This window comes from Arthrobacter sp. CAL618, assembly GCF_000468215.1.
In the GTDB taxonomy this organism is placed as follows: Bacteria; Actinomycetota; Actinomycetes; order Actinomycetales; family Micrococcaceae; genus Arthrobacter_D.
In genome coordinates, this window is sequence record NZ_ASZW01000031.1 from 1 (window position 1) to 47993 (window position 47993).

40 protein-coding genes, 2 tRNA genes and 1 riboswitch are annotated in these 47993 nt (G+C 60.8%); of the genes, 18 read left to right on the forward strand and 24 right to left on the reverse strand.

Features of this window, described 5'->3' with window-relative positions; translation table 11 throughout:
• Nucleotides 1–90: 90 nt before the first annotated feature.
• The 10 genes from K728_RS0101620 to K728_RS0101665 form a co-directional block, all read right to left on the reverse strand.
• Nucleotides 91–903: a methylenetetrahydrofolate reductase gene (locus K728_RS0101620; RefSeq protein WP_024475645.1), complete on the reverse strand. Its 813-nt coding sequence runs from the start codon at nt 901–903 to the stop codon at nt 91–93.
• 3 nt (nt 904–906) lie between these two features.
• Nucleotides 907–2280, reverse strand: coding sequence for an L-serine ammonia-lyase (locus tag K728_RS0101625; RefSeq protein WP_019482078.1), 1374 nt, complete (start codon nt 2278–2280; stop codon nt 907–909).
• An 8-nt stretch (nt 2281–2288) separates the two neighbouring features.
• Nucleotides 2289–3617, reverse strand: a complete 1329-nt coding sequence (glyA, locus tag K728_RS0101630; RefSeq protein ID WP_019482077.1) for a serine hydroxymethyltransferase — start codon at nt 3615–3617, stop codon at nt 2289–2291.
• Nucleotides 3614–3997 carry a glycine cleavage system protein GcvH gene (gene gcvH / locus K728_RS0101635; protein WP_019482076.1) on the reverse strand — a complete coding sequence of 128 codons (384 nt, stop codon included), beginning with the start codon at nt 3995–3997 and terminating at the stop codon, nt 3614–3616. The genes glyA and gcvH overlap by 4 nt, the downstream gene beginning before the upstream one ends.
• Before the next feature lie 35 nt (nt 3998–4032).
• The gene (gene gcvT / locus K728_RS0101640) at nt 4033–5139 is read right to left on the reverse strand and encodes a glycine cleavage system aminomethyltransferase GcvT (protein WP_019482075.1); all 1107 of its coding nucleotides are present in this window, start codon (nt 5137–5139) and stop codon (nt 4033–4035) included.
• A gap of 64 nt (nt 5140–5203) precedes the next feature.
• Nucleotides 5204–8041, reverse strand: coding sequence for an aminomethyl-transferring glycine dehydrogenase (gcvP, locus tag K728_RS0101645; RefSeq protein ID WP_019482074.1), 2838 nt, complete (start codon nt 8039–8041; stop codon nt 5204–5206).
• Nucleotides 8042–8200: 159 nt separating this feature from the next.
• Nucleotides 8201–8303, reverse strand: a riboswitch (glycine riboswitch).
• A 165-nt stretch (nt 8304–8468) separates the two neighbouring features.
• Complete coding sequence (locus tag K728_RS0101650) at nt 8469–8648, reverse strand: CsbD family protein (RefSeq protein WP_019482073.1); 180 nt, start codon at nt 8646–8648, stop codon at nt 8469–8471.
• 89 nt (nt 8649–8737) lie between these two features.
• Nucleotides 8738–10204 (reverse strand): phytoene desaturase family protein, encoded by a 1467-nt coding sequence (locus tag K728_RS0101655; RefSeq protein WP_019482072.1) that lies wholly within the window; start codon nt 10202–10204, stop codon nt 8738–8740.
• Nucleotides 10197–11285, reverse strand: coding sequence for a lipid II:glycine glycyltransferase FemX (locus K728_RS0101660; RefSeq protein ID WP_019482071.1), 1089 nt, complete (start codon nt 11283–11285; stop codon nt 10197–10199). Before K728_RS0101660 ends, K728_RS0101655 begins: the two co-directional genes overlap by 8 nt.
• Nucleotides 11282–12727: a glycosyltransferase family 87 protein gene (locus tag K728_RS0101665; protein ID WP_019482070.1), complete on the reverse strand. Its 1446-nt coding sequence runs from the start codon at nt 12725–12727 to the stop codon at nt 11282–11284. The genes K728_RS0101660 and K728_RS0101665 overlap by 4 nt, the downstream gene beginning before the upstream one ends.
• 177 nt (nt 12728–12904) lie before the next feature.
• Between K728_RS0101665 and K728_RS0101670 the strand changes: the two genes are divergently transcribed.
• Nucleotides 12905–13990 carry an inositol-3-phosphate synthase gene (locus K728_RS0101670; RefSeq protein WP_024475646.1) on the forward strand — a complete coding sequence of 362 codons (1086 nt, stop codon included), beginning with the start codon at nt 12905–12907 and terminating at the stop codon, nt 13988–13990.
• 158 nt (nt 13991–14148) lie between these two features.
• Here the strand turns inward: K728_RS0101670 and K728_RS0101675 are convergent, their stop codons facing one another.
• The 4 genes from K728_RS0101675 to K728_RS0101690 all read right to left on the reverse strand — a co-directional run bounded on the left by K728_RS0101675 (nt 14149) and on the right by K728_RS0101690 (nt 18582).
• Complete coding sequence (locus K728_RS0101675) at nt 14149–15840, reverse strand: formate--tetrahydrofolate ligase (protein ID WP_019482068.1); 1692 nt, start codon at nt 15838–15840, stop codon at nt 14149–14151.
• A 98-nt stretch (nt 15841–15938) separates the two neighbouring features.
• Complete coding sequence (locus K728_RS0101680) at nt 15939–16703, reverse strand: phosphatase (protein WP_019482067.1); 765 nt, start codon at nt 16701–16703, stop codon at nt 15939–15941.
• Nucleotides 16704–16751: 48 nt separating this feature from the next.
• Nucleotides 16752–17999 (reverse strand): D-inositol-3-phosphate glycosyltransferase, encoded by a 1248-nt coding sequence (mshA, locus tag K728_RS0101685; RefSeq protein ID WP_024475647.1) that lies wholly within the window; start codon nt 17997–17999, stop codon nt 16752–16754.
• 271 nt (nt 18000–18270) lie between these two features.
• Nucleotides 18271–18582, reverse strand: coding sequence for a hypothetical protein (locus K728_RS0101690; protein ID WP_019482065.1), 312 nt, complete (start codon nt 18580–18582; stop codon nt 18271–18273).
• A gap of 495 nt (nt 18583–19077) precedes the next feature.
• Here K728_RS0101690 and K728_RS0101695 point away from each other — a divergent pair, with 495 nt between their 5' ends.
• Entirely contained in the window at nt 19078–20232 is a 1155-nt protein-coding gene (locus tag K728_RS0101695) for a DUF418 domain-containing protein (protein WP_162148010.1), read from the forward strand.
• Nucleotides 20233–20265: 33 nt separating this feature from the next.
• On the opposite strand, the gene K728_RS0101700 is transcribed toward K728_RS0101695, so the two are convergent.
• Nucleotides 20266–20913, reverse strand: coding sequence for a histidine phosphatase family protein (locus K728_RS0101700; RefSeq protein WP_050994851.1), 648 nt, complete (start codon nt 20911–20913; stop codon nt 20266–20268).
• Nucleotides 20910–22349, reverse strand: coding sequence for a CCA tRNA nucleotidyltransferase (locus K728_RS0101705; RefSeq protein WP_024475649.1), 1440 nt, complete (start codon nt 22347–22349; stop codon nt 20910–20912). The genes K728_RS0101700 and K728_RS0101705 overlap by 4 nt, the downstream gene beginning before the upstream one ends.
• Before the next feature lie 149 nt (nt 22350–22498).
• On the opposite strand from K728_RS0101705, the gene K728_RS0101710 reads away from it, so the two are divergent.
• The 5 genes from K728_RS0101710 (at nt 22499) to trxA (ending at nt 27997) form a co-directional block, all read left to right on the forward strand.
• Nucleotides 22499–23029 carry an NUDIX hydrolase gene (locus K728_RS0101710; protein WP_024475650.1) on the forward strand — a complete coding sequence of 177 codons (531 nt, stop codon included), beginning with the start codon at nt 22499–22501 and terminating at the stop codon, nt 23027–23029.
• Nucleotides 23030–23074: 45 nt separating this feature from the next.
• The gene (gene murJ / locus K728_RS0101715) at nt 23075–24853 is read left to right on the forward strand and encodes a murein biosynthesis integral membrane protein MurJ (protein ID WP_019482060.1); all 1779 of its coding nucleotides are present in this window, start codon (nt 23075–23077) and stop codon (nt 24851–24853) included.
• A 145-nt stretch (nt 24854–24998) separates the two neighbouring features.
• On the forward strand, nt 24999–26474 hold the full coding sequence (locus tag K728_RS0101720; protein ID WP_024475651.1) for a hypothetical protein: 1476 nt from the start codon (nt 24999–25001) through the stop codon (nt 26472–26474).
• A gap of 132 nt (nt 26475–26606) precedes the next feature.
• Nucleotides 26607–27671: a thioredoxin-disulfide reductase gene (trxB, locus tag K728_RS0101725; RefSeq protein ID WP_024475652.1), complete on the forward strand. Its 1065-nt coding sequence runs from the start codon at nt 26607–26609 to the stop codon at nt 27669–27671.
• Nucleotides 27672–27673: 2 nt separating this feature from the next.
• Nucleotides 27674–27997 carry a thioredoxin gene (gene trxA, locus K728_RS0101730; protein WP_024475653.1) on the forward strand — a complete coding sequence of 108 codons (324 nt, stop codon included), beginning with the start codon at nt 27674–27676 and terminating at the stop codon, nt 27995–27997.
• A gap of 2059 nt (nt 27998–30056) precedes the next feature.
• On the opposite strand, the gene K728_RS0101735 is transcribed toward trxA, so the two are convergent.
• The 8 genes from K728_RS0101735 to rpmH all read right to left on the reverse strand — a co-directional run bounded on the left by K728_RS0101735 (nt 30057) and on the right by rpmH (nt 35840).
• The gene (locus K728_RS0101735) at nt 30057–31421 is read right to left on the reverse strand and encodes a ParB/RepB/Spo0J family partition protein (protein WP_024475654.1); all 1365 of its coding nucleotides are present in this window, start codon (nt 31419–31421) and stop codon (nt 30057–30059) included.
• A 93-nt stretch (nt 31422–31514) separates the two neighbouring features.
• Nucleotides 31515–32474 (reverse strand): ParA family protein, encoded by a 960-nt coding sequence (locus K728_RS0101740; protein WP_192813065.1) that lies wholly within the window; start codon nt 32472–32474, stop codon nt 31515–31517.
• A gap of 260 nt (nt 32475–32734) precedes the next feature.
• Complete coding sequence (gene rsmG / locus K728_RS0101745; protein WP_024475655.1) at nt 32735–33367, reverse strand: 16S rRNA (guanine(527)-N(7))-methyltransferase RsmG; 633 nt, start codon at nt 33365–33367, stop codon at nt 32735–32737.
• 25 nt (nt 33368–33392) lie between these two features.
• Nucleotides 33393–33950 (reverse strand): Jag family protein, encoded by a 558-nt coding sequence (locus K728_RS0101750; protein WP_024475656.1) that lies wholly within the window; start codon nt 33948–33950, stop codon nt 33393–33395.
• Entirely contained in the window at nt 33947–34909 is a 963-nt protein-coding gene (gene yidC, locus K728_RS0101755; protein WP_019482052.1) for a membrane protein insertase YidC, read from the reverse strand. The genes K728_RS0101750 and yidC overlap by 4 nt, the downstream gene beginning before the upstream one ends.
• A gap of 13 nt (nt 34910–34922) precedes the next feature.
• Entirely contained in the window at nt 34923–35270 is a 348-nt protein-coding gene (yidD, locus tag K728_RS0101760; protein WP_024475657.1) for a membrane protein insertion efficiency factor YidD, read from the reverse strand.
• Nucleotides 35267–35620 carry a ribonuclease P protein component gene (gene rnpA / locus K728_RS20355; RefSeq protein WP_083850837.1) on the reverse strand — a complete coding sequence of 118 codons (354 nt, stop codon included), beginning with the start codon at nt 35618–35620 and terminating at the stop codon, nt 35267–35269. Before rnpA ends, yidD begins: the two co-directional genes overlap by 4 nt.
• An 82-nt stretch (nt 35621–35702) precedes the next feature.
• Complete coding sequence (gene rpmH, locus K728_RS20360; protein ID WP_022892375.1) at nt 35703–35840, reverse strand: 50S ribosomal protein L34; 138 nt, start codon at nt 35838–35840, stop codon at nt 35703–35705.
• Nucleotides 35841–36234: 394 nt separating this feature from the next.
• Here rpmH and dnaA point away from each other — a divergent pair, with 394 nt between their 5' ends.
• The 11 genes from dnaA (at nt 36235) to K728_RS0101810 (ending at nt 47980) form a co-directional block, all read left to right on the forward strand.
• Nucleotides 36235–37680: a chromosomal replication initiator protein DnaA gene (gene dnaA / locus K728_RS0101765; protein WP_051317584.1), complete on the forward strand. Its 1446-nt coding sequence runs from the start codon at nt 36235–36237 to the stop codon at nt 37678–37680.
• 454 nt (nt 37681–38134) lie between these two features.
• Nucleotides 38135–39256 (forward strand): DNA polymerase III subunit beta, encoded by a 1122-nt coding sequence (dnaN, locus tag K728_RS0101770; protein WP_024475659.1) that lies wholly within the window; start codon nt 38135–38137, stop codon nt 39254–39256.
• Nucleotides 39252–40217 (forward strand): phosphogluconate dehydrogenase (NAD(+)-dependent, decarboxylating), encoded by a 966-nt coding sequence (gene gnd / locus K728_RS0101775; RefSeq protein ID WP_443110902.1) that lies wholly within the window; start codon nt 39252–39254, stop codon nt 40215–40217. The genes dnaN and gnd overlap by 5 nt, the downstream gene beginning before the upstream one ends.
• A gap of 10 nt (nt 40218–40227) precedes the next feature.
• Nucleotides 40228–41403: a DNA replication/repair protein RecF gene (recF, locus tag K728_RS0101780; RefSeq protein WP_019482047.1), complete on the forward strand. Its 1176-nt coding sequence runs from the start codon at nt 40228–40230 to the stop codon at nt 41401–41403.
• A 22-nt stretch (nt 41404–41425) separates the two neighbouring features.
• On the forward strand, nt 41426–41965 hold the full coding sequence (locus K728_RS0101785; RefSeq protein WP_024475661.1) for a DUF721 domain-containing protein: 540 nt from the start codon (nt 41426–41428) through the stop codon (nt 41963–41965).
• Between the two features lie 293 nt (nt 41966–42258).
• Entirely contained in the window at nt 42259–44328 is a 2070-nt protein-coding gene (gene gyrB / locus K728_RS0101790) for a DNA topoisomerase (ATP-hydrolyzing) subunit B (RefSeq protein WP_019482045.1), read from the forward strand.
• Between the two features lie 70 nt (nt 44329–44398).
• Nucleotides 44399–47020, forward strand: a complete 2622-nt coding sequence (gyrA, locus tag K728_RS0101795) for a DNA gyrase subunit A (RefSeq protein WP_019482044.1) — start codon at nt 44399–44401, stop codon at nt 47018–47020.
• Entirely contained in the window at nt 47017–47553 is a 537-nt protein-coding gene (locus tag K728_RS0101800) for a DUF3566 domain-containing protein (protein ID WP_019482043.1), read from the forward strand. Before gyrA ends, K728_RS0101800 begins: the two co-directional genes overlap by 4 nt.
• 86 nt (nt 47554–47639) lie before the next feature.
• Nucleotides 47640–47713 (forward strand) — tRNA-Ile (locus K728_RS0101805).
• A 41-nt stretch (nt 47714–47754) separates the two neighbouring features.
• A complete protein-coding gene (locus tag K728_RS21695; protein ID WP_237715235.1) occupies nt 47755–47871 on the forward strand; it encodes a DLW-39 family protein in 117 nt (38 codons plus the stop codon).
• A gap of 36 nt (nt 47872–47907) precedes the next feature.
• Nucleotides 47908–47980 (forward strand) — tRNA-Ala (locus tag K728_RS0101810).
• The last annotated feature ends 13 nt before the right edge of the window (nt 47981–47993 follow it).

Genomic DNA, 47993 nt, shown 5'->3' on the forward strand with positions numbered 1-47993 from the left:
GACGCCGAGGGCCTTTTCTGGATCGGGTCACCGGTGATCAGCCGTGGGTCAGGTCGCTGGCGGACCGCCTCCCGGTGGGATAGGCAGTGGTCAGCCGACGGTGAAGATCCGACTGATCGGCGCAAGGTTGTTGAAGCTGTAAACGTGGAGGCCCGCGAAACCACCCGAGTCGAGGACTGACCGGACCAGCGGCGAGGGGTCGTACGACGACGGCGCCAGCACGCTGCGCACGAGCGACCCACCCCCGGTGCCGGTCAGGGACCGCCTGGCAAACTTCAGCGATGGACCTACACCGATGCGTGCGGCGAGTGAGATCAGCCTGGCACGGCCAACGGCGCCCGGCACCCCAGCCCAGAGAGGCAGGGTAATTCCAGCGGTGCGCAGCTCGGCCACATAGGCTGCGAGTACTGGTCCGGAGAAGCAAAGCTGAGTGACCGCCCAGGAACATAGCTCCTGTTTGGCCAGCAGCAAATCGGTGAGCTCCCCGGCCGATGCTCCCGGCCTGCCCTCCGGGTAGGCGGCAGCTCCCAGGACGAAGGACCCGCCGCCGATCGAGGCGATGTCCTCCATCAGGGCCCCGCTCCAGGCATAGGGGCCCGNGGCCGAGCCGCCGTCGCCCGCTATCACGAAGATGTCAGAAACGCCGGCCGCCTGCAGCCGGCTCAGGAAGCCAGTGAGCTGCCCGCGCGACGCGATGGATCGGGCCGCCAGGTGCGGGACGGCCTGATACCCGAGGCCGGCCAGGCGCACGGCAAGATCTACAGTTTCCTCGGCTCCGTGGTGCGGGAGGCAGGTGATCGTCACCACCGCGGGCGGCGGCAGGTGTTCCTTGAGCGCCTCGACGACCCCGCTACCCGGGATGATTTCCACCCGGAGCGGAAGACCCCCAGGGTGGTCAACCATGGTTCAGCACTCCACCACGTTCAGCGCCAGGCCCCCGCGGGCTGTTTCCTTGTACTTGTCCATCATGTCGGCGCCGGTGTCCCGCATCGTCTTGATCGCGACGTCGAGCGAAACGTGGTGCTTGCCATCGCCCCGGACCGCCATCCGGGCCGCAGTGATGGCCTTCATGGCGCCGACCGCATTGCGTTCAATGCACGGGATCTGCACCAGACCGCCCACCGGGTCGCAGGTCAGGCCCAGGTTGTGTTCGATGCCAATCTCGGCAGCGTTCTCCACCTGCTCAGGGGTCCCGCCGAGCGCCTCAGCCAGTGCGCCGGCAGCCATCGCGCAAGCCGACCCCACTTCGCCCTGACAGCCGACCTCGGCACCGGAAATGGAGGCGTTCCGCTTGAACAGGGCACCAACGGCTGTCGCCGCGAGCAGGAACCGGACGACGCCGTCGTCGTTGGCTCCCGGAACGAAGTCCACATAATATTTCAGGACCGCAGGGATGATCCCCGCGGCACCGTTGGTCGGTGCCGTGACCACACGGCCACCAGCCGCGTTTTCCTCATTGACGGCGAGTGCAAAGAGCGTGACCCACTCCATGGTGCTCAACTTGTCGTTGGGATCCTCGGCTTTTTGCTGCAGCCTGAGCTGGGTGGCTGCCCGACGTCGGACGTTCAACCCGCCGGGCAGGATTCCGTCGGTGGTGGATCCGCGGCGGATGGTGTCCTGCATGACGTCCCAGATTTCGAGCAGGCCGGCACGCACCTCGGCTTCGGTGCGCCAGGACAACTCGTTGGCCATCACGATCTCGGAGAACGATTTGCCGGTCGCGGCGCAGACCTCAAGGAGCTGTTCGCCGGTATCAAAGGGGTGCTGCACCGGGGCGGTCGCCTCGGCGGCGGGGTCCGCGCCGATCTGGTCCTCGTCCAGCACAAACCCGCCGCCCACCGAGAAGTAGTCCCGGACCAGCAGTTCCGACCCATCGGCTCCGTAGGCGTGGAACCGCATGCCATTGGTGTGGAAGTCCAGCCGCTTCCGGCGATGCATGATCAGGTCGACTTCCGGATCGAAGTCAATCTCACGCCGCCCAGCGAACCGCAGCCGGCGGGTCTCACCCACCTCATCCACGCGTGGACCGGCCGTGATGGGGTCAACCAGTTGCGGCTGCTCACCCTCCAGGCCCAGGATTACCGCCTTGACGGTGCCGTGCCCGTGACCGGTTACCCCCAGCGACCCGAACAGTTCCACCTCGACCCGCTGCACCGCATCCACCATACCCCGCTGCTCCACCAGCTCCGTGTAAAGGAATGCAGCCGTCATCGGCCCCCCGGTGTGGGAGCTGGAGGGGCCGATTCCAATTTTGAACAAGTCAAAGGCGCTAATAGGCATGGGGTTCCTTAGCTGTGATTCTGAGTGCCCGCACCGAAAGGCACGACGTCGGCATACAGCGGGTGTTGGGCGGCCAGCGCCTGAACCCGCTGGGTGAGTGACGTGAGGTCGGCATCGGCGGGAGCGATGAGGGCCTCAGCAATGATGTTGGCCACCTCGGTGAACGCTGCGGCCTCAAATCCGCGGCTCGCGAGTGCTGGCGTGCCGATGCGCAGCCCCGACGTGACCATGGGTGGGCGGGGATCGAAGGGCACCGCATTGCGGTTCACGGTGATGTCGATCTGCGCCAACCGGTCTTCGGCCTGCTGGCCGTCGAGCTCGCAGTCACGCAGGTCCACGAGCACCAGGTGTACGTCGGTACCTCCGCTGACCACTGAGATGCCGTGCGCGGCGACGTCCGGCTGAGTGAGCCGGTCGGCAAGGATCCGGGCGCCGTCCAGGATGCGCTGCTGGCGTTCCTTGAACTCGGCTGATGCCGCGATCTTGAAGGCGACGGCCTTACCCGCGATGACATGCTCGAGGGGTCCGCCCTGCTGTCCCGGGAAGACCGCTGAGTTGATCTTCTTCGCAATATCAGCATCGTTGCTGAGGATGATTCCACCGCGCGGGCCAGCGAGGGTCTTGTGCGTGGTCGAGGTGGTGACGTGGGCGTGCTGCACGGGGCTGGGGTGGAGTCCCGCCGCGACCAGACCGGCGAAATGCGCCATGTCGACCATGAGGTAGGCGCCCACCTCGTCGGCGATGCTCCTGAACCGTTCAAAGTCGAGCTGCCGTGCGTAGGCGGACCAGCCGGCCACAATGAGCTGCGGCTTGTGCTCGCGGGCCAGGCGTTCGACGTCGTCCATGTCCACCCGGTAGTCATCGGCCCGCACCTGGTACGGGACCACGTTGTAGAGCCGGCCGGAGAAATTGATCCGCATGCCGTGGGTCAGGTGGCCGCCGTGGGCCAGGTTCAGGCCCATGATGGTGTCGCCGGGCTTGATCAGGGCGTGCATGACGGCGGCATTCGCCTGTGCTCCGGAGTGGGGCTGGACGTTGGCGAATGCCGCGCCGAAGAGGGCCTTTGCCCGGTCGATGGCAAGCTGCTCGAGCACGTCGACGTGCTCGCAGCCACCGTAATAGCGACGGCCCGGGTAGCCCTCGGCGTACTTGTTGGTCAGCACCGAGCCCTGCGCCTGCATCACCGCGACCGAGGTGTGGTTTTCGGAGGCGATCATCTCCAGTCCGTTGCGCTGCCGGGTGAGCTCAGCGTCGATGCTGCGCGCCACCTCCGGATCCAGATCGGCGAGATTCGCGTTCAGGTGGCCAATGGTGTCCAGCTCGGTCAGGGTGCTCATGCGTCTATCCCGTTCTTCGTGGCGTATTCCTCGGCGGACAGCAGGGGGCCCTCGCTGGCGACGGTGACCTTGAACAACCAGCCAGCTCCGTAGGGATCCTCGTTCAGAATGCCCGGGTTGTCGACGGCGTCCTGGTTGATCTCGGTGACCTCTCCCGTCACGGGAGCGTAAAGGTCGGAGACGGATTTGGTCGACTCAACTTCGCCGCAACTTTCGCCAGCGGTCACCGTGTCGCCCACCTCGGGGAGGCTGACATAGACAACGTCGCCGAGCGCGTCGGCGGCGATGGCTGACACGCCGACGGTGGCCGCGCCGTCTGCTGGGGTGTGGATCCATTCGTGCTCGGCTGAGTAGCGGAGACCTGATTTAATGATGCTCACGTGGGTATATACCTTTCAGGGTATGTAAAGTCTGGCTATTTTTGGCGGCGGTAGAACGGCGTGGCAACCACCGTGAACGGTTCTGGCTTCCCTCGGAGATCAACCTGTACCTCGGTGCCCGGCTCGGCCAGTTCGGTCTTCACATAAGCCATCGCCACAGGGTAGCCAAGGGTGGGGCTGGGCAGGCCCGACGTCACGGTCCCCACGACCGAGCCGTCGACGACGACGTCGTACCCGGCGCGGGCCGACCGGCGTCCGGCGCCCTGCAGACCGACCAGTTTCCGTTCCAGCGTGGCTTCTTTAAGAGGCTCCAGCACCGACCTCCCGACGAAGTCCTCGGTCTTTTTGAGGCTGACCACTCCGCCGAGTCCTGCTTCGAACGGGTTGGTGTCCAGGCCGAGCTCGTTGCCGTAGAGCGGCATGCCCGCTTCCAGGCGTAGCGAATCCCGTGAGGCGAGACCGCAGGGTGCCAGCTGATGCTGGGCTCCGGCCGCGGCGACCGCTTTCCACAGCTGTACTGCCTCGGGGTTGCCGATGAATAGTTCGAAGCCGTCTTCGCCGGTGTATCCGGTGCGGGCCAGGAGGACCTGCAGACCCGCCAGCTCCACCTCGACGGCCGCGTAATACAACAGGTCAGTGATCAGTTGACGTGACCCAGTAGCGGCGATCTCCAGCAGGATTGCTTCGGCTGCGGGACCCTGAACGGCAATCAGTGCCGTGCTCTCGGAAACGTCCTCCACTGTCACATCGAAGGTGGCGGCCCGTTCCTGCAGGGCGGCAGCGACCGTGTCGGCGTTGCTGGCGTTGGGAACCACGAGGTACCGGTCGTCTGCCCGACGGTAGACGATCAGGTCATCGATCACGCCACCATCCTCGGTGCAGATCAGCGAGTACTTGGCTTTGCCGACGGCGATGGCGGCGAAGTTGCCCACCAGCGCATAGTTCAGGAACTCGGCGGCCTGTGCTCCCGAGACCCAGATTTCGCCCATGTGGGAGAGGTCGAAAAGTCCTGCGGCGCGCCGGACCGTGTGGTGTTCCTCGAGCTCGCTGCGGTACTTCAGGGGCATCTGCCAGCCACCGAAGTCGGTGAAACTGGCTCCGAGCAATTCATGTTCGGCGTACAGGGCTGTCTGCTTGGTCATGGTGATCCTTCCAATCGAGCGTGTGGGTCAACCCGGACAGCCGGCGGCTGCGCGGGGACTAGCTTCAGTCTTCGAAGTCCTCGATGGGCGGGCAGGAGCACACCAGATTGCGGTCGCCGTGCGCGCCGTCAATGCGTCGGACCGGCGGGAAGTACTTGTTGTGCTTCAGCGCGCGGACCGGGTACGCGGCCAACTCCCGGGGGTACGCCTGGTCCCAGGTGTCGCTGATCAGGGCGAATGCCGTATGCGGTGCCTGCCGGAGCGGGCTCTGCTCCAGCGAGTACTTGCCCGCCTGCACCTGGTCGATCTCACCCTTGATCGCGATCATGGCGTCGATGAACCGGTCCAGTTCGCCAATGTCCTCGGACTCCGTGGGCTCGACCATCAGGGTTCCGGCCACGGGGAAGCTCAGGGTCGGAGCGTGGAATCCGTAGTCGATGAGCCGCTTGGCGACGTCTTCGGCGGTCACTCCGGTGGCAGCGGTCAGGGGCCGCAGGTCCAGGATGCATTCGTGCGCGACCAGACCCTTCTCGCCCGAGTAAAGCACGGGGAAGTGTTCAGTCAGGCGAGCCGCAACATAGTTGGCGGCCAGCAGCGCATGCCCGGTCGCTGAGGTGAGGCCCTCGGCTCCCATCAGAGCCACATAGGCCCAGGAAATCGGCAGCACCCCGGCGGAACCGTACCGTGAGGCGGAGATCGGAACCCCCGCATCCCCGCTCTCGGGTGCTGCGGCGTCGCCGGGCAGGAACGGTGCCAGGTGCTCGGCAACAGCCACCGGGCCCACGCCCGGTCCGCCGCCACCGTGGGGGATGCAGAAGGTCTTGTGCAGGTTCAGGTGCGACACGTCGCCGCCGAACTCACCGGGCTTCGCGAGGCCCACCAGGGCGTTGAGGTTGGCGCCGTCGATGTAGACCTGGCCGCCGGCGTCGTGCACCTGCGAGCAGACCCACCTGACGTCTTCCTCAAACACACCGTGCGTGGAGGGGTAGGTGATCATGATGGCCGAGAGCTGCTCGGCGTGCTGGGCGATCTTCGCCTTGAGGTCGTCGTGGTCGATATTGCCGTTGTTGGCTGTCTTGACCACCACAACCTTCATCCCGGACAGCACTGCCGAGGCCGCGTTGGTGCCGTGGGCGGAGGAAGGGATCAGGCAAACGTTGCGATCCTGGTCCCCGCGCGAGAGGTGGTAGCCACGGATGGCAAGCAGCCCCGCCAGTTCGCCCTGCGAGCCGGCGTTGGGTTGGATGGACACCTTGGCGTAGCCGGTGATTTCGGCGAGCTTGTCCTCAAGATCCTCGATCAGCCACCGCCAGCCTTCGGTCTGGTGCGCGGGGGCGAACGGGTGGATGGTGGCGAATTCAGGCCAGGAGATCGGCTCCATCTCCACTGTGGCGTTGAGCTTCATGGTGCATGAACCCAGTGGAATCATGGTGCGGTCCAGCGCCAGGTCCTTGTCGGAGAGGCGGCGCAGGTACCGCAGTAGCTGGGTTTCCGAGCGGTGGCTGGAGAAGACCGGGTGCGTCAGATAGGTCGAGGTGCGGACCAGGTCGGCTGGGACCCCGGCGTGCCCGTGGATCTCGGCAAGTTGTTCGACGCCGAACACGCCCGCAAGGGTTGCGAGGTGCTCGTCGGTGGTGGTCTCGTCGCAGGAGACGCCGAGGTGATCCTCGTCTACCAGGCGAAGGTTGATGCCCGCAGCCTCGGCTTTGACCTGGAACTCCTTGGCCCTGCCAGGGACGTTGATCAGGATGGTGTCGAAGAAGTCGGCGTGGACAACTGTGACGGTATCGGCGAGCGTCGCAGCCAACCGGGCGGCGTGTGAGTGCACGCGCGCGGCAATCGCCTTCAGTCCATCGGGGCCGTGATAGACCGCGTACATGCTGGCGACGATAGCCAGCAGCGCCTGAGCGGTACAGATGTTCGACGTCGCCTTCTCCCGCCTGATGTGCTGCTCACGGGTCTGCAGCGCGAGGCGGTAGGCGGGTGCGCCGTCGGCGTCCTTCGACACCCCGACCAGCCGCCCGGGAAGCATCCGCTCAAGGCCCTTACGGACCGCCATGTACGCGGCGTGGGGGCCGCCGAAGAAGAGGGGTACACCGAATCGCTGGGCCGACCCGACGGCGATGTCGGCGTCCTGCTCGCCCGGAGGTGTGATCAGGGTCAGCGCCAGCAGGTCGGCCGCCACGGTGACGAGGGCGCCGCCGTCGTGCGCTGCGGCGATCACTGACCGGTGGTCACGGAGGGCACCCGAGGCGCCGGGCTGCTGCAGGATGACGCCGTTGATATCACCGTCGGGCAGTCCCTGGCTGAGATCCGCCACCTCCACCTCGAAGCCGAGTGCTTCGGCGCGGCCGCGGACGACGGCGATCGTCTGCGGCAGGCAGTCGGCGTCGAGCACCGTCTTGCCCTTGTTTTTGCCGGACCGGCGCATCAGGAGCGCAGCTTCAGCGACGGCTGAGGCTTCGTCGAGGAGTGAAGCGTTGGCGATGGGCAGGGCGGTGAGGTCCTGCACCATGGTCTGGAAGTTCAGCAGGGCTTCCAACCGGCCCTGGGAAATCTCCGGCTGGTACGGGGTGTACGCGGTGTACCAGGCGGGGGCCTCGAGGACGTTCCGGCGGATGACCGGTGGCGTCACGGTGTCGAAGTAGCCCTGGCCGATCATCTGGACGGCAGTCGTGTTCTGACCGGCGATGTCGCGCAGCTGCGCCAGAACCTGGGACTCACTCAGCGCGGCTGGGAGGTTCAGCGGCTCGGCCGAGCGGATATTGGCGGGGACCGCAACCTCCACCAGTTTGTCGAGACTGGGGTAGCCGAGCAGGCTGAGCATCTGGGCGGCGTCGGTGGAGCGTGGGCCGATATGGCGATCGGCGAAGGTTGATTCGGTGAGGGGCTGAGCGGTCATGGGAACTCCCTTGATGAGGTCCGGGCGTCGGCGTCTGCCCGGATTATGGTGAGTTCCTCCCCGCTCTGTATGGGACCTGAGAGATTCCGCAGAACTACACGCCTGCTTGCACCGTCGGTGAGGTGGACGTGGATCCGTCCGCCTGCTTTCCAGAGTTGCCTAGCCGCAGCGGTACTGGGCCTGAGAGATTCCTGGGGAGGATTTGCTCCTACGGCGCCTGCCGGAGTGTGTGTCTACGGAAGTACTCTCCCGCTGCAGATCAAGGGCTATGAAATTATGAGAATCGTGATCTAGCTTACTAGGCCTCGGACAGGAGTGCCAAAAACTCCGGTCAGGTGAATCGGTGGTCAATCTGGAGATTGGGGGTGGAAATCTTGACCCCCTATGTCCTGATTGACCCCACCGACGGTTCTAGGCGCCAAAGAGGCTACTTGTCACCCTTAAAGACGTCCTTGATGTTTTCACCGGCCTGCTTGGTGTGGGCCGACCCCTGATCGACCTGGCCGTCACGCGACAGGTCCTGGTTGTCAGTGGCATCACCGACGGCTTCCTTTGCCTTGCCGGTAAGTTCTTCGGCCTTGTTTTTCGCCTTATCAATGAAGCTCATGGACATCCTTCTCTCTTGGTAGGTGATAGCTCGATAGGTCAGCTCTCACAAAGTACCTACAGGAGTAGGACGTGCCGCTCCGAGAATCCTCACGGTAAAGTTCGCCGATCCGCTTGGAGACCCACGCCGAGCGGCGGAACCGCCAGCCCGAACACCTGCTTCAGGGCCAGCCGTGCCGCATGGTAGCCGCCCATTCCGTGGACTCCCGGCCCGGGCGGTGTCGACGCCGAACACAGGAACACACCATCCAGCGGCGTCCGCCAGGGAGCGGGAGACAACACCGGCCGCGCCAGCATCTGCGAAAGGGTCACTGCTCCTCCCCCGAAGTCGCCCCCCACATAGTTGGCGTTTGACGTAGCCAGCTCGGCCGCCGTCGTCGTGAACGAACTGACGACGACGTCGCGGAAGCCCGGTGCGAAGCGTTCGATCTGCGCGGTAATGGCATCGGCCATGTCATGGGTGGAACCACTGGGGACGTGGCAGTAGGTCCACAGGACATGTCGGCCCTTGGGGGCACGGGACGGGTCAAACAGCGACGGCTGGGAGAGCAGAACGTACGGGTTATCGGCGTGTTTACCGGCGGCCACCTGGGCTTCGGAGGCGACAATTTCGTCGCGGGTACCGCCCAGATGAACGGTTCCGGCGTGTGCAACATCCTCGTTGCTCCACGGCACTGGACCGGACAGGATGTATTCCACCTTGCAGGCGCCATCACCGAACCGGAATCGTTCGAGGGCTCGTTCGTAGCTGCGGGGAAGCCTGCCGTCCGCTAGCTCGAGCAGCCCGGGCGGGGCAACATCCAGCAGGACCAGCGGAACGCCCCTCAGTTCGGACAGGGACTGCACTGCGTGGTCGGCAACAATGTTCCCGCCGTGCGCCCGAATGTCATCGGCCATGGCGTTGGCGATTGACTGGGACCCACCCAGTGGGATTGGCCAGCCGCCGGCATGTGCCAGCGCGCCCAGAGTCAGTCCGGCTCCGGCAGCGGGGAGGGACGGCAGGGTGCCCACCGGGTGGGCCGCGACTCCGGTGAACAGTGCTGCGGCTGCGTCAGTGCTGAACCGCCGGTTCCAGAGCGGTGTCCCTTGATCGAGGGCGGCCAGGCCAAACCGCACCGCCGCAATGGGGTGGCGTGGCACCCGCAGCAGGTGATTCAGCGCTACATCGAGGGTGCCTTCGATGTTCCGTACGAGGGGCTCCATGAGCCTGCGGTAGGCGGGGCCGTCGCGCCCCAGCCCGTCGGTGGTACGCGCAAGGTCGCGGAACGCAACCCCGGCCCGACCGCCGTCGAGTGGGTGAGCGTAGGAAATATCCGGCACAGCGAAGTCGATTCGCCGCTGCAGTTCGAATTGGGAGAAGAACGGGGAGGCAAGAGCCATTGGATGCACGGCCGAACAGAGATCGTGCAGGTGGCCCGGCTCAAGTTCACCGGTGCGGGCTCCGCCGCCAATCGTCGTCGCTGCCTCGTAAACCGTGACGCTGAGGCCCGCGCGGGCAAGGACAACTGCTGCAGCAAGCCCGTTGGGGCCCGACCCGACTACTGCTGCGTCAGTCATCGCTGGGCCGCCGTCGCAACAGGGACCCGGTGCGGGTCTTGGCTGATGCGGTGAGCGATCGTACGGCTAACGGCAACGTGCGCCGCGCCTTGAGCGCTAGGGCAACCGCGCGGTAGCGAAGCGGGTCCAGGGGCACATCGTAGGTGGTCGGAACCTCGACGATGTTCTTGGAGAAGTTCCGTTTAAAGGTGGTTACGTTGCTGAGCTGTGGGTAGTTCTCGCTGACGATGCCAGTCAACCCACAGCTACGATTGCCTGCCGCTTTGAGCTCCTTGAAAGCGTGCCACAGGAGGAGATAGGGGGCGAATAACTTCCGGGCCGCCTGGGTACTCGCCGCGAAGTAGTACACCGAATAGCCACGGTACTCGGTGGTGATGAGCCAGCTGATCGCCTGACCGTCGAGGTAGGCGACCATGAGGCGGAGATGATCACCGAGTTGCTCCAGGAGTTGCTCGTAATAGGCTGACTCGAAACTGGTGAAGCCATCGCGGGCGGCGGTCTCTTCCAAGATGGGGAACAGTTCGGAGCTGAAGACAGCCGACCAGTCGGCTCGCTCGATGCTGCGGATCTCGACGCTGGCCCGTTCAGCCCGACGGATGCTGTTGCGTGCATTTGGTTTGAACGCCTTGTAGATTTCGGCTTCGCTGGGGGTGAGGTCAACGACGATCTCCCGCTCGTACCAGCCATGCTCGATTGGTCCGGTCGCCGGATCCTGCAGATGCTGGACCTGGAGCCGAACATAGAGGGGCTTGACGGCCGGGTCCGCCCCGAACTGCGCCCTGACGGTCTGCAGCAGGCGTGCTTCGGTGTCAGATGTGCGCTCGGTGAACCAGACTGGCCCATTCACCGCGACCAGCGACTTCCTGAACCGCCTGCTGCTCCAGAGGTAGCTGGCGACGGCGACCAGGGTGACGCCGTCGTAGTAGGCCCAGATGCCATAGGGAGTGCGCCCGCGGCTGGATTCGAATGCCGCCCACTGGGGGGTCTGTTCGAGCGGGATCAGCACTGCCGGGTGGGCCGACGACAGGGCTTCGAAGCCTTCCGTGCTGAGTTTCTCAAAGCGAAGGGCAACTGCGGTCACGGATGATCTTTCGGTTCAGGGGCGGGTCGGCTCAAGCGTACCCGAGTGCCGATTGATGCGACGTGGCGACGGCCGGATCGCCGATGGTCAGGTGCGTGATCGAAAGGGCCACCCTGGGGATCGTCAATGTCGAGGCGCCGTACGGGATCCTGACGGGGGTCGATAATGCCCTCAATCACGCGGTACATAATATATGCCGTTGCCAGCATATGTCCGATGACGGCCAGTAGGTAGTACGGCAAATCAATGTTGTTCTGCTGGTCGCCGCCGCTGGCCTCCCGCGCGAGGTACATCATCAGAGCCCACCAGTGGGCCGCTTCAAAGAGTTGCCAGGTCAGAAAGGTCCGCCACTTCGGATAGGCAAGCGCCACCAGTGGTACCAGCCAGAGCGCGTACTGGGGCGAGTATTCCTTGCCGGTCAGAATCAGCGCTCCCACCAGGAGCAGCGCCAGCTGGGCCAGTCGTGGCCGCCGGGGCGCCATCAGCGCAAGCGCAGCGATACCGACCCCGAGGAGGGTGAACGCCACGGCCGCCAGCACCGTGGTTGTGGCAGCACTCATTTCCCAGCCACCCACACGGGCGATCATCGAATTGTAGGCAAACCAGACTGATGAAGGTCCGGCCTCCGCGGTCAACGCCTCCGCGACGTGGGTTGTCCACCCCCGCGGGTCGTACAAAGCAAAGGGAAGATTGGCCGCCAACCAGGTTGCAGCCAGCACGATTCCCGTCAGTGCAGCGCCCCTGAAGAGGCGGGTGCGCCACGCCAGCAGTGAGACTGCGGCGAAGATCAGCAACGGGTAGCCTGCAGCGGCCGTGCCGAGACCGAGGAAGATTCCGGCCAGGACGAAGCTCCCACGCGCAAAACCCAACATTCCCAGCGCGGTAAACATCACCGCCCAGAGATCCCAGCCGAGGAACCCGGTCAACACAATCATTGGTGCGACGGCGACCATCGCCGCATCCCACGGCCGCCGGTTGGTCATTCGCACGGTCGCGTAGACGGTGACCAGCCACGCTGCAACCGCCAGCACCGAATGCAGGTCGTAATACCTCAACGTGCTTCCTGCGGGAACGAGGTGAGCGGTCACTCCCGCAAAGGCTCCCGTCAGCGCGGAGTGACCCAGCTGCAGGAAGGATGCCCCATCACCGAGATCCGCAAAGGCGTCGGGCCACTGCGAATGGCAGGCCATGTAATAGCGGTCCGGGCCCAACCATCCCTCGACCCGGCAGGGGTTCCTAATCAGAGCGGCAAGCACCGCCGCCGTCGTCGTCAGCAGGATCAGCACGCGTTCCACCGTGAATGTCCCGGGATCAATCGTGCCCGGGCTGGTCTTCCGGCCCAGCGGGCCACCGATCAGTTCAGTGAATTCCCGCAACAGTGCATCGGCACGCGACGGCGCCGAGATGCGCACCGGCCGCCGCCGGGACTGACCGGTTCCCATGCCTGAAGCCTACCGATCAAGTACGTCATTCACAGCGAATTTGGCCTATCTATCAGGATGCTGGAATGCTTCGGGAAGATCGGGTGTTAGGAATAAGAAGTAGACTGGATTAGCTGTTCGATCTGTTACGGGAGAAATCCGGCGGGTCGGCATAAGAAGTGATTCAAGAGGAGAACAGTGGGAACTAACCCCATTAGGGTGGCAATCGTTGGTGTCGGCAACTGCGCGGCGTCACTGGTGCAGGGCGTACGTTATTACCAGGATGCGGACGCTACGGCGTCGATACCAGGCCTGATGCACGTCGAATTCGGTAAGTACCACGTCAATGACGTTGAGTTCGTTGCCGCATTCGACGTCGATGGCAAGAAGGTGGGGCTGGACCTCGCCGACGCCATCGGTGCCAGCGAGAACAACACCATCAAGATCGCCGATGTACCGACGACCGGCATCAAGGTACAGCGGGGCCACACCCTCGATGGTCTGGGCAAGTACTACCGCGAGACCATCGTGGAATCCGACGCGGAGCCAGTCGACATCGTCGCCGAGCTCAAGGCCAACAAGGTCGACGTCATGGTTTGCTACCTGCCCGTCGGGTCCGAAGACGCGGCACGGTTCTACGCACAGTGCGCCATCGACGCGAAGGTGGCCTTTGTCAACGCGCTGCCCGTCTTCATTGCCGGCACCAAGGAGTGGGCTGACAAGTTCACTGCCGCCGGTGTTCCCATCGTTGGCGACGACATCAAGAGCCAGATCGGTGCAACGATCACCCACCGTGTGATGGCAAAGCTCTTCGAGGACCGGGGCGTCACCCTGGACCGCACGTACCAGCTCAATGTCGGCGGCAACATGGACTTCAAGAACATGCTGGAACGCGACCGGTTGGAGTCCAAGAAAGTTTCCAAGACACAGGCTGTCACGTCCAATGTGCAGGCTGATCTGGGCGAGCGGAACGTCCACATCGGTCCGTCCGACTACGTAGCCTGGCTGGATGACCGCAAATGGGCGTTCGTCCGTCTCGAAGGACGCAACTTTGGCGACGCGCCCGTCTCCCTGGAGTACAAGCTCGAGGTATGGGATTCGCCGAACTCTGCCGGTGTGATCATCGACGCCATCCGTGCGGCGAAGATCGCCCTCGATCGCGGGATTGGTGGTCCACTGCTTTCGGCGTCGAGCTACTTCATGAAGTCGCCACCGGAACAGTACGCCGACGATATCGCCCACGAGAAGGTTGAAGCCTTCATCCGTGGAGAGCTTGACCGCTAGCCTGCGGGTCTAGCTACCGCAGCCTTCGACCGCCTGCGTGGGCGCGGTGGACCTGTGGGGTGGTAATTTTCCGCCCCATGCCCACCGCGCCCACGGGCGTCCGGTGGCTGCGCGCCGCCAGGGCACACCACAAGATGGGCGCCGCGAGGGCCCGTGACCTAGAACAGGCCGACCGCGCCGCCGTCGTCGTCGACGTCCATGCGCATCGCGGCCGGTTCCTTCGGCAGCCCCGGCATCGTCATGACCGTGCCGGTCAGCGCCACAATGAATCCGGCACCGGTCTTGGTGATCAGATCGCGGACGTGCACCGTGAATCCCTTCGGGGCTCCGAGCATCGCAGGATCATCGGAGAAGGAGTACTGGGTCTTCGCCATGCAGACCGGCAGCCCACCCCAACCGTTGGCTTCGATCTCTGCCAGCCTCCGCAGCGCCGGCACTGAGAAGTCGACGCCGTCAGCCCCATAGATTTCCTGCACGATGGTCCTGATTTTTTCCTCCACCGAAAGCTCAAGCGGGTACAGGTGACGGAAGCTCTGCGGCCCTGCCAAAGCGGTCAGCACCTTCGCCGCGAGTTCGTCCCCGCCGGATCCACCGCCGCCCTGTCCCCAGACATCAGCCACAGCGGCTTCGATTCCTTCAGCAGCGCACCACTCGAGTAGCCAGTCCAACTCTTCTTCGGGGTCGGTTGCGAACCGGTTGATTGCCACCACCGGGGTAATACCGAACTTCTCCACGTTGTGGACATGGCGGCGCAGGTTGGCGACCCCCGACTCCAGTGCGGCCGGATCAGGCTTCCGCAGATCGGTCTTGGCCACACCGCCGTGCATCTTCAGGGCACGGATGGTGGCGACGATGACGACGGCGGCCGGCGCCACGTCCGCGTACCGCGCCTTGATGTCCATGAACTTCTCGGCACCCAGATCGGCTCCAAACCCAGCCTCAGTGACCACGATGTCGGCAAGTTGGCGGGCAGTGCTCGTGGCGATGACCGAGTTGCAGCCGTGTGCGATGTTGGCGAACGGGCCACCGTGGACGAGGGCGGGCGTACCGGCAATGCTCTGGACGAGGTTCGGTTTAATCGCATCCCGCAGGAGCAGGGTCAACGCGCCCTCCACGCCCAGATCCCCCACCGTCACTGGTTTACGGTCGAAGGTGTAACCGAACGTGATTTTCGCCAGCCGGTGCTTGAGGTCCTGCAGATCCGAGGCGAGACAGAACACCGCCATAATCTCTGACGCAACCGTGATGTCGAAGCCGTCCTGTCGGGGGGTGCCCTGTGTTGGCCCACCCAATCCAATCACCACCTCGCGCAGGGCCCTGTCATTCATGTCCAGGACCCGCTTGAAGGTGATCCGTCGCGGGTCGATGTTCAGCTGGTTGCCCTGGTAAATATGGTTGTCCACCAGCGCCATCAATGCGTTGTTGGCGCTGGTGACCGCGTGGAAGTCACCAGTGAAGTGCAGGTTGATGTCCTCCATCGGTAGGACCTGCGAATAGCCGCCCCCGGTGGCGCCGCCCTTCATGCCCAGGATCGGCCCGAGGGATGGTTCCCGCAAAGCGATCATGACATTACGTCCGCTTCGTGCCAAAGAGTCCGCCAGGCCAACCGTGCAGGTCGACTTTCCTTCACCGGCGGGCGTGGGGCTCATTGCGGTCACCAGAACCACTTTGCCGGCGGGCTTCCCGGGGTTTGGAAGCAGCTTTGCCGTATCGATCTTGGCCTTGTACCGACCGTAGTGTTCGAGTGCTGCGGCCGGTATGCCAGCTTTGGCAGCAATGTCGTCTATGGGTTGGATGGCTGCGTTACGGGCGACTTCCAGGTCGCTCGTTGGGGTGGGCAAAGACTTCATTGTCAACAGTCCTCTGGGCTTGTGGCGCGTCGGGAGTGAGTCCCATAAGGTGCCGCGGGTCTGGGCACAGCGTCAAATCTACCAGCGGCATCCGCGATTCAGCTGAGCCCGGACCGCCGCAACAGGTAGGCGATCATGGGTTCGTAGAGCCCTGGGGACACGTTGTCGTCAAGGGGAACCGCTACCTTGAGTTGCCCCTCTGCCTCGGAGACGAACAATCCCGGGTCGTTGCAGTCGGCGAACCCCACCGCTGGGATTCCTGCGCTGGCGGCGAACCCAGCCCAGCCGTGGTCGGCCACCACCAGGTCAGGGGTTGGCTCGCCGAGTTCCGCGAGCAGTTCGAGGCTAAGCTGCATTGGTTCCGGCGAGTGAGTGTGCGCCAGCCCGCCGTGCTGATGCCAGACCAGGACCCCGAAAAGTTGCCGGATGTCACCCTGCCTGAACTGTTGCCCCTCGGGTACCTCGACCACCGTTGCCCCGGCCCGGCGGGCCGCAGCGGCCAGGGCCGCATGCACCGGGAGCAGGCCTGCAGGGTGCCCGGTTGCGAAGAGGATGCGATGCCTGGCCGCCACAGCGGCTCCGAAAACGGACCCAAACCGGTCCAGCGCGGCCACGCACCGGGCCGAGTCGATGGTGTCCTGCCCCGTCACGTGGTTACGGTTCGGGCTGATCCCTACCCGGTCACTCATCAGGTCGAAAACCTCATCGAAGTTCCATGGGCGGGTGGTGCGGACACCAAACTCGAGGTGTTCGCTGCCCTCGAGGAATAGCTGCATGTGCCGCAGATTGTCTTCACGCGGGGTGGCTACCGCTCCAGTGATTTGGACAGAGTCAAGGTAGGCAGCAAGTTCGGTGGAGTTCACAGAACCATCCTAGGTGAACTCGTTTGCGGGCGAACGCCGCCGGGACTATCAGCGCGCTGCGGCTTCTTCGAACCGCTCGACGGCGGTGCGGTAGCTTTGCGCTGTCAGGAGCGCGGTACGCTGCCACCCGAAAGCAAGGGCGTGAATAGCGGCGCCCCTGCCAAGTGACGCGCGGGTCGCGGCGTCGTCGTACATGGTTTCAAGTGCAGCTGACCACAGCTCAGGGGTGTGACCGTTGACCAGGGTGCCGGTCCGGCCGTCGCTGATGGCCTGCGGCAGGCCTCCCACATTGGCGGCTAGCACCGGGGTGCCGCACGCCTGCGCCTCGAGCGCCACCAGCCCGAATGATTCAGTGAAGGAGGGCATCGCCACGAGGTCCGCCGCTCGGAACCAATGGGCCAGCTGGTTCGCCTGGACTGGCGGGTAGAGTCTCACCCTGTCCTGGAGCCCGACGTCGTCAATGAGGGGCTGCAACCGCAGTGCCTCCGCGCCGCTGCCCGAGCCCAGAATGCTGAGCTGCAACGGGATGTCCGGGCGACGTGCCGCGAGGTCGGCGGCGGCCGCGACCAGCACCTGCGGTCCCTTCAGTTTCTGGATTCGTCCCGCGAATACCACGTGAAAAGCGTCAGGCGCGAAATTGAGGGATGCCCGGGATTCGGTGCGTGACTCGGGGTTGAACGTCTCAAGATCAACGCCGGGCGCCACGATGTCCACTCTTTCGGGTGCAGCACCGTACAGGGATTCCAGCTCGGCTGCCTCGGTGGAAGTGTTGGCGATCAGGCGGGAGGCGCCATCGACAATTGCCTGTTCCCCGGCAACCCGGACATCCGGCTCCGGTGTACCACCAGCGTGCAGGCGAATGTTCTTGACGCGTGCCATGGTGTGCATCGAGTGCACCAGGGGAAGGTTGAGACTGGCCCCGACGGTAAGACCGACACTTCCGGAAACCCAGTAGTGGGAGTGGATGACGTCGAAGTGGCCATCCGCCAGGAGGTCGGTCACCTCGGCGATAGCATCGGTGAACGATTCGGACAGGCCCGGCAGTTGTTCCTTGGGAACCTTACGCTGCGGTCCCGCCCGAAGGTGTCTGACGATGACCCCCGGCGCGAATTCCTCGGAGTGCGGTTGCCCTTCGGAGGCTGCACGGGTGAAGATTTCGACGTCAATTCCGACACGAGCCAATTCCAGGGCCAGGGAACGCACATAAACATTCATTCCACCGGCGTCGCCAGCCCCCGGCTGATCCAGCGGGGAGGTGTGCAGGGAGAGCATCGCCACACGCTTTACCGGAGGCATAAGATCTCCTCTCCCCTGATTGCTCTCGAACTTGTCGAGCGCTTGAATTGTCTGACGTTTTGCCGCCGCTACTGACCATATAACGTGCCGTGCAGGCTGCACATTCCGTGTCATGCTGCAGAGTGCCGAATATTCGCGCGCGTTAAAGGCGGAAGCCCGCGCTGGGAAGCGCGGGCTTCTCGATTGGTGGGACTAATGACTTGCATCAGATCCTCCTTCGCGGGTGGTCAACAAGGTCAGAACCGGGCCATTCGCAGCGTGGATGAACCAGCTACTTGACGTACATGGTGTGCTGCGGCAGGACAAGACGGTCAACCGTGTCCCTCGCGACAGGCGGGGGTGGCTCGGGTATTCGTTTCCACAGGGACACACTGTCCCTGAGCTTCTTCAACATGATTTGCACCTCCTCTCGAGAGGCATAGTTGGGCATGACTGTGATTGGCGAATCGGGTATACCAGTTTCCGGATCCCCGGTGGCGGTGAAATTGCCAGCCATGATGAATTCGCCATGCGCCCGGATGGGGTTGCCGGGGGTAACTGGTGAGACGGCAGGGGAAGTGGAACTGGTCAGCAAAGTGGACACAGGGGTCTCCTGAATTTGATGGTGCAAAGGGAATCCTCAATCGAGGAGGGCGGGCAAACAGCGCACGCAGCAGGGCGGCGGAAACCGCCTGAGCATCAAAAGGGATACCGAAAATGGGTCGCCTCCCGCCAGGTGGGAGGGCGACCGAATCAGCAGCTAGCTAATGCGCAGCAACGGAGGCCGGACTGGTGTACGCGGTAAACGATCGGCGTAGCTTTGTATTCACAGTTCCCACCTCCCTTTCATCTAGTGCGCCAATAGAGACAGTGCCGAAATTCATCAAGCGATCACTCGATTGAGAACTCCCAATGGCACAAATCAAAAGTACCGCACGGGACGGTGATCGCCTAGGCTTTTGACTGACAATTCTCAAATGTTTTGCCCACCCCGGAACTTTCAGGGAGCCAGCCCCGTCTTCAGCCCGGTGGGCGCGTCCCGGGCTAGGCTGACAGCATCCTGCGACTGCAGGTCCTGACCAGTGAGATGGGGGCAGTCGTGGATAGGCTCCGAGAGCTCGACGGTCTGCGTGCCTTCGCGCTTTTCGGCATACTGACAGTGAATATCTGGTTCTTCGCCGACCCCTGGGCGTTCGCCGGAGACATCAGCCCCGACCATTCGTCGCCGGCGGACATTGCAGTCCGGTTCCTCGTGACGATGCTGTTTGAAGGCAAGTTCTACATACTGTTCGCGTTTCTCTTCGGGTACGGCTTCGCCCTGCAGGAGCGGGCCGCCGCCCGGGCGGGAGTGCCATTGGGGCCTCGCATGCTGCGCCGTTTGGCGGGGCTCGCGATGCTCGGGCTGGCTCATGGCTTCCTGCTGTTTTTCGGCGACATCCTGTTGACCTATGCAGTGATGGGGGTGGTGCTGTTCAGTTTGCGGACCATCCGAGCGCGGATGTCCGTCCTGATCGCGGCCGGTATTACCGTGGGCATGTCACTGCTGTTGACCCTGGTGGGAGCCTTCGTCGCTACTGTCAACAATCCAGTCGACGACGGCGTGATCCCCGCCCCGAGCGTTGCGGCCCTCACGGAAAGTCCGGGATCAGCCCTGGCAGCGAATGTGGAAAACTATCTCATCGCCCTTCCCTCAGTGATGCTTTTCCAGGGGCCCCTGTCCCTGGCGATGTTCCTTCTGGGTCTCGCCGCCGCCCGGAAAGGGATACTTGAGCGACCCCTGAGCAGTTCAACGCTGCGCCGGATTGCCATCGTCTGTCTGCCGATTGGGCTGCTCGCCGCTGGGGCCCAGTCCGCCTTGCTGTATTACGCCGACCACGACCGCTTTTCTCTTGTATCGACCGGCATCACCACGTTGACCGCGCCCCTCCAGACGGCCGGGTACGTGTGTTTGTTGTTGTTGGCTTTTCGTTCCCCGCCAGGACAAAACGTCCTGGGCGCGCTGGCTCCGGCGGGACGAATGGCGTTGACCAACTATCTGGGCCAGTCGCTGGTGCTCGTGATCGTGTTCACCGGTGTTGGGCTGGGGCTGACCAATGTCTTGCCGCCCGCCTGGGTGATGATGGTCGTCGTCGTCCTGTTTGGTGCCCAGGTGGTGCTGAGCCGACTTTGGTTATCGCGGTTTGGCATCGGCCCAATGGAGGCGCTGCTGAGACGCGTTACCTATTCGCCGCAGGAACGGCACCCTCCAGCCTGACAGGTTCACCCACCGGACGGCTTGAGTCGGGTGTCAGAGATTCCAGTGCACAATGGCGGGTGTCCGCTTATCCCATCCCAGTGCGCACACCGCCGCAGTACCGAGGACGAACCGTCGGCCCTGGCCGGGATCCATCTCCAGCCACCGCGCGGCGACCACCCGCAGGAAGTGCCCGTGCGCGACAAGCAAAACGTTACGGGCCGGGTGCGCGGAAGGATCCTGGTCTGCTGGGGTGCCGCAGCCGGCCTGGACCGTTGAGATGATCCGGTCAGCGCGCCCAGCAACCTGGGCGAGGGTTTCACCGTTCGGCACTCCGTCATTCCAGATCAGGTACCCGGGATTCTCCGCGCGAACCGTGGCGCTGTTGCGTCCTTCGTTGTCGCCGTAATCCCACTCGTGCGCATGCGGAAGAATCTCCGGATCAGGAAAGCCCGCCAAATGCGCGGTCCGGACCGCGCGCTGCAACGGTGAGGACAAAACAGCGTCGAACGTGATCCCTTTGAGGTGCCGTGCAGCGTCGACCGCCTGCTTTTCCCCGCTGGCGGTCAAGGGAAGGTCGGTGAGGCCCGTGTAGTTGCCGTCCCGGGACCACTCGGTTTCCCCGTGCCGCATCAGCCAGAGGTGCGGTAGTGGAGTTCCTGCTGGTGTCAGGTCTGGTGAGGCTGCGCCGGAGAGGCTCATGGTGTCGCCGACTCTGGTTGTGACGCCCACCAGGTGCGGAGCAACGCCTCGGCTTCTTCGGCCGACTGAGGTCCATGTTCCATTCGTTCCTCCAACAGGAATCGGTACGCCCGGCCAACCACCGGGCCGGGTTTGATGTTCAGTAGTCCCATGATCTGCGCTCCGTCGAGGTCCGGGCGAATGGATTCCAGTTCCTCCTGTTCGGCCAGCGCCTCGATTCGCGCTTCCAGGTCGTCGTAGGCGAAGGCCAACCGCTCTGCCTTACGCTGATTCCGGGTGGTGACGTCCGAACGCGTCAGCCGGTGCAGCCGTTCCAGCAGACTCCCCGCATCGTTGACGTACCGGCGCACCGCGGAGTCGGACCAACCGGCCTCCCCGTAGCCGTAGAACCGCATGTGCAGCTCCACCAGCCGCGACACAGCCTTGATCGAGTCGTTGTCGAAACGCAGGGCTTTCATCCGTTTTGCGGTGAGCTTGGATCCCACCATGTCATGGTGCCGGAAGCTGACCGCCCCGGAGGGCTCAAATTTACGGGTGGCGGGTTTGCCGACGTCGTGCATCAACGCAGCAAACCGCAGCACGAAGTCAGGCCCGGGGACGGCCCCGTCGGCGCCCGTCTCCAGGCGGCAGGCTTGCTCGAGCACAGTCAACGAGTGCTGGTAGACATCCTTGTGACGGTGATGCTCATCGATTTCCAGACGCAACGCCGCCACCTCGGGAAGCACGTAGTCGGCCAACCCGCTTTCCACCATCAGGTCAATGCCCCGTTGAGGTGCGTCCCCCAGGACCAGTTTCACCAGTTCGTCGCGGACCCGCTCGGCGGAGATGATGGTGATGCGTTGGGCCATGGAAGCCATCGCCTCGGACACTTCAGGGGCCACCTCGACCCCCAGTTGGGAGGCGAAGCGTGCGGCCCGCATCATGCGCAGGGGGTCATCCGAGAACGACGACGACGGTGCCCCGGGGGTCCGCAGCACCCCCGTTTTCAGGTCCCGGAGGCCCCCATAGGGATCCACCAGCTCCATCGATGGAAGCCGGAGCGCCATGGAGTTGATGGTGAAGTCACGGCGCAGCAGATCATCCTCCAGGGTGTCCCCGAAAGCGACAACCGGTTTACGGGACGCGGGGTCGTAAGCCTCCGCCCGATAGGTGGTCACCTCGATCATGAAGCCGCCCTTACGGAGTCCGATAGTGCCGAAATCTCTGCCGATCTCCCAGTAGGAATCGGCCCACCCGCGGATGACATTCAGGGTCTGGTCCGGTGTGGCGTTACTGGTGAAGTCGAGATCCGGGGAGGTGCGGTGCAGGAAGAGGTCGCGGACAGGCCCGCCCACCAGCGACAGTTCATGTCCGGCGGCAACGAAGAGCCGTCCCAATTCGGTAACAACCGGGGGGAGCGGAGCGGTAAGGGTTGAGTTGTCTAACAGGTGCACCATAGTGCTTAAAGGGTGCCAGATGCCACGGCAAATTCCACTATGGGGGCGGCCGGGGCCGGGGACGGCCGACACGCGGGTACCGGCCCAGCAGGACGGCGGAGCTTATGGATCGTCATCAACCGAAGCGAAAGATCGTTAGAGTGGACTGCATGGACCGTCCTGTTCCAAGCGCACCCAAGCGGACCCCGTTGACAGTGTCAATGGGCAGTGCTGGCGCGCCCCAGGTCCACCAGTCGCTGCCGACCGTCGAGGAAGTGTCAGCAGGCGGCATAGTGGTCGATACCTCCGATGACCAGCTCAACGTAGCGATCATTGCCCGGCTGAACCGTGGCGGCCGACTCGAGTGGTGCCTTCCGAAAGGTCATCCCGAAGGTAGAGAAAACAATTCCGAAGCTGCGGTGCGGGAAATCGAGGAAGAAACCGGCATCAAGGGCCGCATTCTTACTGCCTTGGGCAGTATCGATTACTGGTTCACCGTCAGTGGGCACCGCGTTCATAAAACAGTTCACCACTATCTCCTGATCTCCACTGGTGGCCGGCTCACCATCGAGAATGACCCGGACCACGAAGCAGTCGATGTGGCGTGGGTTCCCCTGGCTGAGCTGGGAAAGAAGCTCTCCTTCCCCAATGAGCGCCGCATCGCTGACCTGGCCCGGGAAGTCCTCCCGGACTACCTGTAAGTCCGCGTTATCGCCACGGGGCCAGTGGTGAGACGATAGACAACGATGTCGGACTCAAACACAGCCTCCCTCCCCGTGCAGGACGCTGGGGTACTGCCCAGCCGCCGCGCAATTCAATCTGGCGACACTGCTGCCACCTCAGCCGACGACGGCGCGCACTCTTCCACTGAAGCCCCGGATACAACAGCGCGCTCGAGCGCCATCATGGCGGCGGGAACCCTTGTGTCCCGAGTGCTCGGACTGGTCCGGGTGGCCCTCCTTGCGACGGCGCTCGGCGCCTCCGGCGGGGTGGTGGATGCATTCTCCATAGCCAATAGCCTGCCGAATTTCATCTATCTCATGGTTGCCGGCGGGGTGTTCAACGCCGTCCTGGTGCCGCAGATTATTAAAGCTACGCAAAACCCTGATCGGGGAGCCGACTTCATCAGTCGCCTCATTACCCTCGCTGTCATAGTCCTCCTGGTCCTGACTGCTTTGGTCACTCTCGCCGCACCCCTGATCATGACCCTGGTCACCGACTTTTCGGGTGAGCGTCTGGCGCTAGCCACCATTTTTGCGTATTGGTGCCTCCCACAGATTTTTTTCTATGGCCTCTACGCGATTATCGGTCAGGTCCTCAACGCCAATGGCTCCTTTGGCCCCTATATGTGGGCGCCGGTCGCAAACAATATCGTGTCAATTGCTGCGCTGGTGTCTTTCATTGTTTTGATGGGCTCGCAACTCGACAGCTCGCACACACCGGACTCGTGGACCTCGTCCCAGACACTGCTGCTCGCGGGAGGTACCACTCTCGGGATCATCATTCAGGCATTGGTTCTCTTCTGGCCGCTGAAGAGGCTCGGGCTGGGCCTCAAGCCAACATTCGGGTGGCGGGGGGTGGGATTGGGTCGCACCGGCAAACTGGCTTCCATCACCATCATCACCATGCTTGTAGGCAACGGCTTGTACCTGGTCAACATCCGTGTTGCCTCAATTGCCGCCGAAGCACGGCCGGACTATCTCGCCAGGGTGCCGCCGCAGCAGATTGCGGGACCCTTCAACCTTGACATCGGAACAATGGTGTACGTCCTGCCCCATTCCGTGATCGCCCTCTCTATCGCCACGGTGATGTTCAATCAGCTGGCGGCGGCCCATAGTCGCAACGATTTGGCCTTAATCAAGGAGACACTGTCACGTGGCCTTCGCATTATGGGGGTAGCAACAGTTTTCGGTGCGGCAGTTCTACTGGCGCTGGCAGTACCACTGGGGATGCTGTTCTCGGGTGGGATCCGACCGGACGGAGCACTCAACGCCGTGCTCATTTCCCTGCTGGCCATCGGGGCACCTTTCCTCAGTGCCAACTTCTTCCTGAACCGGGTCTTCTACGCGGCCGAGGACGCCGTGACTCCGCTACGCATCCAGCTCATCCTGTCTGTAATCGGGGTGGCGTTGGCATTGATATCCGGGACTTTTGCGCCGGAATACATTGTCCCACTGCTGGCTGTCAGCTACTCGCTGGGCAACATCATCGCCGTCGTCGTCAGCCACACGTTCCTGGTGCGCAAGATCGGCTCTTACGGTGCGGGCCGCGTCTACGATGTCCATGTTCGGCTTGTCCTCGCCGGGATGGCGTCCGCTGCAGTTGGTACCGGGGCGCTCTGGCTTTTCGGTGGCTACAGCATCGAAGGCTTTGTCTGGCAATCGGTCCTGGCCGCCTTCAGCGTGCTCGCCGTTTGTGGCACGCTGATGGCGCTTGTCTACCTGCTCATGCTCAAGGTTCTGCGCATTAGGGAGCTGGATGACTTCCTGGCTCCCCTCTTGTCCCGATTCACTCGCACCAAGTGAACTCGGCACCGGCATGCGAGCCGAAAACCCGCGGATCCACGGTACTGACCGGTAGCATTGGTGGGAATCATCTGCAATTGACTTCACGCGCTGAACAGGATGCTGTTCGTCGCCCGAGAATCCATTCATTCCACGGGAGGAACACGTGCCACAACCAGTAGACGTCGGATCAGTATTGGGAGGCCGCTACAAGGTCACCGCCTACGTACTGGCTTCTGCTGACCGGGACCTCGTGCTCGACGGTATGGACCAGGTATTGAATCGGCCAGTCAGCATCCTGGTCGCTTCAGCTTCCAACGCCAGCCAAATAGCCGCTACCGCCCGTGAAGTGGCCACTGGTGAACGGGCGGGGAACATCCAGGTCCTTGATCTGGGCGTCACCGACGAGAGCACCTATCTGGTCACCAACCGTGCCTCCCCAGCCGACTTGTTGGATCTCGTTGTCCCTCAGGATGCACCGTTTGTCGAACCATTTTTCACCGATACCCTTGGATCGGAAATCTTCGGCGGGCCCCGCTCCACCGAACCCGAGACTTACGATGACGACGACGATTACGACTACTACGACGACGACCAGCCCGAAAAGAAGTCCCGCCTGCCGAAGGCCCGGCTGCCGAAGTTCGGCAAGGGTGCCGCGGCTGCTGGCGCTGCGGGTGTCACTGCGGGAGCCTCCGGCGCTGACGCTGCCACCCCCGCCTCAGCCAACCCGGCGTCCGCTTCGTCAGCGGTTCCTCCGCCGCCGGCATCTGCGCCCCGCGGCAGCGACCAGCCCAAGGTGTCCCTCTGGTCAGAAAGCGACTACGACGCCGATGCAAAGCGGACAGACGATTCCGGCCGGGCCGCGTCACACTTTCCTGCTGCAGCCGCCTCCGGTGGCGGAGCACCTGAAGATTACGACGAATACGACACAGCTGAGGACGATGACGAGGGAAACAACCCGAAGTACACCCGGGTCCTCGTCGGAGTGGTGCTCGCGATCATCCTGGTGACCGTCGTTGCCCTGGCCGTCAACCAGCTCAGCAACTACTTTTCGCCTGACCCCCTAGCGGGCGCCGAGACCACCACCGCTCAGGTGGAAGAGGAACCGACCGACGACGTCGCAACCACCCCTGCCGAAGGCCCTGAGGAAACTCCAGAACCAACGGTGGAAGCAGTTGAGCCAGTCCCCGCGAATGTGACACGCCTCGTCCCCGATAATGCAGAGTTGAACGCCGAAACTGACGCGGACCTTCCCCTGATTATCGATGGTAATCCTGGCAGTTTCTGGGGCTCCCTCGTCTTCGCGAACGAGACTTTTGGCGGCTTGGCCCAGAGCATGGCTCTTGTCGTCGAACTCGAAGAGGAGTCGACCATCAGCCAGATCCAGATCGAGCAACTCAACGGCTCCGGTGGCAGTTTCACTGTCCTCCTCAATGATGAGCCGACCCTCGACGGCGCAGATCAGATTGCGCAGAGCTCCTTCACCGGGCCGACAATCAACATCCCTGTCCCACCAGGCGCGGAGGGCGAGCCCGCCACCGCTCAGTACGTCATTGTCAACCTCACCCAGCTTCCGCGTTTGACCAACGTTCAGGCCATCTTCCCCTGGGGCGTCCGGATAGCGGAGATCAGCGTCTCCTAAACTTCACCTTTTGTTGAGCGGTGCGCTTCGCGGACGGAATAAGCTTGACCCTGACGCGGTTCTTATAAATGACCGCTCAGCCGGGCCCCAGGCTCCTGTAGTGGTGTCAACAAAGGAAGGTCTACCAAACCCGTGAGTATAGAAACCGGCACAACCGGAACCAGCAGCACCGATCCACAGAAGATCCACGATGTGATCATTGTGGGCTCAGGACCGGCCGGATACACAGCCGCCGTGTACACCGCCCGCGCGAATCTGGCGCCTCTGATGATTGCCAGTTCCGTCAAAGCCGGCGGTGAACTGATGAACACCACGGATGTGGAAAACTATCCTGGCTTCCCTGAAGGTGTCATGGGACCGGATCTGATGGAGCAGTTCGAAAAGCAGGCCGTACGGTTCGGCACAGAGATACTGTTCGAAGATGTGACGTCGCTTGAGCTCTCCGGCGCGGTCAAGACGGTCACCATCGGCACAGGTGAGACTTTCAGCGCGCGATCCATCATTGTGTCTACCGGTTCCGAGTATCGTGAACTCGGACTTGAGGATGAGAAGCGTCTTTCAGGGCACGGCGTCAGCTGGTGTGCAACCTGTGACGGGTTCTTCTTCAGGGACCAGGACATTGCAGTGATTGGCGGGGGTGACTCCGCAATGGAGGAGGCCCTTTTCCTGACGAAATTTGCTCGCTCCGTCACAGTGGTCCACAGGCGGGACTCGCTTCGTGCATCCAAGATCATGCAGGATCGGGCATTGAGCCACGAGAAGATCCGCTTCATCTGGAACTCCGAGGTTGTGGGGATCGACGGCGACTCCAAGGTAACGGGTTTGCGCCTGGCTAGCACTGTAGACGACTCAACCCAGCATCTCCCGGTCACCGGGGTTTTCGTTGCTATCGGCAACGACCCTAGGGTGGACCTGGTACGGGGAGTGCTCGAGCTCACGACAGAAGGCACCATCGCTGTCCAGGGCCGCACATCCAAGACCTCTCTACCCGGGGTATTTGCCGCGGGCGACGTGATCGACCCTACCTACCGCCAAGCCATCACTGCCTCCGGTTCAGGATGTGTTGCGGCAATTGACGTAGAGCATTACCTCGCTGACCTCGGGGACTCGGTTGAGACGGCGGCGGAAGTACCAACACCGCCAGCCGAACAGGTCTCTGAAGATGCCCACGTATCCAGCACCACCCAAGGAGAGTAGCTATGACTGCAAGAGAAGTCACCGACGCGTCCTTCGACGCCGATGTATTGAAATCAACAAAGCCAGTGCTCGTCGACTTCTGGGCCGAATGGTGTGGACCGTGCCGTAAGTTGTCGCCTATCCTCGACGAAATTGCCGGAGAACATTCGGAAAAGGTTGATGTCGTCAAACTCAACGTCGATGATAATCCGGCTACCGCTGCGAAGTATGGAATCACTTCGATCCCGGCCGTCTATGTGTTCAAGGACGGCGTAGTTGCAGCACAATCCATCGGTGCTAAGCCAAAGCAGGTTTTGGAGCGGGAATTCGCTGACTTCCTGAAGTAGGAAGCGTTTCGAGCCTGCACCTTTTTTCAGGGGCCATCACTTCTGTACGAAGTGGTGGCCCTTTTCACGCCTGTTGACTGTTTCACGTGAAACTGGATTGGACCCCGGAGCCATATCCTCATCTTGGCAGGACTTTCAGCCGAGGCACGTCACGTGGTCGGACTGACATGGCCGCCCCTGAAGGACGCTGCGTGATAATCAATATGGTGCAGCCCGTAGGAAATGTACTTGCAGCAGCGAAGTAGACCGGCACCCTTCCACCCCATGACTACTCGTAGCCCTGTAGTGCTGTAGTGCTGTTGACGGATCCGTGCTGCGCCGTCGCGCGAAATCTCACTCCGCGTCCCGTGGAGACAAACGGGTCCGCATCGACCGGTCTCTTAGACCCGCGCGTGGCACTGGAACTAAACACCTCAGGCCCCGCCTTCCGCACAACATCTCCGGCCTCGCGGGGTGACATCTCCAACCTGACTCCGTGACCTTTCAGCTGACTGCTAGCTTCACTCAGGTCACCACAGATACTAGTCACGGCTCGGGATTCTTTGGTGGCGTCCACAATGTTCCACGTGAAACGTTCGGTTCTGTGGAAGGCCTCGTGTCGTGCCGCATAAGTGGATGCCAGCTGCCAGGATCCAGTCCGGTCCCGTGCATCGGAAAGGCGGGCCCACACGGGACGCCGGAAAGCGTCGTTGCTAGTGCAGCAACGACCGGATACCCGTAGATCGACCTTTATAGCTAGCGCGGCGCCCTCAAGTGGACTGAATGTTGCTAAATATCCGTCTTTTGGTGGAATACGGATGGATACTGACGCGGGGACGCTCAAGTCGAGTTCGCCGCTCTCCTAAAACTCCAAAGATTACGAAGGAACCGATGAGATCCGAGTATGTCTTCCCACGCGGGGTGGGAACCTCCTACCATGGAAACCTCGCTACCAGTCGTCCCTGAGTTGGTTCGTATTCGAAGTTGTGACCCAGCCTGCGCATCCCAGGCCGGAAGACACTTGTTCCACGTGAAACATCTTCTCTGCCAGCTACAGGCCAAATAGGAGTCAAAGGGGCGCCAGCTGCCAGAAATCGACAGAAACCCTAGCCATGGTGGAACTCCCGCTAGCGTGGCGACCCCTGGTGTCGCTGATAGGCAACTTTCGGCCTGCGCGGCACCCAGAGCACCGGGTAGGTACAACAATCCCGTCAGGTGTGGGGAGAACCGCAGGGCAATATTAGGGACCCTTACGGCAATTGTGTTTCCCCCCTGGGGAAGGACCCTCTAGGGCTTCTCGTCTAGACCTCACTTTTCGCTAGCTGCCGTCCACGTGAAACGTCGGAGGGGGACGGTCGTTTCACGTGAAACGACACCGTGCGGCGCCTTGGTACTCCAGAGCGCTCGGAACGAAGTGACCGGGAGTCAATTCAGAAACGTTAGACGCTGCATCAGGGCGGAAGAACTGTCGGCGAATGCGAACGCGGCCAGAGATGAGGCGTGAAGTTGTCGTATGACGGCCATTGCCCACTATTCGGCTGGTTGTGGATCGAATTGGACTAGGGCAGCTTCGAACACAACAAGAACACCCTCATGTTCTGTGTCTCAGTCCGGGAGAAGCTGCCGAGAATGTGCAGCCTATCGGTGACTAAAGGACGGCTGTTTCACGTGAAACCGAAGATTCCTGCCCCGGACCAGCAACGTTGTACAACAGCGCTCACAATAGGGGCAAAGTGCTACCGATTCAGCAAGGTTATGGACAGCACACGGCAACCATGGCTAATCTGACCTGTTTCACGTGAAACCTGCCGCCCTGCGGATCTATGTATCCAGCCCGTCCATGAGGTCCACTGCACAAAAGGGGGCCTGTCACGCCTGATATCTGAATGTCCTGGCTACATTCCGGGGGCAAATTGGCACCGAAACACACAGAGTCTTGCCCCCCAGATGGAGATCTCTTGATTTTTCTAACCCAATTCCCAAGGCACTACCCGAAACATCCAACTCTTTTGGGCAACCTTTACCGCCTTGTTGACATGTTTCACGTGAAACAGCGCATATCTAACCCGGATATCTAGGCCTAGGAGGCCCCCGAGGTACCGAGAACTCCCATAATGCGGTTGAGGTCGTCGACGCTGGCGAATTCGATGCTGACCTTCCCCTTACGGGCGCCCAGGGTGATCTTGACGCTGGTGTCAAGACGGTCTGAGAGGGAGGATGCTAGATAATCCAACCGTTCATGCCGAGCTCCGGCGCGTGGCGTGTTCGGCTTCACCGGGCGGCGCAGCCCATCGTTCATTGAGACGAGCTCTTCCGTGGTGCGCACTGACAATCCCTCAGCGACGATCTTCTGAGCCAGCTTTTCCATCTCAACCTGATCGCCTAATCCAAGCAAGGCCCGAGCATGTCCGGCCGAGATAACGCCAGCAGCAAGGCGCCTCTGGACTAGCGGTGGCAACTTCAGCAGACGGAGGGTGTTCGATATTTGCGGGCGCGAGCGACCAATGCGTTCTGCGAGTTCGTCATGAGAACAACCAAAATCGTCCAGCAATTGCTGATATGCTGCGGCTTCTTCAAGTGGATTGAGTTGACTACGGTGCAAGTTCTCCAGGAGGGCATCCCTGAGGAGATCGTCGTCCGTCGTCGAGCGGATGATTGCCGGCACCACTGCAAGGCCAGCTTCTCTGGTTGCGCGCCAGCGCCGTTCACCCATGACGAGCTCGTAGGGCTGTTCCCCACCCTCCGTCGAAGGGCGGACAACAATGGGCTGGAGCACTCCGATTTCGCGAATTGAGTTAACAAGTTCGGCCATCTCGTCGTCGTCAAAGACACTTCGAGGCTGTTTCCGATTCGCGTGGATGAGGTTCACGGGGATCTCGGCAAATGTCGCGCCAGGCACCGCGACCAAATTCGGGTCTGCTGGCTGCGGTGCTGTTTCACGTGAAACGTTCTCCGGAGTGCGGTCTGAATCCGCCTCTACAGAAGGGCTAGCGTCCTCCACCTCCACCACCTGATCTTCCAGCGGGCCGGAGGGTTCACCGACAGTGGGAATGTTTTCGGTCGTGAGATTAGACGAGGTGGGAGTAGACTCGACGACCGCGGGGGGCACCTCAACCGCTGAATCTTCTCCGGATTCCTCGGCTGCGCTTTCGCTGGCAATCCTTTTGGGAACCCGCGTGGCTTTCTTCACAGGCGTTCGTTTGGAGCCCCGGGTAGAGGCCGTAAGCGCATCCTTGTTGATTCCAGAAGCGGGTCGCTGTGAACGCGCAGACCCCGAGACGGAATCCTCCGCCTCCTCCCTGGGCGGTGCTGATGGGAAAAACAGATCAGCCGGCCGCCCGCTGCGCGGCGTCACAGAGTCTATCCCCGAGGTCTCTTCGTTCGACGGGGCGCTTGGAATGAGAGCTCCCAGTCCACGTCCCAATCCGCGTCGCTTTTCGGCCATGACCAGGTCCCTTCAAAAGTGCAGAGCAATCCGCATCGGGTGATTATTGATACCCACACTACTGCGGGAAGTGGTGAAACGGCTTGAGGCTAGCTATCCGCGCAGGGCGATTTCCGAAGCTGCTTCAAGGTAGGACAGAGCACCGCTCGAGGACGGGTCGTAAGTAATCACCGTCTGTTGGTAACTCGGCGCCTCAGAGATCCTGACCGAACGCGGTACGACGGCCTTCAAAACCTGCTTGGGAAAGTGCTCTCGCACCTCCGCAGCCACCTGCGCTGCAAGGTTTGTCCTACCGTCATACATTGTCAGCAGGATTGTAGATACCACTAACTCAGCATTGAGGTGCTTTTGGATCATCTCAATATTTTTCAGCAGTTGACTGAGACCCTCCAATGCATAATATTCGCACTGGATTGGTATCAGAACCTCCTTCGCGGCCACAAAGGCGTTTACCGTGAGGAGGCCCAGGCTTGGGGGACAGTCAATAAAGACATAGTCCAACCGTTCGTCACCACGGTCTTCGCGCTCCTGAGAGTAGAGGTCAATGGCCCGCCGCAGGCGCTGCTCCCTGGCCACCAGCGATACCAGTTCGATCTCCGCGCCGGCAAGATGGATGGTTGCAGGAGCACAAAGGAGCTTCGGAACATCAGGACACGGGACTACGACTTCCCCGAGGGGGAGGTCATCGATGAGCACGTCATAGATACTGTCGACTTCTGCATGGTGCGGAATCCCCAGGGCCGTGGATGCATTGCCCTGAGGGTCGATATCGATGACCAGCACATTCAGGCCCGCTGCCGCGAGTGCTGCGGCAATGTTGACAGTGGTCGTGGTTTTCCCCACGCCACCTTTTTGATTGCTCACCGTCAACGTGCGGGTAGCACTAGGTTTGGGAAGGCTACGCCCGCTCAGTTTTTCCCTGCGACGGTTCTCGCTGGCCAACTCCCGTGCCAGGGGTGTGCTGTCGTCCATCGCGTCCATAACATTCCTTGGTGATGCGCTAGGGGTAATCGTTTGGGCAGGAACCGGTGCCGCCTGGGAACTGGACACCATAAAAGTGGTTTCACGTGAAACAATTCCCATATTTGCCGGATCAGCAAACACTTCTGGTTGTATTTCGCCAAGAGTGACAGCTAACTGCGACCCTGCTGATAGCAAGGATTGACTTCGCTTCGCAGCGTCTTTTGTTGTCACGCAGGATAACTCGCTTTCAGCATTCCGGGGTCGGTCCTACTTCTAGAGTACCGGTCACTGGCTCGAACGAACCTCGGGACAAGCGCTATTGGTGAAGATTCGAAGGGGCTGTAAGCAGACTACCCAACGGTGATACGGACGACCGTAGTTGGTTGGTCCAATACTCCGGCACCGACCTGTACTACAGAGGTATTCCGGCCACCAAGCTTCCGGATCAGTTTCGCGGCCTTTTTGACTTCCTCAGCAGCACTTTGTCCCTTGATCGCCAACACCTGACCGCTTCCAGCCAGAATGGGAATCGTCATTGTCGCAAGGCCCCCCAGCGCGGATACGGCCCGAGCAGTAACGACGGTTGCCGAGACCTTCCCTACAGCCTCCTCCGCGCGTCCGCGAAACACCTTGACATTGTCAAGACCCAGATCGGCGACTACCTCATTGAGCCAGGTGACACGACGCTCGAGTGGCTCGATAAGGGTGAAGGACAAGTCGGGGCGGGCGATAGCCAACGCTATGCCAGGCAATCCGGCACCGCTGCCGACATCTGCCACCACAGCCCCTGCTGGGAACAGTTCGGCAGTCACTGCGCAATTCAAAACGTGGCGGCTCCATAACCGTGGAACCTCTCGCGGTCCCAGCAGACCACGTTCAATACCGGTCGTCGCCAGATGCTCTACGAAGCGCTCAGCCAAGCCGAGGCGGTCACCGAAGATTGATCGGGCAGCTGCAAGTTCTGATTCACTAATTTCCACCATCAGGTATGCCTCGACTCCCGGATTCCTAGGAATCCGCCGGTGAGACAACGATATGCCGCCCGGACCCTTCACCTTCCGACTCGCTGATCGAGCCGAGCTCCGCGACCACATCATGAACGATCTTGCGCTCATATGCAGACATAGGCTCCAGGGCGACCTCCTCGCCCGATTCCTTGGCCTTGTTCACCGCATCCACCGCAATGGTGCGTAGCTCTTTGCCCCGCACCTCACGGAACCCGTCAATATCGAGCACCAGTCGTGACCGGTTGTCCGTCGATGTGAGAACCGAGAGCCGAGCCAGTTCCTGCAGAGCCTCCAACACCTCACCATCTTTTCCAACCAAACCGCTTAGTGCGCCACCGTCTGGATCCTCGGAGACGATAGAGATGTAGGTACGCCCGTTCCGAACCTCAATGTCGATATCTCCGTCGATATCGGCGATGTCCAGTAGCTCCTCCAGGTAATCCGCTGCAACATCACCCTCATCCTCGAGCCGACTGATAGTTGCCGATGAATCACCGGCCTCGCCAGCTGAGTCGACCACTTCTTCCACGCCGTCCGCCGGTGCACTCTCAGCTGTCATTTTTTCTTCCTGTTCTTACGCTGGGGCTGTGTGCGCTGACCCTTGGTCTCAATGACCTCTTCAGACGCTGGATCGGCGTTCTTCTCGCCAAGCAGGGGGGTCATCGGAAGCCCCTTCTTCGCACGTCGCTCGGCAAGCGCCTTCGCCGCAGGCGACCCTGGAGTGGGCATTTTTCGGATCACATAGAACTGCTGAGCCATCGTCCAGATGTTGGTCGTGGTCCAGTAAATAAGCACGCCAATCGGAAAGTTGATACCGCCAATACCAAACACCAAAGGCAGGATGTACAGCATGAGCTTTTGCTGACGCATAAAGGGGCTTTGCATTGCCTCTTCAGACATGTTCTTCGCCATGATCTGTTTCTGCGTTATGAACTGTGACCCGGTCATCGCCAAAATCATGATCACCGACAGAATGATCACGCTGACGTTCGCGTTGTCCCCAAAGCTGCCCAGGAACGTGGACGAAAGAGGTGCGCCGAATATTGATGCGTCATCGAACTGCCGGACTTCTTCGGTGGTCATGGCACCGATTGTTTCCCCAGTCTCGGATGCCTTGGACACACCGTTGAGCACCGTGAAAAGTGCAAAGAAGAACGGCATCTGGATCAGGATGGGGAGACAGGCCGCGAACGGGTTGGTGCCATGCTTCTTATACAGCGCCATCTGCTCTTGGGTCATCGCCTGCCGCGACAGCTGGTCTGTCTTACCCTTGTATTTCTTCTGCAGTTTCCTCAGATCAGGCTGGAGTGCCTGCATGCCGCGCTGAGCTTTAATCTGTTTGACGAAAACTGGGATGAGGGCCGCACGGATCACCACCACGAGACCCACGATGGACAGGGTCCAGGTCCAGCCAGACGCCGCGTCCATGCCGAGGAAGGTGAAGCCGTCGTGGAAGAACGTCATGATCCACGACACCAACCACTGGAACGGGAAGAGGATCGTATTGAAGAAGTCCATAGCTATTTGCTCCTCAGGCCGCCGAGCGGCTTTCGTCATCAGCGGGAATCACAGGATGATTCAGCACAACAATTTTGGGTATTTTTCCGTCCGGGAACGATCTTCCGCCGGCAGGCACGTGATCCACCCCGCCGTCGTTCCAGGGATGGCAGCGGCAGATCCGACGAACGGCAAGACTGCCGCCCTTGACCGCTCCATGGACCGTCACTGCTTCCAGCGCGTAGGCGGAGCAGGAGGGGAAAAATCTACAGACCTGGCCATATAGCGGGGAAATAACCACCCGATAAGCCTTCAAAACAGCGATCATCGCGTTCCCGGGGAATTCACGGAGCAGCGAAACGCCAGAGGCAGCCGTGGTCATGTGCTGCCTCTCTTCCTGCTGGATGCCGAATCAAGTGCCCGGTCGAAGTCACTAGCGAGCTGACTCCAGGTTGCATCAGCGGCAGGCGGCAGCGCTCGAACCACCACCGCCAATCCACTGGAATGCCGGGATAAGGCTGACGCAGCCATTTGTCTTAGTCTCCTCTTAACGAGGTTTCGTGTCACTGCGTTCCCCACGCCCTTTGAGACGATGAACCCGAACCTGCTGGGTTCATCTGCGGAGGTAGTTACCGCATATAACACCAAGTTCCGGCGCCCAGAGCGGGAGCCGGAACGTACGGTATAGGTGAAGTCGGAGGCCGTTCGGACCCTGTTGATTCGAGTCAACATGTCAAAGTGTCCGAACCGGCCGGGTTGCCGTGGCGTTATGTATCGCCTGGCGAACCCACGTCTTCAAGCTAGCTGGGGCTGCTTATGCTGACAGCTCGGTGCGGCCTTTGCCGCGGCGCGCTGAAAGGATGGCTCGGCCGGCGCGTGTGCGCATCCGAAGGCGAAAACCGTGCTTCTTAGCCCGGCGGCGGTTATTCGGCTGAAAGGTCCGCTTGCTCACTGTATTTACTCCAAGACAATCTTAGGATGCGTCCGGTCCGTTGCTACAAGGGGGAAGAACAGACTGGCGATTCGACGTTTTGATATCTGCGGCTGATGCAGAGGCCAGCGGGTTTGTTTGATCGTCGATCAATTCGCAGGCATGCAGAATGCAGACATATAGGACTACATAACGTTAGGCGACTGCACACAGGCCAGTCAAACCGAGCGGCAGGGAGAGGTCGAGGGCTAAATCCACAAATCTGTGGACAACCTTGGTTAAGGCCCCATCTCACGGTCCGACGAGGGCCCTAAAGCACACCCGCTCAGCCCCGTAGACCAGCTATCTTCTCCAGTACCCATCCTCTAGTCTTGCCCAAGGGTCGTTTATCCACCAGCTGTGCATAACTCTGTGGATGAGGGCCGTTTTCGATGGACATGGTGGAGAGGTATTTGTGGGCCCGGACGAGATTAATGATGTAGGGAGTTCCTGGCGCAAGGTCATTCGCACCCTGGAACACGATGAGAGGGTCACGCCCAGACAGCGAGGATTCGTTGTATTGGCCCAGGCTCAAGGGTTGATCGGGACTACCCTCCTGGTCGCAGTCCCGAACGAACTGACCCGTGAGGTTCTCCAGACCCACCTGAAGGCTGCCCTGGACGAGGCGCTGCGGGAAGTGTTCCGTGAGGATTTGCAGTGCGCTTTCGTTATCGACCCCGAACTCACACCGGTCGAGGTTGACGAGAGCGAGCCGGTACAGACCGCAGAACCAGCCAGGGAAGAGGCCAAGCCCGCGCCAACCCTGCCGAGCAACTCTCACGAGTTCGGTCGTCTCAACCCGAAGTATGTCTTCGATACCTTCGTGATCGGTTCGTCCAACCGGTTTGCCCATGCAGCAGCGGTAGCTGTTGCGGAGGCGCCCGCCAAGGCCTACAACCCCTTGTTCATCTACGGCGACTCAGGGCTCGGTAAAACCCATCTCCTGCATGCCATCGGTCATTACGCCCGGCATCTCTACACAGGAATTCGGGTGCGCTACGTCAATTCGGAGGAGTTCACCAACGACTTCATCAACTCGATCCGCGATGACGAGGGCACAAGCTTCAAACAGACTTACCGGAACGTCGACATCCTCCTTATTGACGACATCCAGTTCCTCTCCGGTAAGGACCGCACCCAGGAAGAGTTCTTCCACACCTTCAATGCCCTCCACAATCACAACAAGCAAGTGGTCATCACCTCAGATCTACCCCCAAAACAGCTCTCAGGGTTCGAGGAACGGATGAGATCACGGTTTGAGTGGGGTCTGTTGACCGACATTCAGCCACCGGAGTTGGAAACCAGAATCGCCATTCTCCGAAAGAAGGCGATCAGTGAGGGAATGAGCGCTCCAGACGATGTGCTCGAGTACATCGCATCAAAAATCTCCACCAATATCCGGGAACTTGAGGGGGCGCTTATTCGCGTCACGGCCTTCGCCAGCCTGAATCGTCAACCAGTGGACGTGACACTCGCTGAGGTGGTTCTCAAAGATCTCATCACCGACGACGGCGCTCAGGAGATCACCTCCGCCGTGATCATGGCCCAAACTGCCGACTACTTTCAGATCAGCATGGAGGAGCTCTGCAGTAAATCCCGTACCCGGACTCTCGTGACCGCGCGGCAGATCGCAATGTATCTCTGCAGGGAGCTCACCGACATGTCACTCCCAAAGATTGGCCAGGAGCTGGGAGGTCGCGATCACACCACAGTGATCCACGCCGACCGGAAGATCCGTGAGCTCATGGCCGAACGCCGCGCAATCTTCAATCAGGTCACCGAACTGACCAACAGGATCAAACATCGCCGGAAAGACGCCTAACTACACCAGTGGTATTAACAGGTGTGGATAGAACTGTGGATAACTGGTCGAACAACAGCGATGTTAATGAGGACAACCCCCCAGAGCCTGTGGACCCGCTAACTTTCAAGGATTTTCCCCACAACCCCCCGCGCCTCCAAGGCTTCTCTATACACAACTTCTCAACAGGCTGTTGCCTGTACCTGCATAGTGTGAGGCAGTTATCCACAGTTTCAACAGGTGTTACTACGACTACGAACCTTAAATCCAAGGGTTCTTCCAAATAACATTTTCCCGCTCACCCACCCACGCTCCGATCCCGGCCAAACAAACCCAGAGCTCCCGAAAACCGCCCGGCGGCAGTCAGGCTAAGCTTTCTGTGAGTAATGTAGTTCCTTGCCCTCCGGCTGAGTCCTTTCCCCCGTTGGCCAAGCAATCTTCCCGAGAATTATGTTGAGAAAGGCGGCACCCTTCAGTGAAATTCAGAGTCGAGCGGGATGTTCTAGCTGAGGCCGTAACCTGGACGGCGCGTTCCTTGTCCCCCCGTCCGCCTGTGCCGGTGCTGTCGGGTCTCTTGATTAAGGCAGCCGGTGGAACACTTAGCCTTGCCAGTTTCGACTACGAAATTTCTGCGCGGCTCGAGATCCCAGCTGATGTAGCTGAAGAGGGGACCATTTTGGTGTCCGGGCGTCTATTGGCTGACATCTGCCGTAGCCTTCCTTCGGCCCCTGTCGAGGTGGAAACTGAAGGCACCAAGGTGACGTTGACTTGCCGCAATAGCCGATTCAACCTGGCAACAATGCCGGAGGGTGAGTATCCCGAACTTCCGACCCCACCAGAAGTAAGCGGAGTTGTCGACGGAGACGCTTTCTCACAAGCCGTCTCCCAGGTCATCATCGCTGCAAGCCGGGATGACACACTGCCCATCCTCACGGGTGTGCGGATGGAAATTGAAGATGACCTGATTACCCTCCTTGCGACAGACCGATACCGGCTCGCGCTGCGCGAAGTGTCCTGGAAACCCAGGACGCCCGGAATCTCCACTAGCGCACTGGTAAAGGCCAAAACACTCAACGAAGTAGCGAAAACCCTTGGAAGTGCCGGCGATCTGAGCATTGCCCTTTCAAACGACCGGGAATTGATCGGCTTTGAAAGCGGGGGACGCCGAACTACATCGCTCCTGGTCGATGGCGACTACCCCAAGATTCGGGCGTTGTTCCCGGAAAGCACGCCCATCCACGCGACTGTCGAGACCGGTGTGCTGGTCGAGGCAGTTCGCAGGGTCTCGCTGGTTGCCGAACGAAATACCGCTGTCCGCATGGCCTTCAGCGCAGGACAGGTGACGCTCGATGCGGGTACGGGCGAAGATGCCCAGGCCTCTGAAGCAATCGAGGCCACCTTGGATGGGGACGACATCACGGTCGCTTTCAACCCGCATTATCTCAGCGAGGGCCTGGGCGCCTTCAACAGCAAATTTGTTCGGTTCTCCTTCACCACACCCCCGAAGCCCGTGGTCATCTCCGCACAGGAAGACGCGACCGGGGAAGACCGTACGGACTACCGATACCTGCTGATGCCGGTCCGAATGGCCAATTGATAAGTTCACCAGCGACAGAGAAACGTCGGGTAGATCCCAGTCCCCGTCCTCAGGAAGCGAAGCGGAAATGCACATTGGCCTCATCGGACTCGGCAAGATGGGTTTCAACATGCGGGAAAGGCTTCGCCGAAAAGGGCTGACCGTTACCGGATTCGATAGAAACCCAGATCTTTCAGACATCGGTTCTCTCGACGGTCTGGTATCTGCGGTCCAGACACCGCGCGTGATCTGGGTGATGGTCCCCGCTGGAGAGATCACCAAATCTGTGATCCGCGATCTCGCCGAGCTGCTGGAACCTGGGGACCTGGTGATTGATGGCGGCAACTCACGCTTCACCGATCACCAAGAGAACGCGGCGTTGCTTGCGAAAAAGGATATTGCTTTCGTCGACTGTGGTGTTTCCGGTGGCGTTTGGGGCCTCGAAAATGGTTATGGGCTGATGGCGGGCGGAGCCGACGCCGATGTGCAGCGGGCTCTCCCTGTCTTCGACGCCTTACGTCCGGATGGGCTCCGGGAAGAAAGCTTTGTGCACGTCGGTGACGTAGGCGCTGGGCACTACGCAAAAATGGTTCACAACGGGATCGAATACGGCCTGATGCAGTCTTATGCGGAGGGTTATGAACTGTTGGCAGCGAAAGACATCATCAAGGATGTTCATGGCACCTTCCAGGCCTGGCAACATGGAACGGTCGTCCGATCGTGGTTGCTTGACCTGCTGGTCAAGGCGCTCGACGAGGATCCGGAGCTGAGTAAGATCGCCGGTTATGTTGAGGACTCCGGCGAAGGACGATGGACTGTAGAGGAAGCTATCGCCAGCGAAATTCCGGTTCCCGCCATCACTGCGGCGCTGTTTGCACGATTTTCCTCCCGCCAGGATGATGCCCCCGCGATGAAGATGGTGGCTGCACTCCGAAACCAATTTGGTGGACATGCAGTACGCACCCCCAAGGAATCCGCGTGAGTGGGTCATCATGTACGTTCAGCATCTGTCCCTGACGGACTTCCGCACCTACAGCCAGGTTGAAGTGCCGCTGGAAGCGGGAGTAACAGTCTTTGTAGGTCCCAACGGCGTGGGCAAGACAAATATCGTCGAGGCCATCGGCTATCTCGCTTCTCTTTCCTCGCACCGGGTGAGCTCAGACAAACCCCTGATCGCGTTCAACGCGGAGCGTGCTCTGGTCAGGGGAAGACTGGTTCGCGGAACCCAAACCACCAGCGTCGAGGTTGAGATCAACGCTGATCGGAGTAACCGCGCACGGATAAATCGTGCGAACCCGGTCAGGGCGAGCGACGCGGCTGGCATCCTCCGTACTGTACTTTTTGCGCCGGAAGACCTTGCACTGGTGAAAGGTGATCCTTCCAACCGGCGGCGATTTCTGGATGATCTGATGGTGACTCTGCTCCCACATCGGGCGGGAATTAGCGCCGACTATGAGCGGGTGCTCAAACAGCGGAATGCATTGCTGAAATCGGCACGGGCCAGCGGAAAGTTCACTGCCTCCCATGAAGCGACGCTCGATGTATGGGATCAGCACCTCGCGGAAGCTGGCGCCAGGTTATTGCATGCCCGACTCGTCGTGCTGGGTCAGCTAAAGCCGCATCTGGAGCGGGCATATCACCAGCTCACCGACGGATCCAAGGTTGCGGTAGCGACGTACCGGTCGTCCCTGTCGGGAGCCGACGACGACGGCGGGGGTGCCAGCGAAGATGACACCTTGAGTTCATTAAGTGTGGAAGAACTGACTGAGAAATTTATCGCAGTGCTTCTGGTCCACCGGAAGAAGGAGCTTGACCGCGGGATATCGCTCGTTGGACCCCATCGGGATGATGTCGACCTCGTGCTCGGTGGGACCGTTGCCAAGGGGTATGCCTCACATGGTGAAACCTGGTCGTTGGCTCTCGCCCTCAGACTGGGGTCGTATTATCTCTTGATTGAGGATGACCACACCCCCGGAGCAACCCCCGTGCTCATTCTCGACGATGTGTTCGCTGAGTTGGACGCCAGTAGGCGGAAGAAACTTGCGGCAATCGTCGGTGGAGCTGAACAGGTCCTGGTTACTGCTGCTGTCAGCGATGATATTCCCGAATCCCTAGTTGGACACCAGTTCCAGGTGGTGCCGGGAGGCCTGGTCAGTAGTGGAACCTAGGAACCCTCGTCCGGAGGGAACCGTGCCGGAAGACTCGCCCGAAGACGATCAGGCTGGGGGCGGGGAACCCTATCTGGATGCTCCGCAATCATTGTTGAACAGAGTCCGCGATGCCTCACGAAGCCGCGGAAACACCCGGTTACCCGCCGGACGGCGTGGTGTGGCAAGCCCCAAACGGCGGGCGCCAGGGTCCATCACCTATACGGGCCGTGATCCCGAGGGGTTGGGAAATGTCTTTAGTCGGCTGCTTAGTGAGCGCGGGTGGAAATCCCCAGTGGCGGTGGGCTCGGTGCTTGCCCGGTGGGATGAACTCGTCGGACCGGAGATCGCATTGCACTGCAGGCCCGAAAGTTTTGACGGGAGTACCGTGCTCGTTCGCTGTGACTCTACTGCCTGGGCTACACAGCTCAGATTGATCAGCCCGATGCTAATTCAAAGGTTTGATGCCGAGTTGGGCAGCGGCGTCGTCACCCGCATCTCGGTACTCGGGCCGGCTTCCCCCAACTGGAGGAAAGGTGGCCGGTCCGTCAAGGGAAGAGGGCCACGCGACACCTATGGATAAGGCCCTGTAGGACTCCGAGGGATGGGTCTATTGCCAGTTCGGTAAACGCCGTGTAGGGCCCTGAACTCCCCGCTGGAGGTATCCGGCCTTAGCTGCCGCCCTCCCGGCGGCTTATATGCGGCTTTATTCGCCATTAGAGGCCTGTTCAGTGAGGTATTGTCCACGACGGCAAGGTAGAATGATGGGAAATGGCATTCCTGAGGGGATGCCTTCGATCTGTTACCTGCTCCGCAGGTGTCAACAGCGAAGCTTTTTTGACCCAGATTCCTACCTTTGAGGAGCCGACAGCGCCTGTGGCTAATGACAACGAGCTGGACGCCAAAACCCAGGGCAATCCGCAGTCCGCTGCAGGAGCCCAAAATGGGACCACCGGATACGACGCAAGCGATATCAGCGTCCTCGAGGGTCTTGAAGCGGTTCGTAAACGACCCGGCATGTATATCGGTTCGACCGGCCCCCGAGGCCTCCATCATCTGGTGAATGAGGTGGTCGACAACTCTGTCGATGAGGCTCTTGCCGGGTATTGCGACACCATCAGGGTGACGCTACAGGCTGATGGCGGTGTCCGGGTGGTTGATAACGGTCGTGGCATCCCTGTTGATATGCACCCCACTGAGGGGCGCCCCACCGTCGAGGTCGTCATGACCATCCTGCATGCCGGCGGAAAGTTCGGTGGTGGTGGGTATGCCGTGTCTGGCGGTCTCCATGGGGTAGGCATCTCCGTAGTCAATGCTTTGTCCTCCCGGGTGGAAACCGAGGTGAAGCGTCAGGGGTATGTCTGGAACCAGTCCTTCGCTGATGGCGGAAAGCCGGTAGGAGAGCTCCGCCGTGGAGCTGAAACCACCGAAACGGGAACCACCCAGACGTTCTACCCGGACGCCTCCATTTTTGAGACGGTGGAGTTCGACTTCGAAACACTAAGGGCCCGCTTCCAGCAAATGGCGTTCCTCAACAAGGGGCTTCGGATTATCCTGGTCGACGAACGGGTTGACGAGGTGGAAACCGAGGAGATCGCTGAAACGTCGGATGCAGGGACCTCCGGCGAGGATACGCCGAAGCACCGCCAGGTTGACTACATGTACGAGAACGGGCTGCTTGATTACGTCAATCACCTGAACTCGGCAAAGCGTGTGGACGTCATCCATGAGGACGTCATCGGATTCGAGACCGAAGACACCGACCGCAAGATCGCAGTCGAAGTAGCAATGCAGTGGACCAGCGCCTATTCGGAAAGTGTCCACACCTACGCGAACACGATCAATACGCACGAGGGCGGCACCCACGAAGAGGGTTTCCGCGCGGCCATGACTTCATTGATCAACCGGTACGCGCGAGACAAGAACATCATCAAGGAAAAAGACGAAAACCTGACCGGTGATGATATTCGAGAAGGACTGACCGCGGTCATCTCGGTGAAGCTCTCCGAACCACAGTTCGAAGGACAGACGAAGACCAAGCTGGGGAATTCCGAAGCCAAAGGCTTTGTCCAGCGCGTAGTCACCGATCAGCTGGGCGACTGGTTGGAACGGAACCCCGGCCCTGCCAGAGACGTCATCCGCAAATCGATTCAAGCGGCGCAGGCACGCCTCGCAGCGCGCAAGGCTCGTGAATCCACCCGACGCAAAGGTCTGCTCGAATCCGGTGGGATGCCCGGAAAGCTCAAGGACTGCCAGTCGAAGGACCCATCGAAGTCTGAAATCTACATCGTCGAGGGCGACTCTGCAGGCGGTTCGGCCGTCCGTGGACGTAACCCCGATACCCAGGCCATCCTGCCGCTGCGCGGCAAGATCCTGAACGTTGAACGAGCCAGGCTTGATCGTGCGCTCGGGAACAGTGAAGTCCAGGCCATGATCACAGCCTTTGGTGCCGGGATCGGTGAGGATTTCGACGTCGCTAAGGCTCGTTATCACAAGATCGTTCTCATGGCCGACGCCGACGTTGATGGGCAGCACATCACCACGCTGCTGCTGACCTTGTTGTTCCGCTATATGCGCCCCCTGATCGAGAACGGCTACGTCTATCTGGCGCAGCCACCGCTCTACAGGATCAAATGGTCCAACGCGACCCACTCCTACGTGTTCAGCGACCGTGAGAGGGATGAAGTCATCAAAATGGGCTTGGCCAACAACCAGCGATTGCCCAAGGACAACGGTGTACAGCGGTACAAGGGGCTCGGGGAGATGAACTACACCGAGCTTTGGGAAACCACCATGGACCCCGACAATCGCACCCTGCTTCAGGTGACGGTCGACGATGCGGCCGCAGCGGATCAGATTTTCTCGGTCCTGATGGGTGAAGACGTTGAATCACGACGGAACTTCATCCAGCAGAACGCCAAGGACGTTAGATTCCTCGACATTTAGGGAGTTTCGGCGATCGACGGTAATCGCCATCTCCAACGCCTTGGCACTTAGAACTGAACGGAACTGACGTATGAGCGACGAAGAAACACCCGATCTCCCCCTCGAAGGACGGGTCCTCTCCGATCGAATAGAGCAAGTCGACCTGCAGACGGAAATGCAGCGGTCGTACCTGGATTACGCGATGGCAGTGATTGTTGGGCGGGCTCTTCCCGACGTCCGTGACGGGCTGAAGCCCGTCCACCGGCGGGTTCTCTACGCGATGTTCGACGGCGGCTACCGACCGGACCGATCCTTCAACAAGTGTGCGCGCGTGGTGGGCGAGGTCATGGGGCAGTACCACCCGCATGGTGATACGGCCATCTACGATGCGTTGGTCCGGCTCATCCAGGACTGGACCATGCGGTACCCGCTCGCCCTGGGTCAGGGAAACTTTGGTTCGCCGGGTAATGATGGTGCTGCTGCGCCTCGTTACACCGAAACTAAGATGGCACCGCTCGCCATGGAAATGGTCCGGGATATTGACGAGGAAACCGTCGATTTCCAGGACAACTATGACGGCAAGAATCAGGAACCGACCATCCTTCCGGCACGGTTCCCCAACCTGCTGGTCAACGGATCGTCGGGTATCGCCGTCGGCATGGCAACCAATATCCCACCGCATAACCTTCGCGAAGTCGCCTCAGGCGTCCAGTGGTACCTCGAAAACCCCGAGGCAACCAAGGAAGAGCTCCTTGAAGAACTTCTGCTGCGAATAAAAGGACCGGATTTCCCCACCGGAGCGCAAATCCTGGGCCATAAGGGCATCGAAGATGCCTACCGCACGGGCCGTGGGTCGATCACCATGCGGGCTGTCGTCAACGTCGAGGAAATTCAGGGTCGCACCTGTTTGGTTGTCACCGAATTGCCCTACCAGGCAAACCCCGATAATCTGGCGATCAAGATTGCCGACCTGGTCAAGGACGGGAAGGTCAACGGTATCGCCGACCTTCGTGACGAGACATCGGGCCGCACCGGCCAGCGGTTGGTGGTTGTGCTCAAGCGGGACGCCGTCGCGAAGGTGGTGCTGAATAACCTGTACAAACACACCCAGCTGCAGGACAACTTCAGCGCGAACATGCTGGCTATTGTCGACGATGTGCCACGCACGCTGAGCCTGGATGCCTTCATTCGTCACTGGGTGACCCACCAGCTTGAGGTTATTGTCCGGCGCACCCAGTACCGGTTGCGGAAGGCCGAAGAGGCGGCCCATATTCTGCGGGGTCTGCTGAAGGCTCTCGACGCACTTGATGAGGTAATCGCCCTGATCCGACGATCCTCGACGGTCGAAGATGCCCGCAACGGGCTCATGGGCTTGCTCGAGATCGATGAAATCCAGGCTCAGGCAATTCTGGATATGCAACTGCGTCGTCTGGCTGCCCTGGAACGTCAGAAGATCCAGGACCAGCATGCCAAACTCGAAGCCGAGATAACCGAGTACCAGAAGATTCTCGCGTCGAAGCAACTGCAACGGGATATTGTCTCCACTGAGCTCCGCGAAATAGTCGACAAGCATGGCGATGACCGGCGCACTGAGATCCTCATGGGTTTCGACTCGGATATGAGCATGGAAGATCTGATCCCTGAAGAGGAGATGGTCGTCACCATCACCCGCGGTGGCTATGTGAAGCGGACCCGTAGTGACAACTACCGCCAGCAAGCCCGCGGCGGGAAGGGTATCAAGGGAGCACAACTACGCGGCGACGACGTAGTCGAGCACTTCTTCGTCACTACCACCCACCACTGGCTACTTTTCTTCACCAACCTGGGACGGGTGTATCGGGCGAAGGCTTACGAGTTGGTTGAGGCTGGGCGCGACGCGAAGGGTCAGCATGTCGCGAATCTGCTGGCATTCCAACCCGACGAATCGATTGCACAGGTGCTCGATCTCCGGGATTACCAGCAGTCCCCTTATCTGGTGTTGGCAACCAAGCGCGGACTCGCGAAGAAGACCAGGCTTGAGGATTACGACACCAACCGGACGGCCGGAGTGATCGCGATCAACCTGCGCGACGGCGACGAACTGGTCTCCGCGCAGCTGGTCTCCGAGAGCGACGATATGATGCTCGTTTCCAGGAAGGGTCAGTCCCTCCGGTTTACCGCGACGAACGACGCTTTGCGGCCCATGGGTCGGGCAACTTCGGGTGTCACCGGAATGAAGTTCCGCGAAGAAGATGAACTACTGGCCGCCAACGTGGTCACTGACGAATCCTTCGTTTTCATTGTCACCGAGGGTGGGTTCGCGAAGCGCACCAAGGTTGAGGAGTATCGGGTACAGGGTCGTGGCGGCCTGGGGATCAAGGTTGCCAAGCTCGCGGAGGAACGCGGAGACCTTGTGGGTGCCCTGATTGTCCAGGAAGAAGACGAAGTCCTGGTCGTGATGGGTGGTGGCAAGGTGGTGCGCTCAGCGGTGACTGGGGTGCCAGCCAAGGGCCGGGACACGATGGGTGTCATCTTCGCAAAGCCTGACAAAAAGGATCGAATCATAGCCGTCGCCCGCAACAGTGAACGGGGACTCACGGTCGACGACGGGGGTGTTGACGTGACGGGGGAGAGCATCGAATCCGCAGGGGCAACAACCGATGAAGTACCGTTGACCTCAGAAGAGACGGCTGAGCTGGAAGCACAGTCACCAGATAATGGAGGTACCGAGTGAGTTCGCCTAACTCAAACCCACGGGCAGCCGGAGGATCGGTCAAACAGACCGGCACCGGGCCCCGCGTGAATGCTCCCGCACGGCCACCCCAGCGTCCAGCGGGTGCCACTTCAGGATCCAAACCGGCCGGCGCCCGGCCAGGTCTGGTGAAACCAGCGCCCAAGGCCAAGGCCCGCAAGGCGAGACTCCTGGTCAGTAAGGTTGACCCTTGGTCTGTGCTGAAGATGTCATTCCTCCTGTCCGTAGCCCTGGGTATTGTCACGGTTGTCGCGGCCATTGTCATTTGGACGGTTTTGGATCTCACCGGAATTTTCGATGGCGTGAATGATCTGCTTCGCGAAATAGCCGGCACCGAAAGTGGCGGTTTTGACCTTCGCCAGTTCGCCTCCCTGGGCCAAGTGGTCTCTTTCGCAACAATCATCGCGGTGGTGAACGTGGTGCTTTTGACCGCTCTGGCGATGCTTTCGGCGGTCCTTTACAACATTTCATCAACCCTGGTTGGCGGAATTGGTGTTACCCTCACCGACGATTAACCCCGCCGGGGGACGCCTGTTTCCGGACGATTTGATGATTGCCGAGATACTCCTGTAAAGTCGTATTTCGGCCCGAACAGGCTTCGGGGCGTATAGCTCAGGCGGTTAGAGCGCTTCGCTGATAACGAAGAGGTCCCAGGTTCAAGTCCTGGTACGCCCACGGACCTATCACCCGCAGGTAACTGCGATAGGAGAAGCACTGTGAAGAAGTTGTTGGTAATTGCAGCAGCTGTAGCAAGTGCGTTCGCCTATAAAAGGTGGCAGGAATCCGAAAGGGACAGAGCGGTATGGAGTAAGGCAACCGACACGGTTGACTAGGCTATACTGGTGAGGTTGCCGTGAAGGCAACCGATCGGGGGCATGGCGCAATTGGTAGCGCACCTGCTTTGCAAGCAGGGGGTTCGGGGTTCGAGTCCCCGTGCCTCCACCGAGGGAAAGGG

Coding starts and splice junctions, on each gene's coding strand:
- K728_RS0101625 (WP_019482078.1), bottom strand. CDS start 2,280: ATGCCTATTAGCGCCTTTGACTTGTTCAAAATTGGAATCGGCCCCTCC.
- glyA (WP_019482077.1), bottom strand. CDS start 3,617: ATGAGCACCCTGACCGAGCTGGACACCATTGGCCACCTGAACGCGAAT.
- gcvT (WP_019482075.1), bottom strand. CDS start 5,139: ATGACCAAGCAGACAGCCCTGTACGCCGAACATGAATTGCTCGGAGCC.
- gcvP (WP_019482074.1), bottom strand. CDS start 8,041: ATGACCGCTCAGCCCCTCACCGAATCAACCTTCGCCGATCGCCATATC.
- K728_RS0101650 (WP_019482073.1), bottom strand. CDS start 8,648: ATGAGCTTCATTGATAAGGCGAAAAACAAGGCCGAAGAACTTACCGGC.
- K728_RS0101655 (WP_019482072.1), bottom strand. CDS start 10,204: ATGACTGACGCAGCAGTAGTCGGGTCGGGCCCCAACGGGCTTGCTGCA.
- K728_RS0101665 (WP_019482070.1), bottom strand. CDS start 12,727: ATGGGAACCGGTCAGTCCCGGCGGCGGCCGGTGCGCATCTCGGCGCCG.
- K728_RS0101675 (WP_019482068.1), bottom strand. CDS start 15,840: ATGAAGTCTTTGCCCACCCCAACGAGCGACCTGGAAGTCGCCCGTAAC.
- mshA (WP_024475647.1), bottom strand. CDS start 17,999: ATGCCTCCGGTAAAGCGTGTGGCGATGCTCTCCCTGCACACCTCCCCG.
- K728_RS0101700 (WP_050994851.1), bottom strand. CDS start 20,913: ATGAGCCTCTCCGGCGCAGCCTCACCAGACCTGACACCAGCAGGAACT.
- K728_RS0101705 (WP_024475649.1), bottom strand. CDS start 22,349: ATGGTGCACCTGTTAGACAACTCAACCCTTACCGCTCCGCTCCCCCCG.
- K728_RS0101710 (WP_024475650.1), top strand. CDS start 22,499: ATGGACCGTCCTGTTCCAAGCGCACCCAAGCGGACCCCGTTGACAGTG.
- murJ (WP_019482060.1), top strand. CDS start 23,075: ATGTCGGACTCAAACACAGCCTCCCTCCCCGTGCAGGACGCTGGGGTA.
- trxA (WP_024475653.1), top strand. CDS start 27,674: ATGACTGCAAGAGAAGTCACCGACGCGTCCTTCGACGCCGATGTATTG.
- K728_RS0101735 (WP_024475654.1), bottom strand. CDS start 31,421: ATGGCCGAAAAGCGACGCGGATTGGGACGTGGACTGGGAGCTCTCATT.
- K728_RS0101740 (WP_192813065.1), bottom strand. CDS start 32,474: ATGGTGTCCAGTTCCCAGGCGGCACCGGTTCCTGCCCAAACGATTACC.
- rsmG (WP_024475655.1), bottom strand. CDS start 33,367: ATGGTGGAAATTAGTGAATCAGAACTTGCAGCTGCCCGATCAATCTTC.
- K728_RS0101750 (WP_024475656.1), bottom strand. CDS start 33,950: ATGACAGCTGAGAGTGCACCGGCGGACGGCGTGGAAGAAGTGGTCGAC.
- yidC (WP_019482052.1), bottom strand. CDS start 34,909: ATGGACTTCTTCAATACGATCCTCTTCCCGTTCCAGTGGTTGGTGTCG.
- yidD (WP_024475657.1), bottom strand. CDS start 35,270: ATGACCACGGCTGCCTCTGGCGTTTCGCTGCTCCGTGAATTCCCCGGG.
- rnpA (WP_083850837.1), bottom strand. CDS start 35,620: ATGTTGACTCGAATCAACAGGGTCCGAACGGCCTCCGACTTCACCTAT.
- dnaA (WP_051317584.1), top strand. CDS start 36,235: ATGAGGGCCGTTTTCGATGGACATGGTGGAGAGGTATTTGTGGGCCCG.
- recF (WP_019482047.1), top strand. CDS start 40,228: ATGTACGTTCAGCATCTGTCCCTGACGGACTTCCGCACCTACAGCCAG.
- gyrA (WP_019482044.1), top strand. CDS start 44,399: ATGAGCGACGAAGAAACACCCGATCTCCCCCTCGAAGGACGGGTCCTC.